The sequence below is a fragment of the Spongiactinospora sp. TRM90649 genome (assembly GCF_029382225.1).
Taxonomy (GTDB): Bacteria; Actinomycetota; Actinomycetes; order Streptosporangiales; family Streptosporangiaceae; genus Spongiactinospora.
This window is the reverse complement of record NZ_JARLTC010000030.1, coordinates 1-56,252: the sequence shown is the minus strand read 5'-3', so window position 1 is coordinate 56,252 and position 56,252 is coordinate 1. Positions and strand designations below refer to the sequence as shown.

Annotated in this window: 52 protein-coding genes (1 of these 52 running past the window's edge); 28 read left to right on the top strand and 24 right to left on the bottom strand. The window is 71.3% G+C overall.

The window, feature by feature from the left end; translation table 11 throughout:
• The 3 genes in view from hisC to P3X83_RS30435 are tightly spaced (at most 13 nt apart) and all read right to left on the bottom strand, a layout consistent with a single transcriptional unit that may run on beyond the window.
• Window positions 1-313 carry the 5' portion of a histidinol-phosphate transaminase gene (gene hisC / locus P3X83_RS30445; protein WP_277308720.1) on the bottom strand. It extends 740 nt beyond the left edge of the window, so only the first 313 of its 1,053 coding nucleotides appear in the window; its start codon is at window positions 311-313; the stop codon falls past the left edge of the window.
• Window positions 314-326: 13 nt separating this feature from the next.
• Window positions 327-1,232, bottom strand: a complete 906-nt coding sequence (locus P3X83_RS30440) for a 2-hydroxyacid dehydrogenase (protein ID WP_277308719.1) — start codon at window positions 1,230-1,232, stop codon at window positions 327-329.
• Complete coding sequence (locus tag P3X83_RS30435; protein WP_277308718.1) at window positions 1,232-2,008, bottom strand: class II aldolase/adducin family protein; 777 nt, start codon at window positions 2,006-2,008, stop codon at window positions 1,232-1,234. Before P3X83_RS30435 ends, P3X83_RS30440 begins: the two co-directional genes overlap by 1 nt.
• 75 nt (window positions 2,009-2,083) lie before the next feature.
• Between P3X83_RS30435 and P3X83_RS30430 the strand changes: the two genes are divergently transcribed.
• Entirely contained in the window at window positions 2,084-3,070 is a 987-nt protein-coding gene (locus P3X83_RS30430) for an amidohydrolase family protein (protein WP_277308717.1), read from the top strand.
• A gap of 53 nt (window positions 3,071-3,123) precedes the next feature.
• On the opposite strand, the gene P3X83_RS30425 is transcribed toward P3X83_RS30430, so the two are convergent.
• Entirely contained in the window at window positions 3,124-4,743 is a 1,620-nt protein-coding gene (locus P3X83_RS30425; protein WP_277308716.1) for a thiamine pyrophosphate-binding protein, read from the bottom strand.
• Window positions 4,744-4,808: 65 nt separating this feature from the next.
• Between P3X83_RS30425 and P3X83_RS30420 the strand changes: the two genes are divergently transcribed.
• The 3 genes from P3X83_RS30420 to P3X83_RS30410 are packed head-to-tail and all read left to right on the top strand — an operon-like array spanning window position 4,809 to window position 6,656.
• On the top strand, window positions 4,809-5,186 hold the full coding sequence (locus tag P3X83_RS30420) for a Rieske 2Fe-2S domain-containing protein (protein ID WP_277308715.1): 378 nt from the start codon (window positions 4,809-4,811) through the stop codon (window positions 5,184-5,186).
• Window positions 5,173-5,445, top strand: coding sequence for a hypothetical protein (locus P3X83_RS30415; RefSeq protein ID WP_277308714.1), 273 nt, complete (start codon window positions 5,173-5,175; stop codon window positions 5,443-5,445). The genes P3X83_RS30420 and P3X83_RS30415 overlap by 14 nt, the downstream gene beginning before the upstream one ends.
• Window positions 5,442-6,656 carry an amidohydrolase family protein gene (locus P3X83_RS30410; RefSeq protein WP_277308713.1) on the top strand — a complete coding sequence of 405 codons (1,215 nt, stop codon included), beginning with the start codon at window positions 5,442-5,444 and terminating at the stop codon, window positions 6,654-6,656. The genes P3X83_RS30415 and P3X83_RS30410 overlap by 4 nt, the downstream gene beginning before the upstream one ends.
• 81 nt (window positions 6,657-6,737) lie before the next feature.
• Here the strand turns inward: P3X83_RS30410 and P3X83_RS30405 are convergent, their stop codons facing one another.
• Genes P3X83_RS30405 through P3X83_RS30395 form a run of 3 tightly spaced genes read right to left on the bottom strand, consistent with a single transcriptional unit; the run spans window position 6,738 to window position 8,640 of the window.
• Entirely contained in the window at window positions 6,738-7,349 is a 612-nt protein-coding gene (locus tag P3X83_RS30405) for a dimethylmenaquinone methyltransferase (RefSeq protein ID WP_277308712.1), read from the bottom strand.
• Entirely contained in the window at window positions 7,346-7,999 is a 654-nt protein-coding gene (locus P3X83_RS30400) for an RraA family protein (protein ID WP_277308711.1), read from the bottom strand. Before P3X83_RS30400 ends, P3X83_RS30405 begins: the two co-directional genes overlap by 4 nt.
• On the bottom strand, window positions 7,996-8,640 hold the full coding sequence (locus P3X83_RS30395) for an RraA family protein (RefSeq protein ID WP_277308710.1): 645 nt from the start codon (window positions 8,638-8,640) through the stop codon (window positions 7,996-7,998). The genes P3X83_RS30400 and P3X83_RS30395 overlap by 4 nt, the downstream gene beginning before the upstream one ends.
• 80 nt (window positions 8,641-8,720) lie before the next feature.
• On the opposite strand from P3X83_RS30395, the gene P3X83_RS30390 reads away from it, so the two are divergent.
• The 10 genes from P3X83_RS30390 (at window position 8,721) to P3X83_RS30345 (ending at window position 18,804) form a co-directional block, all read left to right on the top strand.
• On the top strand, window positions 8,721-10,151 hold the full coding sequence (locus P3X83_RS30390) for an aldehyde dehydrogenase (protein ID WP_277308709.1): 1,431 nt from the start codon (window positions 8,721-8,723) through the stop codon (window positions 10,149-10,151).
• A 116-nt stretch (window positions 10,152-10,267) separates the two neighbouring features.
• Entirely contained in the window at window positions 10,268-10,936 is a 669-nt protein-coding gene (locus P3X83_RS30385; RefSeq protein ID WP_277308708.1) for an FCD domain-containing protein, read from the top strand.
• 109 nt (window positions 10,937-11,045) lie between these two features.
• Window positions 11,046-11,891, top strand: a complete 846-nt coding sequence (locus P3X83_RS30380; protein ID WP_277308707.1) for a hypothetical protein — start codon at window positions 11,046-11,048, stop codon at window positions 11,889-11,891.
• Complete coding sequence (locus tag P3X83_RS30375; RefSeq protein ID WP_277308706.1) at window positions 11,888-12,841, top strand: MBL fold metallo-hydrolase; 954 nt, start codon at window positions 11,888-11,890, stop codon at window positions 12,839-12,841. The genes P3X83_RS30380 and P3X83_RS30375 overlap by 4 nt, the downstream gene beginning before the upstream one ends.
• Before the next feature lie 4 nt (window positions 12,842-12,845).
• Window positions 12,846-14,366: an FAD-dependent monooxygenase gene (locus P3X83_RS30370; RefSeq protein WP_277308705.1), complete on the top strand. Its 1,521-nt coding sequence runs from the start codon at window positions 12,846-12,848 to the stop codon at window positions 14,364-14,366.
• Window positions 14,367-14,422: 56 nt separating this feature from the next.
• Window positions 14,423-16,039, top strand: coding sequence for an amidase (locus P3X83_RS30365; RefSeq protein ID WP_277308704.1), 1,617 nt, complete (start codon window positions 14,423-14,425; stop codon window positions 16,037-16,039).
• Window positions 16,040-16,554: 515 nt separating this feature from the next.
• Window positions 16,555-17,301, top strand: a complete 747-nt coding sequence (locus P3X83_RS30360) for a hypothetical protein (RefSeq protein WP_277308703.1) — start codon at window positions 16,555-16,557, stop codon at window positions 17,299-17,301.
• Window positions 17,302-17,363: 62 nt separating this feature from the next.
• Window positions 17,364-17,861, top strand: coding sequence for a DUF1269 domain-containing protein (locus P3X83_RS30355; protein WP_277308702.1), 498 nt, complete (start codon window positions 17,364-17,366; stop codon window positions 17,859-17,861).
• Complete coding sequence (locus tag P3X83_RS30350; protein ID WP_277308701.1) at window positions 17,858-18,280, top strand: hypothetical protein; 423 nt, start codon at window positions 17,858-17,860, stop codon at window positions 18,278-18,280. The genes P3X83_RS30355 and P3X83_RS30350 overlap by 4 nt, the downstream gene beginning before the upstream one ends.
• A gap of 77 nt (window positions 18,281-18,357) precedes the next feature.
• A complete protein-coding gene (locus P3X83_RS30345) occupies window positions 18,358-18,804 on the top strand; it encodes a hypothetical protein (RefSeq protein WP_277308700.1) in 447 nt (148 codons plus the stop codon).
• Between the two features lie 51 nt (window positions 18,805-18,855).
• On the opposite strand, the gene P3X83_RS30340 is transcribed toward P3X83_RS30345, so the two are convergent.
• On the bottom strand, window positions 18,856-20,526 hold the full coding sequence (locus P3X83_RS30340) for an HAD family hydrolase (RefSeq protein WP_277308699.1): 1,671 nt from the start codon (window positions 20,524-20,526) through the stop codon (window positions 18,856-18,858).
• A gap of 298 nt (window positions 20,527-20,824) precedes the next feature.
• Between P3X83_RS30340 and P3X83_RS30335 the strand changes: the two genes are divergently transcribed.
• The gene (locus P3X83_RS30335) at window positions 20,825-23,461 is read left to right on the top strand and encodes a LuxR C-terminal-related transcriptional regulator (RefSeq protein WP_277308698.1); all 2,637 of its coding nucleotides are present in this window, start codon (window positions 20,825-20,827) and stop codon (window positions 23,459-23,461) included.
• An 82-nt stretch (window positions 23,462-23,543) separates the two neighbouring features.
• Here the strand turns inward: P3X83_RS30335 and P3X83_RS30330 are convergent, their stop codons facing one another.
• On the bottom strand, window positions 23,544-25,505 hold the full coding sequence (locus P3X83_RS30330; RefSeq protein WP_277308697.1) for a LuxR C-terminal-related transcriptional regulator: 1,962 nt from the start codon (window positions 25,503-25,505) through the stop codon (window positions 23,544-23,546).
• A gap of 439 nt (window positions 25,506-25,944) precedes the next feature.
• Window positions 25,945-26,514, bottom strand: coding sequence for a DUF308 domain-containing protein (locus P3X83_RS30325; RefSeq protein ID WP_277308696.1), 570 nt, complete (start codon window positions 26,512-26,514; stop codon window positions 25,945-25,947).
• Between the two features lie 190 nt (window positions 26,515-26,704).
• On the opposite strand from P3X83_RS30325, the gene P3X83_RS30320 reads away from it, so the two are divergent.
• Window positions 26,705-26,923 (top strand): hypothetical protein, encoded by a 219-nt coding sequence (locus P3X83_RS30320; protein WP_277308695.1) that lies wholly within the window; start codon window positions 26,705-26,707, stop codon window positions 26,921-26,923.
• 45 nt (window positions 26,924-26,968) lie between these two features.
• Here the strand turns inward: P3X83_RS30320 and P3X83_RS30315 are convergent, their stop codons facing one another.
• Window positions 26,969-29,674 carry an HAD-IC family P-type ATPase gene (locus P3X83_RS30315; protein ID WP_277308694.1) on the bottom strand — a complete coding sequence of 902 codons (2,706 nt, stop codon included), beginning with the start codon at window positions 29,672-29,674 and terminating at the stop codon, window positions 26,969-26,971.
• Window positions 29,675-29,825: 151 nt separating this feature from the next.
• On the opposite strand from P3X83_RS30315, the gene P3X83_RS30310 reads away from it, so the two are divergent.
• From P3X83_RS30310 to P3X83_RS30280, 7 genes are all read left to right on the top strand, one after another.
• Complete coding sequence (locus P3X83_RS30310; RefSeq protein ID WP_277308693.1) at window positions 29,826-31,247, top strand: amino acid permease; 1,422 nt, start codon at window positions 29,826-29,828, stop codon at window positions 31,245-31,247.
• Complete coding sequence (locus tag P3X83_RS30305; protein WP_277308692.1) at window positions 31,244-32,473, top strand: arginine deiminase; 1,230 nt, start codon at window positions 31,244-31,246, stop codon at window positions 32,471-32,473. The genes P3X83_RS30310 and P3X83_RS30305 overlap by 4 nt, the downstream gene beginning before the upstream one ends.
• Window positions 32,474-32,481: 8 nt before the next feature.
• Window positions 32,482-33,483: an ornithine carbamoyltransferase gene (argF, locus tag P3X83_RS30300; protein WP_277308691.1), complete on the top strand. Its 1,002-nt coding sequence runs from the start codon at window positions 32,482-32,484 to the stop codon at window positions 33,481-33,483.
• 2 nt (window positions 33,484-33,485) lie between these two features.
• The gene (locus P3X83_RS30295; protein ID WP_277308813.1) at window positions 33,486-34,436 is read left to right on the top strand and encodes a carbamate kinase; all 951 of its coding nucleotides are present in this window, start codon (window positions 33,486-33,488) and stop codon (window positions 34,434-34,436) included.
• A 286-nt stretch (window positions 34,437-34,722) separates the two neighbouring features.
• The gene (locus P3X83_RS30290; protein WP_277308690.1) at window positions 34,723-35,319 is read left to right on the top strand and encodes a TetR/AcrR family transcriptional regulator; all 597 of its coding nucleotides are present in this window, start codon (window positions 34,723-34,725) and stop codon (window positions 35,317-35,319) included.
• Window positions 35,319-37,055, top strand: coding sequence for an ABC transporter ATP-binding protein (locus tag P3X83_RS30285; RefSeq protein WP_277308689.1), 1,737 nt, complete (start codon window positions 35,319-35,321; stop codon window positions 37,053-37,055). Before P3X83_RS30290 ends, P3X83_RS30285 begins: the two co-directional genes overlap by 1 nt.
• Window positions 37,052-39,004: an ABC transporter ATP-binding protein gene (locus tag P3X83_RS30280; protein WP_346742763.1), complete on the top strand. Its 1,953-nt coding sequence runs from the start codon at window positions 37,052-37,054 to the stop codon at window positions 39,002-39,004. Before P3X83_RS30285 ends, P3X83_RS30280 begins: the two co-directional genes overlap by 4 nt.
• A gap of 17 nt (window positions 39,005-39,021) precedes the next feature.
• Here P3X83_RS30280 and P3X83_RS30275 read toward each other — a convergent pair whose 3' ends face one another.
• From P3X83_RS30275 to P3X83_RS30235, 9 genes are all read right to left on the bottom strand, one after another.
• Window positions 39,022-40,485 (bottom strand): aldehyde dehydrogenase family protein, encoded by a 1,464-nt coding sequence (locus tag P3X83_RS30275; protein ID WP_277308688.1) that lies wholly within the window; start codon window positions 40,483-40,485, stop codon window positions 39,022-39,024.
• Between the two features lie 29 nt (window positions 40,486-40,514).
• Complete coding sequence (locus tag P3X83_RS30270) at window positions 40,515-41,630, bottom strand: NAD(P)-dependent alcohol dehydrogenase (protein WP_277308687.1); 1,116 nt, start codon at window positions 41,628-41,630, stop codon at window positions 40,515-40,517.
• Window positions 41,627-43,000, bottom strand: coding sequence for an amidase (locus tag P3X83_RS30265; protein ID WP_277308686.1), 1,374 nt, complete (start codon window positions 42,998-43,000; stop codon window positions 41,627-41,629). Before P3X83_RS30265 ends, P3X83_RS30270 begins: the two co-directional genes overlap by 4 nt.
• The gene (locus tag P3X83_RS30260) at window positions 42,993-44,024 is read right to left on the bottom strand and encodes a branched-chain amino acid ABC transporter permease (RefSeq protein WP_277308685.1); all 1,032 of its coding nucleotides are present in this window, start codon (window positions 44,022-44,024) and stop codon (window positions 42,993-42,995) included. The genes P3X83_RS30265 and P3X83_RS30260 overlap by 8 nt, the downstream gene beginning before the upstream one ends.
• On the bottom strand, window positions 44,021-44,887 hold the full coding sequence (locus P3X83_RS30255; RefSeq protein ID WP_277308684.1) for a branched-chain amino acid ABC transporter permease: 867 nt from the start codon (window positions 44,885-44,887) through the stop codon (window positions 44,021-44,023). The genes P3X83_RS30260 and P3X83_RS30255 overlap by 4 nt, the downstream gene beginning before the upstream one ends.
• Window position 44,888: 1 nt before the next feature.
• A complete protein-coding gene (locus P3X83_RS30250; RefSeq protein ID WP_277308683.1) occupies window positions 44,889-45,674 on the bottom strand; it encodes an ABC transporter ATP-binding protein in 786 nt (261 codons plus the stop codon).
• Window positions 45,671-46,489: an ABC transporter ATP-binding protein gene (locus tag P3X83_RS30245; RefSeq protein ID WP_277308682.1), complete on the bottom strand. Its 819-nt coding sequence runs from the start codon at window positions 46,487-46,489 to the stop codon at window positions 45,671-45,673. The genes P3X83_RS30250 and P3X83_RS30245 overlap by 4 nt, the downstream gene beginning before the upstream one ends.
• Entirely contained in the window at window positions 46,489-47,784 is a 1,296-nt protein-coding gene (locus tag P3X83_RS30240) for an ABC transporter substrate-binding protein (protein WP_277308681.1), read from the bottom strand. The genes P3X83_RS30245 and P3X83_RS30240 overlap by 1 nt, the downstream gene beginning before the upstream one ends.
• A gap of 230 nt (window positions 47,785-48,014) precedes the next feature.
• Complete coding sequence (locus P3X83_RS30235; protein WP_277308680.1) at window positions 48,015-48,845, bottom strand: IclR family transcriptional regulator C-terminal domain-containing protein; 831 nt, start codon at window positions 48,843-48,845, stop codon at window positions 48,015-48,017.
• A 115-nt stretch (window positions 48,846-48,960) separates the two neighbouring features.
• Here P3X83_RS30235 and P3X83_RS30230 point away from each other — a divergent pair, with 115 nt between their 5' ends.
• Window positions 48,961-50,442 (top strand): aldehyde dehydrogenase family protein, encoded by a 1,482-nt coding sequence (locus P3X83_RS30230; RefSeq protein WP_277308679.1) that lies wholly within the window; start codon window positions 48,961-48,963, stop codon window positions 50,440-50,442.
• A 15-nt stretch (window positions 50,443-50,457) separates the two neighbouring features.
• Here P3X83_RS30230 and P3X83_RS30225 read toward each other — a convergent pair whose 3' ends face one another.
• Window positions 50,458-50,754 (bottom strand): DUF3817 domain-containing protein, encoded by a 297-nt coding sequence (locus P3X83_RS30225; RefSeq protein WP_277308678.1) that lies wholly within the window; start codon window positions 50,752-50,754, stop codon window positions 50,458-50,460.
• Between the two features lie 60 nt (window positions 50,755-50,814).
• A complete protein-coding gene (locus P3X83_RS30220; RefSeq protein WP_277308677.1) occupies window positions 50,815-51,213 on the bottom strand; it encodes a DUF6010 family protein in 399 nt (132 codons plus the stop codon).
• Window positions 51,214-51,330: 117 nt separating this feature from the next.
• On the opposite strand from P3X83_RS30220, the gene P3X83_RS30215 reads away from it, so the two are divergent.
• Window positions 51,331-52,269 carry a helix-turn-helix domain-containing protein gene (locus P3X83_RS30215; protein WP_277308676.1) on the top strand — a complete coding sequence of 313 codons (939 nt, stop codon included), beginning with the start codon at window positions 51,331-51,333 and terminating at the stop codon, window positions 52,267-52,269.
• On the opposite strand, the gene P3X83_RS30210 is transcribed toward P3X83_RS30215, so the two are convergent.
• Window positions 52,270-52,392, bottom strand: a complete 123-nt coding sequence (locus P3X83_RS30210; RefSeq protein WP_277308675.1) for a hypothetical protein — start codon at window positions 52,390-52,392, stop codon at window positions 52,270-52,272. It lies immediately after the preceding gene.
• Between the two features lie 28 nt (window positions 52,393-52,420).
• Here P3X83_RS30210 and P3X83_RS30205 point away from each other — a divergent pair, with 28 nt between their 5' ends.
• Entirely contained in the window at window positions 52,421-53,137 is a 717-nt protein-coding gene (locus P3X83_RS30205; RefSeq protein WP_277308674.1) for a TetR/AcrR family transcriptional regulator C-terminal domain-containing protein, read from the top strand.
• An 8-nt stretch (window positions 53,138-53,145) separates the two neighbouring features.
• Here P3X83_RS30205 and P3X83_RS30200 read toward each other — a convergent pair whose 3' ends face one another.
• Window positions 53,146-54,171 (bottom strand): hypothetical protein, encoded by a 1,026-nt coding sequence (locus P3X83_RS30200; RefSeq protein ID WP_277308673.1) that lies wholly within the window; start codon window positions 54,169-54,171, stop codon window positions 53,146-53,148.
• 338 nt (window positions 54,172-54,509) lie between these two features.
• Here P3X83_RS30200 and P3X83_RS30195 point away from each other — a divergent pair, with 338 nt between their 5' ends.
• Together P3X83_RS30195 and P3X83_RS30190 are read left to right on the top strand one after the other, a co-directional pair.
• Window positions 54,510-55,799 carry an ATP-binding protein gene (locus tag P3X83_RS30195; RefSeq protein WP_277308672.1) on the top strand — a complete coding sequence of 430 codons (1,290 nt, stop codon included), beginning with the start codon at window positions 54,510-54,512 and terminating at the stop codon, window positions 55,797-55,799.
• Entirely contained in the window at window positions 55,780-56,178 is a 399-nt protein-coding gene (locus P3X83_RS30190) for an RloB family protein (protein ID WP_346742762.1), read from the top strand. The genes P3X83_RS30195 and P3X83_RS30190 overlap by 20 nt, the downstream gene beginning before the upstream one ends.
• Window positions 56,179-56,252: the final 74 nt, after the last annotated feature.

The following is a 56,252-nucleotide window of genomic DNA, read 5'->3' as shown; positions in this document are numbered from 1 at the left end:
TCAGTTCGTCACCGGGGGAGCAGGTGGCCAGCACCGCCCGCTCGCACAGCGCGCCCGCGCCCGGCCCGATCGTCACCTGGCCGGGGTCCACGCCCAGGTGCTCGGCGATGACCGAGCGCAGCCGCGCGCCCGAGGGGTTCGGATAGCGGTTGAGTCCGGACAGCGCCTCCACGACGGCCTCGCGCACGCTGGGCAGCGGCGGGTAGGGGGTCTCGTTGGCCGCGAGGCGGACCGGGGCGAGCCCGTTGCCCGCGGTCTGCTTGCCCGCCACGTACTCGGCTGCGGCGGCGACGCTTTCCTTGGCCTTCACCACGATGGCGACTCCTTCAGTAGTCCTTAGACACCACGTTGGCCAGTGGGGCACCGGCCAGGTGGCGCTCGATCTGGGCCCTCACCAGGTCGTAGGCGCGGGGTAGGAACGCCGTGGTCTGCCCGGCGACGTGCGGGCTGAGCAGCACGCCCGGCGTGCTCCGCAGCGGGTGGTCCCCGGGCAGCGGCTCGGGGTCGGTGACGTCCAGGGCGGCGCGCAGCCGTCCCGAGCCCGTCGCCTTGGTCAGCGCCTCGGTGTCGGCGGCGTCGCCGCGACCGGCGTTGACGAACAGCGCGCCGTCCGGCATCCGGGCGAACGCGGCGGCGTCGAACAGCCCCCCGGTCTCGGGGGTCCTCGGGAGCAGGCTCACCACGACGTCGGCCGCGCCGAGCAGGCCGGGCAGGGCCGCGACGGTCTCGACGCCGGGCCTGGCGGTGCGCGCGACCCTGGTGACGCGGCAGCCGAACGGCACGAGCCGGGCCTCGACGGCGGCGCCGATCTCGCCATAGCCGACGATCAGCACCGTGGCGCCATCGAGGGTCCGGGTACGGCCCCGCGCGGCGGGCGCGCCCGGCTCGCGCTGCATGGTCAGGACGGCGGCGAGCACCCACTCGGCGACGGCGGCGGTCTGGATGCCGCGCCCGTTGCACAGGGTGACGCCCGCCGGGAGCGCCGGGAGGAAGCCGTCCACTCCGGCGGCGAGGGTCTGCAGCACCTTGAGGCCGCTCATCCGCCGGATGGCGGCGAGCATCGCGGGCGACGGACGCCCGGGGACGCAGAACTCGACCCGCTCGATGCCGGGGGGCGGCTCGCTCCGGCCGTCGAACACGGTCACCTCGGCGGGCAGGCCGCGCAGGCGCCCGGCGCCCTCGGGGTGCGGGATCCACACGACGGGCCGCGTCGCACTCTGTCGGGCGCCCATCAGTCGAGCAGGTCCGGCTGCTCGGCGACGATCATCTCCCACAGCGGGCGGAAGCCGTTGCGCCCGCTGGCGGGCCGTCCGATGTCCTCGCGGGTCATCCGCGCGGTCTCGTCGTCGATCGGGATCGGCGGACCGGCCGCCGTCGCGCCGTGGGCGAGCAGGTGCACCTGGCAGCTCCTTTCCATCTTGACGAACCAGGCCACGCACTCCTCGACGGTGAGGCCCACGGTGATCAGGCCGTGGTTGCGCAGGATCGCGGCCTTGTTCGGGCCGAGCGCGGTGGCGATGCGCTTCCCCTCCTCGAAGTCGAAGGCGGCCCCGCCGAACTCGTCGTAGAGCGCGTGGTCCTCGAAGAACACGCAGTCGTCCTGGGTGATCGGCAGCAGCGGACGGCCGAGCGCGGCCCAGGCCTTGCCGTGCACCGAGTGGGAGTGCGCGCACCCCACGACCTCGGGCCTGGCGTCGTGGACGGCCCCGTGGATGGTGACGGCGGCCCGGTTGACCCGGGCGTTCCCCTCGACGACGGTGCCCTTGGCGTCGACCAGGACCAGGTCGCTGACCTTGATCCGGCCGAAGTGCCTGGCGAAGGGGTTGACCCAGAACAGGCCGGGCTCGCCGGGGTCGCGGGCGGTGATGTGCCCGGCCACGCCCTCGTTGAAGCCGAACTTGGCGAACAGCCGGAATCCGGCGGCCAGGCAGCGTTTGCGGTGGAGCCGTTCCTCCTCGACCGTCCGTTCCGGTTCGGGCTCTGGTCGGTTGCGGACTCGTTCGGTCACGGAACCCTCCCTTGCGCTCCAGATAGCTAAACATTATATGTTCTTACTGTCTTACGCCAGGAGCCAGGAGGAAAGATGAAGAAGTACGACCTGCACACGCACTTCTATCCGGGCGAGTTCTTCACGCTGATCGAGCAGGCCGACTCCGACTTCTCCTTCGAGCGGTCCGCCTCGGGCATGCGGTTCATCGCCTACCAGGGCACTCGCTTCTTCGGCATCCGTCCGGCGATGTCGGATATGGGGCTGCGGCTGGAGGCCATGGACCGCGCGGGGGTGGACGTCGCGGTCATCTCCATGGGGCCGCTGATCCAGTTCGTCAAGGACCCGGCCGCCCAGGCCAAGGCGTGCCGGGAGCTGAACGACCGGTACGCGGAACTGGTCGCGGCGAACCCGGACCGGCTACTCGCCTACGGCACGGTTCCGATGGGCGACCAGGACGAGGCGGTCGCCGAGCTGCGCCGGGTGCTCGAGGACCTGCGCTTCAACGGCGTGATCCTGCCCAGCAACATCAAGGGCGTCTACTACGACGACCCCCGCTTCACGCCGTTCTTCGAGGCCGCCGACGCCATGGGCCTGTGCCTGTTCCTGCACCCCCAGGTGCCGCCGGGCAGCGAGAACGTGCGCGACTACATGCTCGGCTCCACGGTCGGCTTCATGTACGACACCACCACGTCGGTGCTGCGCCTGATGTACGGCGGGCTGCTCGACCGCTACCCGAACATCCGCTGGCACATCGCCCACGCGGGCGGCGCGCTGCCCTGGCTGCTGGAGCGGATCGACAACGGCTGGCGCGACTACGCCGAGAACCAGGAGCGGCTGCCCGCGCTGCCCAGCACGTACCTCAAGCGGCTTTACTACGACACGGTCAGCTTCACCCCGAACACCATGCGCCTGCTGCGCGACGTGGTCGGCACCCGCCACATGGTGATGGGGACCGACTTCCCGCACCCGCTCGGCGACATCGACCGGGGCGTCTCCACCATCGAGGGCCTGGACATCCCCGACGAGGACAAGGCCGACATCTTCCAGAACACCGCCCTGTCCATCCTGAACAACGTCTGAACCCGGCGGTCGCCGGAGGTGGGACCCCCTCGGCCCCACCTCCGGCGGGCCGGTCAGGCCGCGCCGAGCCGCACGTCCACGACCACCGGGCCGGTCGCGGCGGCGGACTCCTCAAGGGCGGCGTCCAGCGCGGCGGCGGAGTCCACGGTGAACGCGGTCGCGCCGAAGCCGCGGGCCACGGCGGCGTAGTCGGGGCCGCTGATGTCGGTGAGCGGGTAGACGCCCGTCGCGAGCGCGCGGCGGCCGTAGCGGCGCAGCCCGGCACGGACCGCCTGGTAGGCGCCGTTGTTGAGGACGATCATGGTGACCGGCAGGCGGTGGCGCACGGCGGTCCACAGGCCCTGCAGGCCGAACTGGAAGACCCCGTCGCCGAGCACGGCGAGCACCCGGCGTCCGGGCAGCGCCAGCCGTACGCCGAGGGCCGCGCCCACGCCCCAGCCCAGCGAGCCGCCCTCGGTGGAGTAGAGCGATCGCCCGTCGTGGCGCGGCAGGTGGTCCAGCAGGGCGGTCTGGGAGGTGACGCAGTCCGACACCACGGTGGTGCCGCCGTCCACGTGGCGGGCCAGGGCCGCCATCGCGGCGCCGACGCCGAGCGCGCCGGGCCCGCCGTCCGGCGGGTCGGAGGCCGGCGCCCCCGCCAGGTGCGCGGCCCGGCACTCGGCGAGGTAGGCGTCGCCGGACGGTCCAGGCAGGTCGGCGAGCGCGGCGAGCAGGTCGGCCAGCGCGAGCCCGGCGTCCCCGGCCAGCGGGACCGTCGCGGGGGAGAGCCGCCCGAGCTGGGCGGCGTCCTCGCTCAGGTGCACGACCGTGACGTCGTCGGGGAACCAGGGCGTCATGCGCGGCGCGAACTCCTGGAACGTCCCCTGCCCGGCGACCAGCACCACGTCCGCCCGTTTCACCGCGTCGCCGTCGAAGTCGAGCCGGCCGCAGTAGTGCGAGTGGCCGGTGCGCAAGGAGGCGAACTGCAGGTCGTGCCGTGGCGGCGCGAACACCGGAGCCCCCAGCCGCAGGGCGAGCGCCTCCAGCCGCTCGCTGGCGTCGTGCTTGGCCACCTCGTCGCCCGCGACGATCAGCGGGCGCCGCGCGCCGGCCAGCAGCCCGGCGGCCATGGCGACGGCCGAGGGGTCGGGCCGGTAGCGCGGCCGGGGCGTCGGCCGCAGCGCGTGCCGGTCGGCCGGGGCCTCCAGCACGTCCTGCGGGATGCCGAGCCAGGCCGGACCGGCGGGCGGGGTGACCGAGGCGGTGATCGTCGCGTGCAGGTCCTCGCCGAGCAGTGCCGGGTGGGCCGCCTGCCGGACGCTCTTGCAGAACGGCCTGACCAGGTCGGCGACGTGCGGGATCGAGGTGAAGCCCTTGCGCCCGGCCAGCGTGGACGGCTTGAGCCCGGTCAGCACGGTGACCGGCGAGGCGGCGAGCGTGGCGCAGTACAGGTGGGCCAGGCCGTTGGCCAGCCCCAGGTGGGTGTGCAGGTAGGCGACCCCCGGGCGGCCAGAGGCGCGGGCGAAGCCGTCGGCCATGGCCACGGCGATCGACTCGTGCGTGGTCAGCACCAGTTCGGGGGAGGGATGGTCCACCGCCGCGTCGAGCAGGGCGACCTCGGTGGTTCCCGGGCACGAGAACACATGCCGGACACCCCATGAATCCAGGACTTCGAAGACCGTCTCCGCGGACATCGGACCTCCCTTGTCGGATGTAGCTAACTATTATATATTTACATCAATCTGAGCAGGAGGTGGCGATGGATTCGACCGCGATCAAGGTGCACGTCGGAAAGGCTGCCGATTTCGAGGACGGCGACCGGCGGATCGTGGACGTCGGCGGCCGGAGGGTCGGGGTGTTCCACGTTGGCGGCCGGTTTGTCGCCTATCTCAACATCTGTCCGCATCAGGGCGGCCCGGTGTGCGAGGGGCAGTACTTCCCCAAGGTGGAGGCGGTGCTCGGCGAGGGCGGCGTGCTGCTCGGCGAGCGGTCCGACCGCACCGAGCCGCACCTGGTCTGCCCGTGGCACGGCTGGGAGTACGACCTCCACACCGGCGTGATGGTCGCCGACGCCAACATCAAGTTGCGGCAGTACGAAACGGTCATCCAGGACGGTGAGGTCTATGTCATCGGCTGACACCTTGGAAGCGCTGGTCAACAAGGACGTGGAGCTGTCGGACGACGAGGTCCGGCGCGTCTTCACCGCGGCGTTCACGCTCTACGCCAGGCACCTCGCCGAGCGCGGCTACGTCGAGCCGTTCACGTCGTCCGACGAGATCACCGCGACCGACGTGGTGACCGTGGCGAGCGCCCTGCTGCACGCCCAGAACCTGGAAGTCTTCGAACTCGCCCTGTGGCAGTCCTGGGGTGGGGTCCCGTGGAAGGGAGATCGATGAGCCTCTACACGCGCAGCCGGATCCCGGTCGAGAACACCCTCTCGAACGCCAGGGAGCAGGCCGCCGAACGCGGCTACGACGACTTCGTGATCGTCGACGTGGACGCCCACCACTACGAGAACCGGGCGTGGAAGGACATCGTCCCCTACATGGAGGACGGCCCGCTGCGCGAGTGGGCGATCTCCATGGTGAAGCGCGGCAACGGCGGCGGCGCGTCCGCCGCGCTGACCGGCGTGCAGCTCGGCAACCAGGAGGTCGGCGGGCGCATCATCCGGGCGGGCCGCAACTTCTCCGACCCGCTGGACGCCGTGGAGGACCCCCGCCACCCCGACGTGGTGCGGATGATCTGGGCGATGGACCAGCTCGGCATCGACTACACCGTCATGTTCCCCACGCCCATGCTCACCCTGGGCCTGCACCCGCAGGTCGAGGTGGAGGTGGCGCTGGCCAGGGCGTACTGCCGGTGGCTGACCCGGGACCTGCTGCCGCAGGACGACCGGATCAAGACCATGATCTACCTGCCGTTCAACGACCCGGCCGAGACCCTGAAGATGGTCCACGAGTTCAAGGACGTGCCGGGCGTCGTCGGGTTCATGGTCACCTCGGTGCGCAACCGCATGGTCCACCACAACGACTACGCGCCGGTGTACGCCGCGATCCAGGAGACCGGCAAGCCGCTGGCCTTCCACGCGGCCTACAACTGGACCGAGCCGAGCATGACCCAGCTCAACAAGTTCATCTCGGTGCACTCGCTGGGCTTCACGACCTGCAACATGATCCACATGACCAACTGGATCGTGAACGGCCTGCCCGAGCGCTTCCCGAACCTGAAGGTGCTGTGGATTGAGAGCGGACTGGCCTGGATCCCGTTCCTGATGCAGCGGCTGGACAACGAGTACATGATGCGGACCTCAGAGGCGCCGCTGCTGAAGAAGCTGCCCAGCGACTACATGCGTGACATGTACTTCTCCTCCCAGCCGATGGAGCGGCACCGCAACCGCCGGGCGCTGGAGGTCACGTTCGAGATGATGGACGCGCCGAACCAGTTGTTCTACTCCTCGGACTACCCGCACTGGGACTACGACGTCCCGTCGGTGATCTACGACCTGCCGTTCCTCGGAGAGAAGGAGAAGCGGCAGATCCTGGGCGGCAACGCCTGCGAGGCGTTCGGGCTGGACCCGGTGATCAAGAAGGCGCCGTCGCGGCGCTGAGCGGGAACCTGAAGCTGAGCGGGAACCTGAAAGGGCCCGGGCCGATCGTTCGGCCCGGGCCTTCTCGCTGCGCGGAGCGGGTCAGCGGCGGAAGCCGTACAGGTCCATGGTGGACTCGCCGGCCCGGATGCGTTCCAGGAAATGCTCCTCCTTGGCCACCCGCTCGCGCGAGCGGCGGACGGTCGCGTCCACCTGTGCGGCGGGGAGGATCACCACGCCGTCGGCGTCGGCCACGACCATGTCGCCGCGTGCCACGGGCACCCCGCCGATCACGGTGGGCTCGCCCAGGCGTCCCGGGTCGTCCTTGCCGGTGCGGTGGACCGCGATCCAGCGGGAGAACGCGGGGAAGCCGATCGCGGCCAGTCGTTCGGTGTCGCGCACCCCGCCGTCGATGACCAGCCCGGCGATCCCGCGCCGCCGGGCGGCGACCGCCAGGACCTCACCCCAGTAGCCGTGCGGCGCGCCCCCGGCCTGCACCACCAGCACCTCGCCCGGGGCCGCCAGTTCCAGGGCGCGGTGCAGCGGCAGGTTGTCGGCAGGGCGGGCGACCACGGGGAACGCCGGACCGGCGACCCGCGCCCCCGCCCAGGCCGGGCGGACGCGCGGGTCGAGGGCGCAGTCGATGCCGGACGCCTCGTACAGCGTGGCGGTGCCGAGTTCGAGCAGCTCGCCGGTGAGCGGCGCCGGGCTCATCGCCCGCTCCGCTGCAACAGGTGGTAGCCGTGGCGGGTGCGCGCGTCGCGCAGGCTGCCGGTCTCCAGGGCCAGGTTCAGGATCTCGTCCTCGCGGGCGGCGATCTCCCTGGCGGTCGCGGCGACCCGATCGGCCTCGTCCCAGGGGACGACCACGACGCCGTCCTCGTCGCCGAGGATCAGGTCGCCGTGGCGCACCTGGACGTCGGCCAGCGTGATGGTGCCGCCGACCTCGACGACCTCCACCCGGTCTTTGCCGGTGCGCATGAAGCGGCCCCGGCTGAAGACGGGGTAGCCGCGGCCGAGGGCCTCACGGGTGTCGCGGCACACGCCGTCGATGACGGTGCCCGCGATGCCCCGGTGGTGGGCCACCGCCGTGAGGATGTCGCCCCACACCGTGCAGTCGGTGCGGCCGTCGTTGTCCAGGGCGGCCACCCAACCGGGTTCCATGTCGTCGATGTAGTCGCCAACGGTGCCGGGGACCGCGCCCGCGGGGGCGTATCGGACGGTGAACGCGCGGCCCGCCGTCCGCAGGCCGTCGGCGATCGGGGCCAGGCCGTGCGCGCTGCCGGGCAGCCGCAGCCGGTCCAGCGCGTCGGACACCGTCGCCGTGCCCAGCCCGGCCAGCTCGCCGATCTCCTCGGGGATCATCTGGTGGCCTCCTCGAACCGGCTGTCGTGCATGACGTCCACGACCGACTCGCCCGCCCGGACCGCCTCGATCATGGCGCGCTCGCGGGCGGCCAGCCGTTCGGCGACGGCGATGACCTCGTCGGCGCGATCGCGCGGGACGAAGACGACGCCGTTCACGTCGGCCAGCACCAGGTCGCCCGGATCGACGGTGACCCCGGCGAAGTCGACGGGGACGTCCCACGCCTCCTGGACGATCCGGCCGCGCGCGGTGACCGGGACGGCGGCCCTGCCGTACACGGGGAAGCCCAGTTCCTCGGCCTCGCCGATGTCGCGGGCCGCGCCGTCCACCACCACGCCCTCGATGCCGCGCCGCGCGGCGGCGAACGACAGGATGCCGCCCCAGGCGGAGACGTCGGTGCGGCCCTGGTTGCCGATGACCAGGACCTGGCCGGGGCCGGAAGCGGCCACGGCGGGGGTGGCCAGATGGTGGGCGGGGGCGGCGGAGCCGCGCGGGCCGATCCGCACCGTCACCGCGGCCCCCGCGACCGTGCGGGCGGTCCCGTGCAACGGCCGGATCCCGGTCGTCGCCCCCGGCAGGCCGAGGGCGTCCAGCGCGTCGGACACCAGGCAGGTGTCCAGCGCGAGCAGGCGAGGGGTCATTCGGCTCTCCTCTTGCCAGTGGTGAATTAAGTTATAATAATCAAATAGATACACAGTCGTGTCAACGGAGGTGCCGGCGGATGGAACGCTTCGACCACGTAATCGACGGCCAGGTCAGGCCGTCCGCCGACGGCCGTACCTTCGAGTCGGTCAATCCGCATACCCGCGAGCCCTGGGCCGAGGTGGCCCTGGGCGGGCGGGCCGAGGTCGAGGCGGCCGTCGAGGCGGCGAGCCGGGCGTTCCACCAGGGCTCCTGGCCGCGCATGACCACCGGTGAGCGGCGTCAGATCCTCTACCGGCTGGCCGACCTGATGCTGGAGCACCGGCAGGAGCTGGCCCGCAGGGACACCATGGACATGGGCAAGCCGATCTCCCGCCTGCTCAACGGCGAGGTGGCGGGCGCGGCGAGCAACTTCCGGCTGGCCGCCGACGAGGCCGACCTCGACCATGCCGAGGTCTATCCCAAGGACGCCGACCATCACATCTACACGCAGTACGACCCGGCGGGCGTGGTCGCGGCCGTGGCCCCGTGGAACTTCGCGCTCACCATGGGCTCGTGGAAGGTGGCCGCGCCGCTGGCCTGGGGGAACACCGTCGTGCTCAAGCCCGCCGAGCAGAGCCCCGGCTCCGCCACGCTGATGGCGGAGCTGGCCCTGGAGGCGGGCATGCCGCCTGGCGTGTTCAACGTCGTGCACGGCTTCGGGCCGGGCTCGGCGGGCGGCTTCCTCGTGGAGCACCCCGAGGTGGCCAGGATCACCTTCACCGGGTCGAGCGAGGTCGGCGCCGCGATCTCGAAGGTGGCGGCCGACCGGCTGGTGCCGGTCACGCTGGAGTGCGGCGGCAAGGGCGCGAACCTGGTCTTCGCCGACGCCGACCTCGACGTGGCCGTGCCCAGCTCGGTGCGCTCGATCTACTCCAACTCCGGCCAGGTCTGCCTGGTCACCAGCCGGGTCTACGTGCAGCGGCCGATCTTCGACGAGTTCGTGGCCAGGTTCGTCGAGCAGGCCGAGGCGCTGCGGCTCGGCGACCCGATGGACCCGGCCACCGACCTGGGCCCGATCGTCAGCCAGGAGCAGTACGACAAGGTGTGCGGCTACCTCGACTCCATCCCGGAGGACGGCGGGAAGATCCTCACTGGGGGGCGCGCGGGCGACGGCTGGTACGTGCGGCCGACGGTCGCGATCGGCCTGCCCCCCGCCGCCCGGGCCTGCCGGGAGGAGATCTTCGGCCCGGTGGTGTGCGTGGCGCCGTTCGACACCGAGGACGAAGGCGTGAACCTGGCCAACGACTCCGACTACGGGCTCACCGCGACGCTCTATACTCAAGATCTGCGGCGCGCTCATCAGGTGGCCGAGCGGCTGCGGGCCGGCACGGTGTGGGTGAACACCTGGGGTGTGCGAGAGCGGAAGGCACCTTTCGGGGGCTACAAGCTGTCGGGCGTCGGGCGCGAAGGTGGGCACTTCCACCGCGATTTCTTCACTGAACCCAAGGCCATCGTGATGAGATATTGATCAATTGTTATATTTTTTTAACGGGCTGAGACGCTCCAGGCCCGCTCCGGCCATCGCCTGCCTGGGAGGGTGAAGAGGTGGAAGAGACCACATGGAGGCCGGTTCGCGGAACCCGGGTGTCCGAAGAGGTGATCGAACAGATCAGGGAGGCCTTCTTCGGCGGCCTACAGCCGGGTGACTGGCTGGGCACCGAGACCGAGCTGGCCGAGCGCTTCGGGGTCTCCCGCATCACGATCCGCGACGCCGTCCGCACGCTGGAGGCGCGCGGCATCGTCGATGTGAAGGTGGGCGCGCGGGGCGGCCTGCGCATCGCCGAGGCCGACCAGGACCGGTTCATCGACGCGCTGGCCGTGCAGCTCCATCTGCTGGGCGTCACCTTCACCGAGGTGATCGAGGCGCAGTGCGCGATCGAGCCGCTGACCGCCAGCATGGCCGCCAGGCAGGCCACCGACGAGCAGTTGCGCCGGGTCGCCGCGACAATCACGGCGGCCAACGAGGTGATCGGCGACCCGGCGGCCTTCACCGAGCGCAGCCTCGACTTCCACATCGCGGTGGCCGAGGCCTCCGGCAACCGGGCGCTGCACGCCACGCTCATCGCGTTCACCACGGTGCAGAAACCGAAGATGGCGCCCCGGGCCAACGAGCGGCGTGCCCGCCGGGTGGTCAAGATCCACGAGGAGATCTACCAGGCCATCGCCGACGGCGACGAGGAGCGCGCCCGCACGCTGATGGACGACCACGTCCGCAGCGTGCGCCGTGAGCATCCGGAGACCCCGCTGCTCTGACCTGCGCGAACGACAAGCCCCGTGCCGGATTCCGGCACGGGGCTTGTCGCGTTCGGCGTCGAAATCTATATTAACATCATATCGTTTTCCCTTTAGGGAAGGATGTGTCATGGCGCCATTCGTCATCAGACCGCACGGACGTCTCCACGAGTGGGTGGCCGAGGAGCGGGGCTACTTCCGCGACGAGGGCCTCGACTACGTCTTCGAGGTCGGCCTGCCCGAGTCCTGGTCGGCCTCGTCGGTGCGCGAGGTACCGCCGCAGCGGCGGCGCGGGGCGTTCGAGAGCTTCGTCGAGGGCCGGAGCTGCGACGTCAGCTCCGCCTGCCACTGGGCCGTCAACCACGCGCAGTCCCAGGGCCACGGCCGGATGTACGACAAGGCGTACTCCGTCACCCCGGCCGGCATCTACGTGGCCCAGGACTCACCGGTGCACAGGCCCGGCGACCTGGCCGGCGTGCCCGTCGCCGTCGGCTACCACTCCGGCAGCCACTTCGCCGCCCAGCAGGTGCTGGAGGCGTTCCTGCGGCCGGAGGAGATCGAGCTGAACTTCATCGGGCTGCCGCTCGACCGGCTCACCGCGCTGCTCGAAGGCACCGCCCCCGCCGCGCTCATCTGGGGCCCCGGCCAGTACCTGCTTGAGCAGAACGGCTTCCGCAGGATCGCCGACGCCTCCTTCATGATCGGGTTCTTCTTCTCCGACGACGTCGACCCCGAGGACGTCGAGAGGTACTTCCGCGCGCTGCGCAGGGCCCAGATGGACATCGACCTCGAACCGCAGCGCTACGCGCACCACCACCTGCGCCAACTGCCCGAGCGGCTGCACGGCATGGCCGACGAGCGGGCCTTCGGGCCGGGCGAGCGCCTAGTGTTCCTGCCCTACACACGGGAGACTTTCGACAGGACCCAGGAGTGGATCCGGGCCAGGTCGTTCTTCCCTGTCGAGGAGGTCTCGTGAAGCCGTTCGCGTCGTCAGCCGATCTCGCGGCCAAGGAACAGACGCTGGAGGTGCTCGACGACGGCGTCTACGCGCTGACCGCCGAGGGTGATCCCAACGTCGGCGCCATCGAGGCCGACGACTTCCTGGTCTGCTTCGAGGCGCTGGCCACGCCGGTCGCCGCCGCCCGCTGGCTGGCCAAGCTGCGCGAGCACACCGACAAGCCGATCCGCTATCTGGTCCTGTCGCACTACCACGCGGTCCGGGTGCTGGGCGCGTCCGCGTTCGGCGCCGACGTGATCGTGGCGCACGAGAACACCCGCGCGCTGATCGCCGAGCGCGGGCGCGAGGACTGGGACTCCGAGTACGGCCGGATGCCGCGCCTGTTCGAGGAGCCCGCGTCGATCCCCGGGCTCACCTGGCCCACCGCGACGTTCAGCGACAGGTTCACCATCGACCTCGGCTCGCGCGGCTCCCTGGAACTGCGCTATTGCGGCCGGGGGCACACCGAGGGCGACATCGTGGCCTGGCTGCCCGAGCGCCGCGTCCTGTTCGCGGGCGACCTGGTCGAGGCGCAGGCCGCGCTCTACACCGGCGACGCCTTCCACACCGACTGGTCCACCGGCACCCTCGACGCGGTGGCGGCGCTCGGCGCCGAGGCCGTGGTCGGCGGCCGTGGCGCGGTGGCCAGGGGAGAGGCGGCGGTGAGCGCGGCCATCGGACAGACCCGCGACTTCCTCACCACCATGCGGCGCGAGGTCGGCGGCGCCTACCAGGGCGGCGGCACGCTCAAGGACGCCTTCACCGCCGTCCACGGCGCGCTCGCGCCCCGCTACGGCGGCTGGCCGATCTTCGAGCACTGCCTGCCGTTCAACGTCTCCCGGCTGTGGGACGAGTTCGACGGCATCGAGCGGCCCAGGATCTGGACGGCCGAGCGGGACCGCGAGGTCTGGGACGAACTGCATGGGTGATCCGATGGATCCCGTCGTGATCGTGGGCGCGGGACCGGTCGGACTGACCGCGGCGCTGCTGCTGGCCCGCTGGGGCGTTCCCAGCGTGGTGCTGGAGTCCCGCGCCGAGCGCGACCCGGTGGGCTCGAAGGCCATCTGCTTCCAGCGTGACGTGCTGGAGGTCTTCGACCGGGTCGGGTGCGCGGCCCCCATGGTGGCCGAGGGCGTCACCTGGACGACCGGCCGCACCTACTACCGCTCCCACGAACTGTTCGTCACCCGGTTCCCGGAGACCTCCGCCGGGTTCCCGCCGTGGATCAACATCTCCCAGGCGAGCGTGGAGCGCTTCCTGTGGGAGCGGGCCGAGGCCGAGCCGCTGATCGAGATCCGCCGGTCCCACGAGGTGACCGCCCTCACCGAGCACGGCGACCACGTCGTGGCGCACGTGCGCGGCGGGGGCGAGATCCGGGGCTCCCACCTGGTGGGCTGCGACGGCGCAGGGTCCGCGGTGCGCGGGCTGATCGGGCTGACCGCCGAGGGGCACACCTTCGAGGACCGCTTCCTGATCGCCGACATTCGCGCCGACCTGCCGTTCCCCAGCGAGCGCCGGTTCTACTTCGACCCGCCGTGGAACCCGGGCCGCCAGGTGCTCGTGCACCACTGCCCGGACTCGGTGTGGCGGATCGACTGGCAGGTGCCCGCGGGTTACGACCTGGAAGGGGAGCGCTCGACCGGGGCGCTCGACCGGCGCATCCGGCAGGTCGCGGGCGACGTGCCGTACGAGGTCGTGTGGCTCAGCGTTTACCGCTTCCACGAGCGGGTGGCGCCGAGCTTCTCGCGCGGCCGGGTCTTCCTGGCCGGAGACGCCGCCCACCTGTACGCGCCGTTCGGGGCGCGCGGCCTCAACTCGGGTGTGCAGGACGCCGACAACCTGGCCTGGAAGATCGCCCTGGTCCGGCACGGCCGGGCCCCCGGCGGCCTGCTCGGCACCTACGACGCCGAACGCCGCGCGGCGGCCCTGGAGAACCTCCGGGTGACCAGCGCCACCATGCGCTTCCTGGTGCCCGGCAGCGAACAGGAGCGGGCAGGGCGGGCCGCGGCGCTGGAGTCGGCGGTGACGGATCCGGCGGCGCGGTCGCGCATCGACTCGGGACGGCTGGCCGAGCCCTACTGGTACCTGGACTCCCCGCTGACCACCCCCACCCACGGACCCGACTTCCCGCGCGAGGCGGGCGCGGTCCGGCCCGCCGTGGGCGGCGTCATCTGCCCCGACCTGCCGCTGGCCGGGGGAGGGCGGGCGCGTGCCCGGTTCGGCACGGGGTTCGTGCTGCTCACCGGCTCGCCAGAGGCGGTGCCCGAGCTGGGCGAGGCCGCCTCGGCGGCCGTGGACGCCCCGGTGGAGGCGCACGTGGTGCCGGGGCTCGACGCGGTGTACGTGGTACGGCCGGACGGCCACCTCGCCGCCGTGCTGCCGGGCCCCGGCGTGCCGTCCGGCCTGGCCACCGCCCTGAGACGGGCCTGCGCACTCACTCCCGGAATCGGATAGAAAGGCGGAAGCTGAGACATTTTCCAACGAAAGCGATAACGCTACGCTCATCACCCATGAGACCCATGCATCCCGTGCGACTGCTCGCGGCACTCGCGCTCACCGCGGGGTTATCCGTGGCCCAGCCCGTGATCACGGCTGACGCGGCCCCCCGTCCGGCGGGCACGGTCCTGCGTGGCCTGGACCTGGACCGCGCGACCGTCCTGGACATGCAGCGCGCGATGGACCGGGGGCGCCTCGACTCCGTGGCGCTCACCCGCTTCTACCTCGATCGCATCCGCGCGGTGAACCCGCTGCTGAACGCGGTCGTGCAGACCAACCCGGCGGCGCTCGCGGAGGCCGGACGCAGCGACCAGCGCCGCCGCCGGGGCGCGCACGGCCCCCTGGAGGGCATCCCGGTCCTGCTCAAGGACAACATCGACACGGCCGGGGCGCTGCGCACCACCGCCGGCTCGCTGGCGCTGAGCGGCGCCCGCCCGGCCCGCGACTCCTTCCTGGTCCGCCGGCTGCGCGCGGCCGGCGCGGTGATCCTCGGCAAGGCCAACCTGTCGGAGTGGGCCAACTTCCGGGGCAGCCCGTCCACCAGCGGCTGGAGCGCCGTCGGCGGGCAGACCAACAACCCGCACGTGCTGGACCGCAACCCCTGCGGGTCGAGCAGCGGCTCGGCGGTCGCCGTCGCGGCGAGCCTGGCCGCGGTGACCGTCGGCACCGAGACCGACGGCTCGATCGTCTGCCCTGCGGGCATCAACGGCGTGGTCGGCATCAAGCCCACGGTCGGACTGGTCAGCCGTACCGGCGTGGTGCCGATCTCCGCGCGGCAGGACACCGCCGGGCCGATCACCAGGAACGTCACCGACGCCGCCGCCGTGCTGGCCGCCATCCAGGGCGTCGACCCCGAGGACCCCGACACCGTGCGCGGCGGCGACCGCGACTACCTGAAGGCGCTGCGTCCCCGCGCGCTGGCCGGCAAGCGGATCGGCGTCTGGCGCTCGGTCGCCGGGGGCGACCGCGAGGTGCTCGCGACCCTGGACGCCGCCGTCGCCACCCTCCGCGCCCGGGGCGCGACCGTGGTCGAGGGCGTCGAGATGGCCGGGATGGACGAGATCGGCGCGGCGGAGTTCCCCGCGCTGATGACCGAGTTCAAGCACGACCTGAACGCCTACCTGGCCAAGACCCCCGGCCGCCACCCGCGCGACCTCGCCGGGCTGATCGAGTTCAACCGGCGCAACGCCGCCACCGAGCTGCGCCACTTCGGGCAGGAACTGTTCGAGGAGTCCCAGGCGACCAGCGGCGACCTGAACGACCCCGAGTACCGCGCGCTGCGGGCCAAGGCGACCACCCTGTCCAGGCAGGCGATCGACTCCGTGATCGCGGCGGAACGCCTCGACGCGGTGCTCGCGCCGACCAACGCGGGCGCCTGGGTCACCGACCTTGACAAGGGCGACGACCTCTCCGGGTACGTCGGCTCCTCCACACCCTCGGCCGTCGCCGGATACCCGGCGATCACCGTTCCCGCCGGATACGCCAAGAAGGTCCTCCCGTTGGGCGTCACCTTCTTCGGCGGTCGGCTCTCCGAGCCGGACCTGATCGCCCTCGGATACGCGTTCGAGCAGGCCGCGCCGGTGCGCAGGCCTCCCGGCTACCTGCTGACGCTGCCCGCAGAGGGCTCCTGACCGGCGCCCGGGGGGCCTGTCCCGCTTCCCGGGCGTCTCACTCGTTCACCTGAGAACCCGTCCGATCCTCGTGATCGGGCGGGTTCTCGCGTTCTCCCCCACAGCGGGTGAGCCGGGGAGGGGGTGAGCGCCGTCACCATTTCCTCAGTGACACGGAGAGGGGGTGGACGTCCCGATGGACACGAACGAGAACGACCGGCCGGCGGTGACTCCGCCCCACCCGGAGACGAATGGCCCGGCGGCGGGGAACGGGTACGCCTACCCGGCCCGCGCCGCCGTCGCCCGCCGTCCCATCGCCGCGGGCGGGCCGGACGCCCCCGCCCGCGGTGTGACTCCCGGTGCGACGGGGTGTGCGGTCACCCGGTCGCGGGACGGCGGATGGTCCGGTCGCCGGCTCGGTAAGGGGCCCGGCCGGCGACCGGACGGGAGGGGAGCCCGTGGGGGGCAGGGCCGGGGGTGCGGTCATGGATGCGTGCCGCACCTCCGGCCATGGGTGATGAAAGGGAGGACGAGGTATGGCAGGTGCCTATCGCCATGCCGGGCTCGGGGAACTGTCCGGTCTGGTCAAGGGTATGGACAGCGTGGAGCTACGGCTCGCCGTCTGCGAAGGACGGCGGGAGCCGGCGATCTCGATGCTGGACGTCGATCCGCTGGACGCCGGGATCCGCCAGGTCTACTTCTTCGACACCTCCGAGATGTCCCTCGAACGGCACGGCATGACCGTCTGCGCCCGCGAGGACCGGGACGGCGGCAGCGACGGCGACGGCGACTCGATCATGAAACTGACCGCCGCCTCACCGGGCGAGATGCCGGCCGACGCCGACTTCGGCGTCGAGGCGATGCCCGGCGGATACGTCTGCTCGGGGGCGATCAGAAGCCGCCCGCGCAACGCGCGGATCAAGGCCGTGGTGCGCGGCGACGAGCCGGTGCACAGCCTGTTCACCTGGCGGCAGCGGGAGTTCTTCGCCGCGCACGCGCCCGAGGGGGTGGCCCTCGACAGGCTGTCCGCGCTCGGGCCGGTGCCGGTCCTGGAACTGGGGCTGCGGCCCGCCGAGCTGGCGCGCAGCCTCGCGCTCGAACTGTGGAACTACCCGGAGGACCCCCGGCTGCTGGAGGTCTCGACGAGGGTCGCGCCCGAGGAGATGGTCGCCGCCACCGCCAGGACCTCCGCGTTCCTGCGTGGCAAGGGACTGAGCGTCGAGGGCGGCGCGGAGATCCCCCAGGCGGTGCCGGCGGTGCCGCCGTTCACCCGTCTGGGGTGAGGAGGTCCCATCACGGATCCGATGTCCTGGGACCACGCGACACCGAGGAGAGAGAGGGAACGATGGCAGACCTGATAGCGATCGGCTATCCGGACGAGAGCACGGCCGCGATGGCCGAACGCGAGGTGCAGCGGCTCGTCGATGACCTGGTCATCCAGCCCGACGCCGTGGCGGTCATCACCCGCAGCGACGACGGAAGGTTTCACGTCAGCACCAGCCACCACGCGGTGGCGGGAGGCGCGACCTGGGGGATGTTCTGGGGCCTGCTCTTCGGCATGCTGTTCTTCGTCCCCTTCCTCGGCATGGCGCTCGGGGCGGGGCTGGGCGCGGTGATGGGCAAGGTGGACAAGGCCGGGATCGACCGCGAGTTCCAGCGGCAGGTCCGCGAGCTCCTCCAGCCGGGCACGTCCGCGCTGTTCCTGGTCGTGGAGAAGGTCACGCCGGACAAGGCGGTGGCCGCGCTCGCCAGGTTCGGCGGCACCGTGCTGAAGTCGTCGCTGTCGGACGAGACCGAACGGCGGCTCCAGGAGGCCCTGGCCGGTGAGGGGGTGTCGGCGTGACGACGCGTCCCTACGCCAAGCGGGGCTGGAGCGTGGGCTTCGCGCTCTTCGCCGCCATCCTGATGGTGACGGTCGGCTCCTTCCAGGCTTTGGAGGGGCTGGCGGCCGTCATCGGCGACCAGTTCTATCTCCGCACGCCGAACTACATCTACGCGATCGACCTGACCGCCTGGGGCTGGACCCACCTGATCATCGGGATCGTGGTGGCCGTGGCGGGCTGGGGGGTGCTCTCCGGACGCCTGTGGGCCCGGATCGTGGGCATCGCCGCCGCCGTGCTGAGCGCGATCGCCAACTTCTTCTTCATTCCTTACTACCCGGTCTGGGCGATTCTGATCATCGCCCTCGACGTATTCGTCATCTGGGCTCTCTGCGTGTACGGCAGGCAGGAGGCCGCGGAGGCGGGATTGGGGGGCGACTGACAGACGACGCCTGGTGCTCATCGCAGGTCCTCGCCCGTGGGGGAGCGAGGACCTGCTCTTTTGAACAGGAGGATCCGATGTCAGAGCGAGTCTCCGCGTACTCCCGGGACCCGGTGGACGCCGGGCCCGGCGGCTTCGCCGTCGGCGTCGCGCTGTTCTCCGGCGTCATGATGACGCTGGTCGGCGTGTTCCAGGTGTTCCAGGGTGTGATCGCGCTGATGGAGAGCCGGTTCTACGTTCGCCCGCCCGAGTATCCCTTCCTGGTGGATCTCGCCGTGTGGGGCTGGGTGCACCTGGTGCTGGGCGCCCTCGTCGCGGTCGCCGGGGTGTTCGTGTTCGCCGGGCGGGCGTGGGCCCGCGCCGTCGGCGTGACGCTCGCGGCGATCAACATGGTGACCCAGTTCCTCTTCATTCCGTACTACCCGTTCTGGGCGCTGCTCCTGATCGCCATCGACGTGATCGTGATCTGGGCGCTGTGCTCCTATGACCGTCAGGCGGCGGAGGACCTCTCCTTCGGCGTCTGATTCCGGCTCCGGCGGCGGCCGTGGTGCCCGGCCGCCGCCGGAACGGTGGCGTCAGCCGAGCAGTCCCCGCGCGCCGAGCGTCAGGAGGACCGCGACGGTCGCCGCCCACAGCGCGAGCAGACCGGCCACCGTTCCGGTGAGCAGCCGCAGCGCGCCGCGTCCCGCCGCGATCGCGGCCACGACGGGGGCCAGCCCGCCGCCGGCGCGCAGCAGCGCGTGACCGCTCCCGCCGGTGTCGAACCCGGTGCCGATTCCCGTGCCGACTCCTGTGTCGATTCCCGTGCCGACTCCTGTGTCGATTCTGGTGCCGACTCCGGTGTCCGCCTGGGCCAGCGCCGCCGCCGTCCCTTCGCCGCCGCCGACCAGGGTGACGATGTGCCCCTGCTCCTGGAGCGCCCGCACGAGCGTGACCTTCTCCTCCGGCCGTAGCCGGGAGAACACCGTGGCCTCGCCCACCGCCTGGGCGAGCACGGCTGGGGACAGCGCCGCCACCCGCGCGCCGGTCATGATCGGCTCGTCGCCGAGGCCCACCCAGGACGCACCCGCCGCCGCCACGGTGCGCGGCGACTCGGTGATCAGCTTCACCGCGACGCCCGCCCGGCGGCAGGCCCGCAGGATCTCCGTCGCCTCCGGCCGCACCGGGTCGTGCACCGCCTGCAGGCCGAGGAAGGTCAGCGGCGGCAGGGCGTCCTCCGCGAGCGTGCTCTCGGACGGCGCGACGCTCCCGGTGGCGAACGCCAGCACGTCGAGCCCGCGCCGCTCCATGGCCAGCGCGAGGTCCAGCACGGCGGCGCGGTCGAGCTCGCCGGTGCTCCCGTCGCGGCCGAGCCCGTCGGCGCACAGGTAGAGCACCCGCTCCACGGCCCCCCTGGCGTAGATCGTCCCGGGCTCTCGGGGGTCCTGCCGGTGCAGGCTCGCCATGAATCGCCGCCGCTCCGTGTACGGCAGGGTGGTCACCCGTAGCGGGGCCTTGGTCAGCCCGAGCTTGGCCGCGCCGGTCAGCAGCGCCCTCTCGCGCGGGTCGCCGGTGACCCGCCGCGGGCCGTCTCCGGCCACCACGGCGTCGTTGCAGGCGACGCCCGCCAGCAGGCAGGCGTCCAGTGCGGCGTTGTCGCCGAGCGACACGCGCGCCCCGGCCGCGCCGACACCGCCGTGCGGGCTGTCGCCGCCGCTGGTCTCGTAGATCAGGCCGTCGGCCACCATCGTGGTGACGAAGGGCCGGTTCTGGGTGAGCAGCCCGGCCCGGTGCGTGCACAGGACGGTGGAGGCGGCCAGCGCGGGCACGGTGGCCAGGCGCAGCGGGACCAGGCCCCGCGCGGCCATCCGGCCCGCCGTACGGGCCAGGATCGCCCTGGCCACGGCCGGCAGCTCCACCGGCGCGGCGGCGATGACGAGGACGGCGAGCGTGGTGCGCCGGAACCCCGGCGAGAGGCCGCCGAGCGTCCCGGCCATCAGTAAGGCGGCCGAGGCGGAGAGGATGGTCAGCAGCCCCGCCCGGCGGAAGGCCTCCATGGCCCGGAGCGGCGGGGCGTCCTCGGTGGGCGACAGCCCGAGGGCGCGCAGCGCGCGCCCGGTCCGGGCCTCGACGCCCAGGGTGAGCAGGATCCGCGTGGCGGCCACGGCCGACAGCGCGGCCGAGGCGGCGGCGTCGCCGTACCAGAGCGCGAGCGCGCAGGGAGCGAGCAGCGCGAAGAGCAGGGGTTCGCACGGGGTGCTTCGCATGTGGGCCTCTTGGATGGTCGCGTCAGGGTTGGAGTCCCTGCTGACGCTTGGAGAGACGATGCTCTGCCGTCACTTTGATCCCAGGCTTCACACGAGGAGGGTGAGCCCGCTCACCCGCGCCTCACCCGGGTGAGATCAACGAGAGGGATGATGTGGCCTCACCCGTCCCGATGGGAGAACGAACGTGGCGAGGGCCCGATTCACACCCATATGACGGGAAGGATGGGTCATGTCCGGTCGTTTCATTCAGACTCCAGTCGTGCCCCGAGCGCGGCCGGTAGAAGAACCACCCGCTTCGATGACCAAGATCGATGTACCGGTGCGCGGGGCGTCGGTGATCCCGCGCACCCGCCTGCTGGACCGCCTCAGCAAGGGGACCAGGGGGCCGCTGACCCTGGTCACCGGGCCGCCGGGCGCGGGAAAGACCACCAGCGTGTCGTCCTGGATCCTGTCGGGCAGGCCGCCGGGGCCGGTGGCCTGGGTCTCTCTCGACCCTGCCGACCACACGCCCGGGCGATTCTGGCCGCTGGTGACCGAGGCGCTGCTGCGCGCCTGCGGGGAGGATCTCCGCCCCGAGCCGCGCGGCCCGGACGGCGTGCGCGGCCCCGAACTGGCCGCCGCGCTGGCCGGCCGCGAGCAGCCCGTGGTGCTCGTCCTGGACGACTTCCAGCCGAAGCGGAGAGACGAGTTCTCCGCCGAGATCGTCCGGCTGGCCAGGGCGGCCTTCCCCGCGCTGCGCGTCGTCCTGATCGCGCGCAGGGAACCGCCGCTGCCGCTGCGCCGCCTGCGCCTCGGCGGCGAACTGACCGAGATCGGGGGCGACGACCTCGCCCTCGGCGAACGTGACCTCGTGGCCCTCCTCGCCCAGCACGAGCTGTCACTCTCGCCCCGCTCGGTGCAGTCGCTGCTGGAGCGCACCGAAGGCTGGGCGGCCGGCCTCCGGCTGGCCGCCATGACGATGGAGCGCCTGCCCGACCCCGAGGCGTTCGCCCGCAAGTTCGGCGGCGAAGACCCGGCCGTGGTCGGCTACGTGGCGGAGGAGGTGCTCGATCCGCAGCCCGCCGACCTGCGGCGGCTGCTGCTGGCCACCAGCGTGGTGGAGCGGTTCGACGCCGAGCTGGCCGCCGAGCTGGCCGGTCCGGAGGCGGCCCGCCGGTTTCCGGCGTTGTTGCGGCAGAACGGCTTCGTGCTGCCGATCGGGCACGGCTGGTACCGGTACCACAAGGTGTTCGGGACCGCGCTGAACCTGCTGCACCGTCAAGAGAGCGCTGAGGGCGCGGTCGAGTCCCACCTGCGCGCGTCGGCGTGGTTCAGCCGCCGGGCGCGCCTGGCCGAGGCCGTGCACCACGCGGTCCGGGCCGGGCACTGGGCGCACGCCGCCTGGCTGGCCGTGGACGGGCTCGCCGTCGGGCAGGTCCTCGGCCTGTCGGCGCGGGAGCCGCTGGCCGACCTGCTGGAGGAGATCGCGAACCGCGTCTTCGCCGACGAGGCCGCGCTGCCCACGGAGCCGGAACCGGCGCTGGTGGCCGCCGCCGTGGCGCTCGCTCGCGGGCACGACGACGTCTGCGCCCGCTGGCTGGCGCACGCGGAGAGCCTGCTCGGGCGGATGCCCGGCGACCAGGCGCCGCCCGCCCGGCTGACCGCCAAGCTGATCGCCCTCACCCGCCCGGTGCCACGGACGGCCGAGGAGATCCGCGCACTGGCCGGTGAGGCCGAGCGGGTGCTGGGGCTGTTCCCCGGCGGGGCGCTCGACGAACGGCCCGAGGCCGAGGGACTGGTCCGCTACGCGCGGGGCTGCCTGGACCTGCGGGCCGGACGGCTCAGCGAGGCCGCCGCCGCGCTCGGCGCCGCCCTCCCGGTGGCCGAGGCGGGAGGCGACTTCCAGCGGCGGCGCGTCCTGGGCGCGCTCGCCGTCACCGAGGCGCTGCGCGGCCGGTTCCGGCAGGTCGCCGGGCTGGTCGCCAGGGCGTCCGGGCTGCCCGAGGTCGCGGCCGTGCCCGCCGGCCGCCGGGTGGCGGCCGTCCACGTGGCCCACGCGTGGGTGGCGCTGGAGGGCTCCCGGTTCGACGAGGTCCGCGCCGAGCTCGACCGGGCGTCCCGCGCTCTCCAGGAGTGCCCGGAAGCCGTGATGTCGGCGCTGCACGGACTGGTGGCGGCCCGGGCCGGGGTCGCGGACGGCGCGGCGGAGGAGTCGCTGCGGATCCTTGACGAGGCGCGGGAGCACACCGGGGGCATGCCCTGGCTGGACCGGCGGCTGCGGCTGGTGGCCGCCGAGGCGTACTCCGCCTGTGACGTGCCGCAGGCCGCGATCGAGGCGGCCAACCAGGCGGGCGGCACCGGCTCGACCGACTCGGCGGTGGCCCTCGCCAGGGGAGAGCTGGGCCGGGGCGAGGTGGCCGCGGCCTCCCGCACGCTCCGGTCCGCGCTCACCGAGGCCACGGCGGTCCCCATCGACGTCCGGGTGGAGGCGTGGCTGCTCGACGCCTTCCTCGCCTACCGGATGAACGACCGGTCGCGCGGGCGGCGCTCGCTGGACCGCGCGCTGCGGCTGGGCGAGCGCGAGCAGGTGCGGCTGCCCTTCGCGATGGCGCGGCCCTGGCTGCTGCCGGTGCTGCGCCGGGACGAGGAGCTGCTGCGCCCGCATCGCAGGTTCATCGATCCCTTGCTGGTCAGGCAGGCCGGGGCGCCCCGGCCCCGGGAGGCGCCGGAGGCGGCCGAGGCGGGGCAGGAGCCGCCGGTGTTCGGCAGGCTCAGCGCGCGCGAACTCGACGTGCTGCGCCATCTGTCCACGATGCTGACCACCAAGGAGATCGCGATGGAGATGTACGTCTCGGTCAACACCGTCAAGACGCACCTCAAGAGCATCTACCAGAAGCTGGCGGTAACGCGCCGGGGCGAGGCCGTGCGCCGGGCGCGTCACCTGGGACTGCTCTGATTCGGGCTGCGCTGACGGGACCGTACTGATCGGGCCGAACCGATGGGAGTGGGCCCGCACCGCCCGTCCGTCGCTCGTGGGCCTACAGCAGGCCCAGCTCACGGGCGCGGCGGACCGCGTGATCGCGGGACGTCGCGCCCAGCTTGCGATAGATGCTGCGGGTGTGCGTCTTGACGGTGTTCGTCGAGACGAAGAGCTGGTGACCGATCTCGCGCAGCGAGGAGTCGCCCCGCAGCAGCCGGAGCACGGCCTGCTCGCGCTGGGTCAGCGGCTCGGCCGCCCCGCTCGCGGCGGGTGTCTCCGGCAGCCGGACGCGCAACTGGGTCAGCCGGGTGCGGATGTACTCGCCGCAGTCGCGTTCCGTCGCCACCAGATCGCGCGCCTGGCCGAGGAAGGCCCGCGCGGTTTCGGCGTCTCCCGAGCCGAGCGCGCTGTCGGCGAGCACGATGAGCAGGATCAGCGTCGGCCAGGCCGAGAGGCCGACGACCGTCAGCCGCAGGGCCAGCGCGGGTTCGAGCACCAGTCTGGCCTCGGCGTGCCGTCCCTCCCTGGCGAGCGCCGCGCCCCACGCGGCGTCGGCGAGCGCGGCGGTTCCCGACTCGGGCAGGCCCCTGGTCTCGACCAGCCGGTAGGCCGTCCTGGCGAGCTGCGCGGCCTGGGTGGTACGGCCGAGCGCTCCCAGCACGAGGGACAGCACGGACGTCGCGAGCGTCCGGAAGGCGGGCACGGTCGTGGTGTGCTGCGCGGCCTCCTCCAGCGGCTCGATGGCGGCCTCCAGGTCGCCGGTGAGGTAGCGGGAGTAGCCGAGGGTGAACCGCGCGCCCGCGTACCAGGCCCCCAGGGGGTCGGGTTCCAGCCGGGCCGCCGTCTCGGCCGCCGCGACCATGGCCGGCACGCCGTCGAAGCCGAAGAACGCCCGCAGCAGGCTCAGCGCGAACCGGGCCGAGGGTGAGCCGTCCGGCAGCGGGCCGTCGTACGGCAGGGCCTCGGCCACGTCGAGCCAGTGCCGGGTGCCCGGACGGTCGCCGGACAGCGCCGCGATCCAGGCGGCGCACACGGAGATCCTCGGATCTCCGCCGATCCGCTGGGCGCCGATCAGCTCCATCCAGCCGCGCACGGTCAGCAGCCGGCCGGAGTCGATGTACTCTCCCCAGCGCGCCGCGAACAGGCCGGCGGCCAGGTCGGCGCGGTCTGCCGCCAGGGCGTGCCCGATGGCCTCGTCGACCAGCCCCCGCGTGGACAGCCAGCCGCTCGCCCGCAGGTGCAGCGCCGGGACGGCCCCCGGCTCGGTGCGGGCCAGCTCGCCGCGCAGCGCCTCGCCGAACAGCCGGTGGAAGCGGTACCAGCGGCGGTGGTCGTCCAGCGGGACCAGGAAGAGGTTGGCGCGTTCGAGTTCGCCCAGCACTTCCGCCGCGTCCGTCGTCTCGGCGACCTCGTCGCAGAGCGGCGCGGTGAAGGAGCCGAGCGTGGACACCCGGGTCAAGAAGGTGCGCGTGGCGGCGGGGACGCGGCTCAGCACCTCCTCCGACAGGTAGTCGAGCACCAGCCGGTGGGTGCCGGTGAAGTCGGCGACGAACGCCGCCGGGTCCGCCGCCGTGCGCAGCGCGCCCGCCGCCAGTGAGATGGCGGCGGGCCAGCCCTCGGTGCGGGCGATCAGGTCGCGCACGTCGGCCTCGCGCAGGTGGACCCCCGCGATCCGGCGCACCAGGCGGGTGGCCTCCTCCCTGGTGAAGCGCAGGTCGGCCATGCCCAGTTCCAGGCTGTCGCCCGAGGCCCGATAGCGGGTGAGGGGCAGCGCGGGGACGGCCCGGCTGATCACGACGAGCTGGAAGGTCGGGGGCAGGCGGTCCACCAGCGTCTCGACCTGCCTGCGGCACTCCTGGTCCTGGATCACATGGAAGTCGTCGAGCACCAGGACCGCGGGCTCCGGCCGTGCCGCGATCGCGTTCAGCAGGCGCGGCAGGACCACGCCCTCCACATCTTGGTGCCCGAGGTCGGCCCGCTGGCCCGCCAGGCCGGGGATCACTCCGTCCAGTGCCGCCACGATGGTCGGCCATAAGGCGGCCGGGGTGTTGTCGTGCTCGTCGAGCGACGCCCAGGCGAACGGCCGGGTCTCCTCGGCCGCGGCGGACCATGCCGATACTGCCGCCGTCTTTCCGAATCCAGCGGGTGCACAAATGACTACTAGACGGGCATCTCGGGCTGCGGTCAATGCTCGGGTAAGGGCCGGTCTCCGGACCCACTCCATACGCGGCTCAGGGATCCGCGTCTTCTCCCTTATCGGGAAGATAAATTCCGGTGAGGAGCGAATGCCAGCATTTCTTCTACGGAATGCCTGGCGGATCCAACTGCGCATCTTCACTCCGTCCACGTTGATGATCGTCGAGATGGAGTCTCGCTGACCTGGAGGGGAGCGTCAATCGGACGGGCCTCCGCCCGCGCATTTGAATGCCTATAGCCGGGGTTGCCGCGACGGAGGTATTTCATCTATGCCACTGGGAAGCCGAATGGGCCGACGACGCGAGGATGGCGGTGAGCCCGCCCCACGCGACCAACCAGAAACCGCCCGCCAAGGAGAGCGTCGGCAAAGACCGCGAGGAAGGGACGAGCGCGGACATGCCCGCGAGTGCGGTCACGACCGCCAGCGCCATTCCCGGCCCCCGTCCCGACCGAAAGGGGCCCATCACCAGATCGACGAGATCGGCCAGCCCGGTGAGCAGCCAGGTCATGCCGAACATGATGGACAGCACCCCGGCCGTGCCCAGCTCGTCGCGCAGGCCGAGCACGCCCGCCCCGGCCAGCAGCAGCCCCAGCAGCAGGAACAGCAGACGCACTTCGGCCTCGGCATGTCGGGCGAGCACAGCCCTGGCGATGTCGGAAGCGGCCAGGACGAGCGAAAGAACGCCGAACAGCGCCGAGAGTTCACCTGCCCTTTCCGGGGGCCAGGCCAGGAAGACCACACCGAGCAACATGGTGACCAGGCCCTTGATGGCGATGGCGTGGCGTTCCCAGGTCGTGGTGAAGGCGGTGCCGAACCGTACCGGATATGACATTGACGCTCCTTCCAGTTACCTGTGGTCATGGGACAGACCACCGAGAGTGGAAGGGGAGACGCATCATCCGCGGAGGGTGACCGGTCGTCCGCTCCTCGCGCGTGCCCGCCGGTCTCATCCCTGACGGGTGATATCAACACCCGCGCCCGGCCCGAATACTTCCAACGCCTGATTCGAAAAGGGAGGCGATGTGGGAGTTCTCATCGAGCTGATCGTGGTCGGTGCGATTTTCTGGTGGCTCTACCGATGCGTCATCGACCCCTGGCGGACCCGCCGCACCGGTTCCACCGTCACCGGGGCGCACGACGCCGGGGTATGGGTGAACCCGGTCAGATGGGCGGAGATCATCGTGGAGCTGGAGGAGGACGCGGGGGATCGGCGCCGCGGGGGCGGCCGAGGCGTCTCCTGACCGCCGGGCGGCGGTGCCGAGATCGCCGCCGCCCCCTGGTCCGCCTCAGGCCGTCACGGCGGCGCGCCGGCGCAGCAGCGCCTTGCGGGCCTCGGAGACGGGGATGATGGCCAGCCCCACCACCAGGCAGACGGCCCACTGCCCAAGCGACAGATCGGTCGTGCCGAGCAGCCGGTGCAGCAGGTCGAGTTCGGTGCCCATGACGATCGCCGCCACCGAAGCGGCGCAGGCGATGAGGAACGGCCGTCCGGCCCGGTCGCCCCGGCTGAAGACAGAGCGGGTGTCGTCCCTGGTGGTGATCGAGAAGAACAGGTTGAACAGCGAGAACGTGGTCAGGCCCATCGTCCTGGCCGCCTCCTGGCCGTAGGCGGGCTCGGCCCAGCCGACCACGCCGAGGGTGCCCAGGCCCAGGATCAGCCCGGCGACGCCGAGCCGGGTGAGCAGCCTCCGGTCCAGGATCGGCTCGTCCGCGCGCCGCGGCGTGCGGCGCATCAGGTCATCCGCGGGCGGCGAGTAGCCGAGCCCGACGGCCTGCGAGATCTGGACGGTGAAGTTCACCCAGAGGGTCTGCAGCGGCAGCAGCGGAACACCGCCCGCGATGTTGAACGCGCTCGCCCCGAGGAACGTGGCGATGAAGCCGATCAGCGTGCCGATCTGGAAACGGATGTACTTCTTCAAGTTGTCGTAGAGCCCCCGCCCCATCTCCACCGCCCGGACGATCGTGGAGAAGTCATCGTCGGTGAGGATCATCGCGGCGGCCTCCTTGGAGACCTCCGTGCCGGTGATGCCCATCGCGATGCCGATGTCGGCCCGCTTGAGCGCCGGGGCGTCGTTCACCCCGTCGCCGGTCATCGCCACGACGTGTCCCTTGCCGCGCAGCACCTCCACCAGGCGGACCTTGTGCTCGGGGGTCACCCGGGCGATGACCCCGATGTCGTCGATCTCCCGCGCCGCGGTCTCGTCGTCCATGGCCCCGAAGTCGGCGCCGGTGATGGTCCGGCCGGGGATCCCGAGACGGCCGGCGATGGCCTCGGCGGTGGCGGCGTGGTCGCCGGTGATCATGCGGACCTGGACGCCGGCCGCACGGGCCTTGGCGATCGCCGCCTTGGCCTGCGGCCTGGGCGGGTCCACGATCCCGACGAGGGTGAGCAGGGTCAGGCCCTCCACCTGCGGGAGCAGGTCGGGGACGGGGTCGAACTCCTCGGGGTCGAAGTCCTTGCGCGCGGTCGCCATGACCCGCAGGCCCTGCCCGGCCAGTCGCCGGTTCTCGGCCAGGAAGCGCTCCTTGAACTCCTCGTCCACGGTCAGCGGGTCCCGTCCGGGGGCCAGCGCGGTGGAGGCGCGGGCCAGTAACTGGTCGGGCGCGCCCTTGACCAGGCAGCGGACGACCTCCCGGCCCGACTCATCCGTCATCTTGTGAAATGTCGCCATGAGCTTGTACGCCGCGTCGAACGGCACCTCCGCCAGGCGCGGGTAGCGGCGGCGCGTGGCGCGGGCGTCCAGCCCGCCCTTCTCGGCCAGCACGACCAGCGCCCCCTCGGTCGGATCGCCGACCAGTTCCCCGTCGTCCACCTCCGCGTCGCAGGCCAGCGCCATCGGCAGCAGGAACGGCTCCAGCGCCACGCCCGGCTGCCCGCCGACGCCCCTGATCTGCCCGTCGGTGGAGTAGCCGGAGCCGGACACGGTGTACCGCAGGCCGGGCAGGCTCATCTCCACGGCGGTCATCTGGTTCAGCGTCAGCGTCCCGGTCTTGTCGGAGTTGATCGCCGAGGTGCAGCCGAGGGTCTCGGTGGAGCGCAGCCGCTTGACGATCGCGTTGGCCCTGGCCAGCGCCTGGGTGCCCATCGACAGGATGGTGGTCACCACCGCGGGCAGGCCGGTCGGGATCGCCGCGACGGCGAAGGCCACCGACGCGGTGAAGACCTCCGCGAAGCCGTTGCCCCGCGCCAGGTTGAACGACATGGAAAGGGCCAGGGCGAAGCCCGCGATCACCAGGATCTGGGTGGTCAGCTTGGCGAGCTGCCTGGTCAGCGGAGTGTCGGTGTCGTCCTGCGCGCGCAGCAGGCCGGAGATGTGACCCACCTCGGTGGCCATGCCGGTCGCCGTCACCACCAGCTCGCCCGAGCCCCGGGTGACGTTCGTGTTCATGAACGCCATGGTGACCCGGTCGCCGAGCGCGGTCTCCTCGGTGAGACGGGCCCAGGGGTCCTTGGACACGGGGGCGCTCTCCCCGGTGAGGGCCGACTCGCCGATCTCCAGGGTGGCCGCCCTGATGATCCGGCCGTCGGCCGGGACCAGGTCACCCGCCTCGACCGAGACCACGTCGCCGGGGACGAGCTCCTCGGCCGGGACCTCGGTCAGCACGCCGTCGCGCCGGACCCTGGCCTTCACGATCATCATCTTCTGCAGCGCGGCCACGGCCGCCGCCGCCTTGCCCTCCTGACGCAGCCCGAGGAAGGCGTTCAGCACGGTCAGCGCGATCAGCACCACGGCGGTGCCGTACTGCCGCAGCGGCCACAGGCTGACCAGGCCGGCGACCAGCAGGACGATCTGCATGGCGTCGGCGTACTGGCGGACGAGCGCGCGCCAGGCGGGCTCCCGGTGGCTCTCGGTGAACCGGTTGGGGCCGTATCGCTCCCGCTGTCCGGATATCTCGGCCTGGCCGAGGCCGCGGCCGGCCTCGACGTCGAAGGCTCTCAGCACCCCGGAGACCGGGAGCGCGTGGAAGCCGGTGGATTCCTGCGTTGCCATCGAATTCCTCTCCTTGGCCACTGGGCCATGGCCACTGGCCTGGAGTGTGGTGGCCCGCCCCGCGCCGGGACGTCACCCGGGAGGGGGGAGGCGGCGCCGGGCACGCGCCGCGATGGTGGTGATCACCACTTACACGGCACTGGAGGGATCCATGGCGGAGGCCGACGACAGCGGCGGCGCGAAATCGCGCGGGATGTTCGGCCTGACGCAGGCCACGGCGCTGATCGTGGGAAGCGTCATCGGGGTCGGGATCTTCAACATGCCGTACTCGCTGGCCGCCTTCGGCCCGATCAGCATCGTCGCGCTGGCCGTGACGACGGTCGGCGCGGTCGCCCTGGCCCTGATGTTCGCGGCCCTGTCGCGCCGGATGCCGGCCGACGGCGGGCCGTACGCCTACGCCCGGGTCGCGTTCGGCAACGGCGTCGGGTTCACCGGGGCGTGGTCGTACTGGATCACCGCCTGGGCGGGCAACGCCGCGATCGTGACCGGGTGGGTCTACTACGTGGAGCACTTCGTCAACGCGCGACACCTGGCCGGCTGGTCGATCGTGATCGCCCTGGTCGGGTTGTGGGTGCCCGCCGCCGTCAACCTGTCGGGCGTGCGGAACACCGGCATGGTCCAATTCTGGACCACCGTGATCAAATTCGTCCCGCTGGCGATCATTTCCACCGTCGGGCTGCTGTTCGCCGATTCGGCCAACTTCCGGCCGTGGAACGTCAGCGGGCAGAGCGACCTGGCGGCGATCGGCGGGGCGATGGCCATCGCCCTGTTCAGCTACCTGGGCGTGGAGACGGCGGCGGTGGCCGCCGCCAAGGTGCGCGACCCGGTGCGCAACATCCCGCGCGCCACGCTGACCGGCACGCTCGCCAGCGCCGTCGTCTACCTGCTTTCGCTGATCGCCGTGTTCGGCGTGGTGCCCACGGCCGATCTCGCCGAAGAGGCCAACAAGGCGTCCTACACGGTGGCGGCCAACGCCATGGCGGGCGGCGGGTCATGGGCCGGTGACCTGGTGGCGCTGGCCGTCATCGTGTCCGGGTTCGGCGCGCTGAACGGCTGGACGATGATCTGCGCGGAGATGCCGCTGGCCGCGGCCCGCGACGGCCTGTTCCCGGCGAGCTTCGGCAGGCTCTCCTCGCGCGGCGTGCCCGCTGCGGGGATCATCGCCTCCACCGCGTTCGCCTCGGTGGCCATGGTGGTCAGCTTCATGGGCGCGGGCGGGGCGACGGTGTTCAACACCCTGGTGCTGATGACCGGCATCACCTCGGCCATCCCGTACGGCCTGTCGGCGCTGGCGCAGCTCAAGTGGCGCGTGCGCGACGGCCGCAGGACGCACACGCCGAGACTGCTGCGCGACCTGACGGTGGCCCTGCTCGCGCTGGTCTTCTCCGCGCTGTTCATCTGGTACTCGCGGAACACCGGCGAGAGCGAGTGGTACCTCGTGTGGGGCCCGTATCTGATGGCCGGCGCCGCGTTCCTGCTCGGCGTGCCGGTCTACCTGCGGACCCGCACCCGCATGACCGATCCCGGACCCGTACCCCCGTACCCACTCAACCCAGGGAGACGACGTCCATGACCTTCCACGTTGACTCGGAAGTCGGCCGGCTGCGCCAGGTGATCCTGCACCGGCCGGGACTCGAACTGGCCAGGCTCAGCCCGGACAACACCGGCGAGCTCCTCTTCGACGACATCCTGTGGGGCAAACGGGCGCGCGAGGAGCACGACGCGTTCGCCCAGGTCCTGCGCGACCGCGGGGTACGGGTGCACTACTTCGAACGGCTGCTGGCCGACGTGCTGGAGAACCCGGTCGCCAGGGACTGGGTGCTCGACCGCGTGCTGACCGACGACACCGTCGGACCCACCCTGGTCGAGCCGCTGCGCGGGCTGGCCGAGGACGTGCCCGGCGACCGCCTGGCCGAACTGCTGATCGGCGGCGTGCTCAAGGCCGACCTGCGCCAGATAAGTCCCAGCAGCCTGCGATGGGAGCTGATCAGCGCCGACGACTTCCTGCTCGCGCCGCTGCCCAACCACCTGTTCCAGCGGGACAACTCCGCGTGGATCTACAACGGGGTCAGCATCAACCCGATGGCCAGGCAGGCCAGGGAACGCGAGTCCGTGCACAGCGCCGCGATCTACGAGTTCCACCCCATGTTCCTCCGGGAGTACTTCCCCATCTGGTACGGCGGTGACGAGGAGCGGCACCAGCCCGCCACCCTCGAAGGCGGCGACATCCACGTGCTCGGCAACGGGGCCGTGATGGTGGGCCTGGGGGAGCGGACCACCCCGATGGGGGTGGAGAACCTGGCTCGCGCGCTGTTCGCCGGGAAGGCCGCGGTCAAGGTCATCGCCATCGAGCTGCCGCACTCGCGGGCCATGATGCACCTCGACACGGTGCTCACGATGATCGACCTGACCACGTTCGTGATGTATCCGTACCTCGCCGAGCCGCTGCGGTCGTGGACCGTGCTGCCCTCGGAGGACCCCGACCGCCCGGAACGGCTGCGCGTGTTGCCCAACGCCGACCTGTTCGACACCATCGCCGAGACCCTGGACGTGGACCGGGTCACCGTCCTGCGCACCGACGAGGACCTGCGCGCGGCCCAGCACGAGCAGTGGGACGACGGCAACAACTTCCTGGCCGTCGAGCCGGGCGTGATCGTCGGATACGAGCGGAACGTGGCCACCAACACCAACCTGCGCAGGCACGGCATCGAGGTGATCACGATCGAGGGGGGCGAACTGGGCAGGGGACGGGGCGGTCCCCGCTGCATGACCTGTCCGATCGAACGAGACCGCGCATAGGAGCGTGCATGAGCGTCAACCTGACGGCCCGCAACTTCCTCAAGGAACTCGACTTCACCCCCGATGAGTGGAAGCACCTGCTCTATCTGGCGGAGGGACTCAAACGGGCCAAGTACACCGGTGTCGAACGGCCCCGGCTGACCGGGCGGAACATCGCCCTGGTCTTCGAGAAGACCTCCACGCGCACCCGCTGCGCCTTCGAGGTCGCCGCGCACGACCAGGGCGCGCACGTCACCTACCTCGACCCGGCGGGCTCGCAGCTCGGCCACAAGGAGTCCGTCGAGGACACCGCGCGGGTGCTCGGGCGCATGTTCGACGGCATCCAGTACCGGGGCTCCGCCCACGAGAACGTGGAGACCCTGGGACGGCTGGCCGGCGTGCCGGTGTGGAACGGTCTCACGGACGAGTGGCACCCCACCCAGACCCTCTGCGACATGCTGACCATGCGCGAGCACACGAACCGCCCGGACGCGGAGATCGCGTTCGCCTACTGCGGCGACGGCCGCAACAACATGGGCAACTCGCTGCTGGTGGCAGGGGCCATGATGGGAATGGACGTCCGCATGGTCGCCCCCCGGGCCCTGTGGAACCACGACGAGGTGATCAAGGAGGCGCGCCGGATCGCGGAGACGACGGGAGCGCGCCTCACGCATACGGAAGAGGTCGAGGCGGGAGTGTCAGGAGTGGACTATCTCTACACCGACGTGTGGGTCTCCATGGGCGAGGGCGCGGACGCCTGGGACCGGCGGATCGCGCTGCTGCGCGACTACCAGGTGAACATGGACATGATCAGGGCCACCGGCAACCCCAGGGTGCGGTTCATGCACTGCCTGCCCGCCTTCCACGACCGCAAGACCAAGGTCGGCGCCGACCTCTTCGCCCGGACCGGCATGGAGGCGCTGGAGGTCACCGACGAGGTCTTCGAGTCCCCGCACTCGATCGTCTTCGACCAGGCGGAGAACCGAATGCACACGATCAAGGCCGTTTTGCTGGCCACCCTGGGCGGGTGACCATGCGACTGGTGATCGCCCTCGGCGGGAACGCGCTGCTCGAACGCGGGCAGCGCCCGGACGCCGCCGCGCAGCGGGCGAACACGGCGCGGGCCGTCCGCGCGCTCGCTCCGCTGGGCGAGCGGCACGAACTGGTCGTCACCCACGGCAACGGGCCCCAGGTGGGCCTGCTCGCCCTGGAGAGCGCGGCCAACCCCGACCTGACCTCGCCCTATCCGTTCGACGTGCTCGGCGCGCAGACCCAGGGCATGATCGGCTACTGGCTGCTGCAGTCGCTGCAGAACGCGCTGCCCGGGCGCCAGGTGGCCGCCCTCATCAACCAGACCCTCGTCTCGGCCGCCGACCCGGCCTTCGCCAACCCCACCAAGTTCGTCGGGCCGGTCTACGAGCAGGACGTCGCGAGCGGGCTCGCGAGCCGCAACGGATGGACGTTCGCCCCCGACGGCGACCGGTGGCGCCGGGTGGTGCCCTCGCCCGAGCCGCACCGGGTGGTCGAGACCCGGCTCATCAGGGAACTGCTCGCGTTCGGCGCGGTGGTGGTGTGCGCGGGCGGCGGCGGGGTGCCCGTGGTCCGCAACGAGGCGGGGGAGCTGGAGGGGGTGGACGCGGTCATCGACAAGGACCTCGCCGCCGCCAAGCTGGCCGAGGCGCTGGACGCCGACGCGCTGCTGCTGCTCACCGACGTGCACGCGGTGATGCGCGGCTACGGCGGGCCGTCGCCACAGCCGATCGCGCGGGCCACCCCGGCGTCCCTGCGGCGCGAGACCTTCGCGCCCGGCTCGATGGGCCCGAAGGCGGAGGCGGTCTGCCGCTTCGTCGAGGTCACCGGCGGGTTCGGGGCCATCGGCTCGCTCACCGACGTGACCGACATCCTGGACGGCAAGGCCGGCACGGTCGTCACCCCCGGCGGCGACTACGGCGGCATCGGCGACCTGCGCCCCCCGGGCGGATGACGCCTCCGGCCGCGCGCGAGCCCCGCCCGGCCAGATCATGATGGCGCTCCGGCACGGTGACCTGCTCGGAGGAGACCCTGGTGCCGGGCGAGACCTGGGACGGCGGACTCTCCACCGTACGATCCGTCCGGTGCGAGTTCGCCTGACCCGCGACTGACCTGCGACTTCACCGAAACGGCGGCAGGCCCGGCCTGTCGCCGTTTCATGTTTTCCCATATCGATTTGAACGAGTGAGTGCTCGCTCAGTAGGCTTGCCCGTATGCCCAGAAGGCGACGGGTGCCGGCCTTGGCGCCAGAAGATCGGCGGGCGGCGCTCATCGCCGCCACGCTCCCCCTGATGCGCGAGCACGGCACCGCGGTGAGCACCCGCCAGATCGCCCAGGCCGCGGGTGTGGCCGAGGGCACCATCTTCGGCGTCTTCCCCGACAAGAACTCGTTGCTGCGGGCGGCGCTGATGAGCGCGTTCGATCCCACCGCCACGGTGGAGGCATTGGCGGCCATCGGTACGGAACTCGAACTGCGCGATCGGCTGCGCGCGGTGGTCAAGCTGGTGCGCGGCCGGATGATCGCGAACGCCAAGCTCTTCGCCGCGCCCCGGGAGTTCGCCGCCGACGACCGGGAATTCGCCGAGCGGATGATGGAGGCGCAGCGCCGGGTCCAGGGTGCCATCGTCGACCTGGTCGATCCCGACCGCGACCGCCTGCGGCGTTCCCCGCAGGCCGCCGCGCACCTGCTGCTCATGGTGATCATGGTGAGCGTGCACCGCGGCCTCTTCGACGACGGCGGGTTCGAAGACATGGAGGACGACGAGATCGTCTCCGTGCTGCTCGACGGGCTGCTCGTGCGGCCTTCCCCCACCCCCACGACAGAAAGCCATACTTGATGCTGCTCCGCCTGTTGCGGGCCAGGCTCAGGCCGTACCGGAAAGAGATCACGATCGTGGTCGTCTTCCAGTTCGTGCAGACGCTGGCCACGCTCTACCTACCGACCCTCAACGCCGACATCATCGACAACGGCGTCGTCAAGGGCGACACCGGGTACATCGCGCGCGTCGGCGTGGTGATGCTCGGTGTGACGATGATCCAGATCGCCTGCTCGATCGTGGCCGTCTACTACGGCGCGCAGACCTCGATGGCCCTGGGCCGCGACCTGCGGGCCGCGATCTTCCGCCGGGTGCAGGACTTCTCCGCCCAGGAGGTCAACGGGTTCGGCGCATCGTCCCTGATCACCCGGACCACCAACGACGTGCAGCAGATCCAGATGCTCGTGCTGATGACGTGCACCCTGGTGGTGGCCGCGCCGATCATGTGCGTCGGCGGCATCGTGCTGGCCCTGCGCCAGGACGCCGCGCTGTCGTCGCTGCTGCTGGTCGCGCTGCCCGTCCTGATCGCCATCGTCGGCCTGATCGTGGGGCTGATGCGCCCGCTCTTCCGCGCCATGCAGGAGCGCATCGACCGGATCAACCAGGTGCTGCGCGAGCAGATCACCGGCATCCGGGTCATCCGCGCGTTCGTCCGCGAACAGCACGAGCGGGAGCGCTTCGGCGTGGCCAACGACCGGCTCGCCGACGTGTCGCTGCGGGTCGGACGCCTGATGGCGCTGATGTTCCCCGCCGTCATGCTGGTGGTGAACCTGTCCAGCGTGGCCGTGGTCTGGTTCGGCGGCCAACGCATCGCCGACGGGGCCATGGAGGTGGGCGCGCTCACCGCGGTCATCTCCTACCTGATGCAGATCCTCATGTCGGTGATGATGGCGATGTTCATGTTCATGATGATCCCCCGCGCCGAGGTCTGCGCCGAGCGGATCGAGGAGGTCATGGACACCGAGCCGACCGTCCGCCCGCCGGAGAATCCCGTCACGCCGGAGCGGCGGCTCGGCGAGCTGGAACTGCGGTCCGTGGACTTCCGTTACCCCGGGGCCGAGGAGCCGGTGCTGTGCGACGTCAGCCTGACGGCGCGGCCCGGCCGTACCACCGCGATCATCGGCAGCACCGGCAGCGGCAAGACCACGCTGCTCAACCTCGTTCCCCGGCTGTTCGACACCACCTCGGGCCAGGTCCTCGTGGACGGCGTCGACGTGCGCGACCTCGACCCCGTGGCGCTCACCCGCACGGTCGGCCTGGTCCCGCAGTCGCCGTACCTGTTCTCCGGCACCGTCGCCAGCAACCTGCGGTACGGCAACCCGGACGCCACCGACGAGGAGCTGTGGCGTGCCCTCGAAGTCGCCCAGGCCAGGGAGTTCGTCGAGGCGATGCCCGGCGGCCTGGACGAGCCGATCTCCCAGGGCGGCACCAACGTCTCCGGCGGCCAGCGCCAGCGCCTGGCCATCGCCAGGACCCTGGTGCACCGGCCCGGCATCTACCTGTTCGACGACTCGTTCTCCGCGCTCGACTACGCCACCGACGCGCGCCTGCGCGCCGCGCTGGCCGAGGAGACCGCCGACGCCACCATCGTGATCGTGGCCCAGCGGGTGAACACCATCCGCGACGCCGACCGCATCCTGGTGCTCGACGACGGCCGCGTGGTCGGCAGCGGCGGACACGCCGACCTGATGACCACCTGCCCCACCTACCGGGAGATCGTGCTCTCCCAGCTCACCGAACAGGAGGCCGCGGCGTGACCACCCAGGCGCCCCCACGCCGGCCCCAGCCCGGCTTCGGGCCCGGCCGGATGATGTCCGGGCCCGCCGAGAAGGCCCTCGACTTCCGCGGCACGCTGCGCGGCCTGCTCCAGCTGCTGCGTCCCGAGCGCGCCATGCTCACCGTCGTGCTGATCCTCGGCGCGGTCAGCGTCGCGCTGACCGTGATCGGCCCCAGGATCCTCGGCCAGGCCACCGACCTGATCTTCGACGGCATCATCGGCGCCCGCCTCCCGCAGGGGGCCACCAAGGAACAGGCCGTGGCGGGCCTGCGCGCCTCCGGCCAGAACACCTTCGCCGACATGGTCTCTTCGATGGACGTGGTCCCCGGCCAAGGCATCGACTTCACCGCGCTCGGCACGGTGCTGGCCTGGGTGACGGCCATCTACCTGCTGGCCGCGCTGCTCGGCGTGTTCCAGTTCCGGCTGACCACGATCATCGTGCAGCGGGCCGCGGCCCGGCTGCGCGAGCGGATCGAGGCCAAGCTGGCCCGGCTGCCGCTCAGCTACTTCGACGGCCAGCCGCGCGGCGAGATCCTCAGCCGCGCCACCAACGACACCGACAACATCGCGCAGACCCTGCAACAGACCATGAGCCAGCTCATCACGTCGCTGCTGACGCTGGTGGGGGTGCTGGTGATGATGCTGGCGATCTCGCCGCTGCTGGCGCTCATCGCGCTGGTCAGCGTGCCGATGACGATCTTCGTCACGGCGGCCGTCGGCAAGCGGTCGCAGCCGCAGTTCATCAAGCAGTGGGCCGCGACCGGCAAGCTCAACGGCCACATCGAGGAGATGTACGGCGGGCACGCCCTGGTCAAGGTCTTCGGCAGGCAGCAGGAGGCCGCCGAGACCTTCGAGGAGCACAACCGGGAGCTGTTCACCTCCGGCTTCCGCGCCCAGTTCATCTCCGGCGTCATCCAGCCCGCGATGATGTTCATCGGCAACCTCAACTACGTGCTGGTCGCCGTGGTCGGCGGGCTGAAGGTGGCCTCCGGCTCGATCTCGCTGGGCGACGTGCAGGCGTTCGTGCAGTACACGCGGCAGTTCAGCCAGCCGCTGACCCAGGTGGCCGGCATGGCGAACCTGGTGCAGTCCGGCGTCGCCTCGGCCGAGCGGGTCTTCGAGCTGCTCAACGCCGAGGAGCAGTCGGCCGAGCCCGCCGCGCCCGCGCGCCCCGACCGGGTCAGGGGCCGGGTCGCGTTCGAGAACGTGTCGTTCCGTTACGCCCCGGACCGCCCGCTGATCGAGAACCTGTCGCTGACCGTGGAGCCAGGTCAGAGCGTCGCCATCGTCGGCCCCACGGGAGCGGGCAAGACGACACTGGTCAACCTGGTCATGCGGTTCTACGAGGTGACCGGCGGACGGATCACGCTGGACGGCGTGGACATCGCCCGGATGTCCAGGGAGGAACTGCGCGGCAACATCGGCATGGTGCTCCAGGACACCTGGCTGTTCGGCGGCACGATCGCGGAGAACATCGGCTACGGCGCGCAGGGGGCGACGCGCGAGCGGATCGAGGCCGCCGCGGCGGCGGCCCACGTGGACCGCGTCGCGCACACCCTCCCCGACGGCTACGACACGATGATCGACGAGGAGGGCGCTTCGGTCAGCGCGGGCGAGAAGCAGTTGATCACCATCGCCCGCGCGTTCCTGTCCGAACCGGCGATCCTGATCCTGGACGAGGCCACCAGCTCGGTCGACACCCGCACCGAGGTCCTCATCCAGCGGGCGATGAGCTCGCTGCGCGAGGGGCGCACCAGCTTCGTGATCGCCCACCGTCTGTCCACCATCCGCGACGCCAGCCTGATCCTGGTCATGGAGGAGGGCCGGATCGTCGAACAGGGCACCCACGAGTCGCTGCTGGCCCTGGGCGGCGCCTACGCCCGCCTCTACAGCGCCCAGTTCGCCGAGCCGGTCGCGGAGGTGGAGTGACGGCGGGATGAGGCCGGTCAGAACGGGTACTTCGGCGGCGCCCCGCGCATGGTGATCCAGCGGGTCTCGGTGAACGCCTCGATGTTGGCGGCGGCGCCGCCGAACCGGGAGCCGGTGCCGGACGCGCGGACACCGCCGAAGGGGGCGGTGGCCTCGTCGTTCACGGTCTGGTCGTTGATGTGCACGATCCCGGTGGGGATCCGCTCGGCGACGGCCAGGCCGTGCATCACGTCGCGGGTCACGATGCCGAGCGACAGGCCGTACTCGCTGGCCGCGGCCAGTTCGGCGGCCTGCTCGGCGGAGGACACGCGGGTGATCGGGGCGACCGGGCCGAAGACCTCCTCGGCGAAGGCGGGCGCGGTCAGCGGCACGTCGGCCAGCACGGTCGGCCGGTAGAAGAGCCCGTCGTAGGTGCCGCCCGTGGCCAGTCCGGCGCCCTGCTCGACGCTGGCCGTCACCAGGCGGTGGATCTTGCCGCGCTGTCCCTCGTCGATGACCGGGCCGAGGGCGACCTGCCCCGACGCCGGGTCGCCGACCGTCAGCGCGGCGGCCTTGGCGGCCAGGCGCTCGACGAAGTCGTCGTACAGGCCGTCGGCGACCAGGTGGCGGCCGGTGGTCATGCAGATCTGGCCCTGGTGGAAGAACGAGCCCCAGGCGGCCAGGTTCACCGCGTCGTCCACGTCGGCGTCGTCCAGGATGAGCAGCGCGGAGTTGCCGCCCAGCTCCAGGTGGGCCCGCTTGAGGTGCTTGCCGGCCAGCTCGCCGATGCGCCGCCCGACCGGCGTGGAACCGGTGAAGGAGATGACGCGGACGACCGGGTCGGTGATCAGGGCCTCGCCGACGTCGGGACCGCCGGGCAGCATCTGCAGCACGCCGGGCGGCAGGCCCGCCTCCTCGAAGATCCGGGCCATCAGGGTGCCGCCGGTGACGGCGGTGCGCGGGTCCGGCTTGAGGATCACCGCGTTGCCCAGCGCCAGCGCCGGGGCCACCGAGCGGATGCCCAGGATGATCGGCACGTTGAACGGCGAGATCACCGCGACCACCCCGGCGGGCAGTCGTCGGGCCATGGACAGCCGGGGCTCCTCCGACGGCAGCACCTCGCCGATCGCGCGGCCGGGCAGGGACGCCGCCTCGTAGCACTCCTCAGCCGCCACGTGCAGCGAGAATCCGGCCATGCCGGGGACCGCGCCCACCTCGCGGACGTTCCACCCGGAGATCTCCTCGGCGTGCCGCTGCCAAAGGTCGCCCGCCCTGCGCAGCACGGCGGCGCGCGCCGTGTACGGCAGCGCCGCCCACTCCCGCTGCGCCCGCGCGGCCACGGCCCCGGCCTCGGCGACGTCCTCCGGCGTCGCCAGTCCCATCCGGCCGAGCTCCGCCCCGGTGGCGGGCTCGACGACCGGGTAGTCGCCTCCCCGCCCGGCGGTCCACTCACCGTTCTTGAAGATCTTCCCCTGCCAGTCGACGCTGTCGAGCAGTGCCACGGCGATTCCTCTACTTCCTTGGTCTTCGGTCAGTGGTTCATCCGGAGGACCGGCTTGATCACTTCACCCCGCCGGCTCGCCTCCAAAGCCTTCTCGATCTCGGCCTGCTCGTAGAAGCGCACCAGGCGGTCGAAGGGGAACCTGCCCTGCCGGTGCAGTTCCACCAGGGTGCCGATCAGAGTCTCGCTCCGGCCGCCGCCGCCCAGTGCCCCGACGATCCTCTTACCCCAGAGCGTGGACAGGTGGTCCAGGCCGAACTCCGCCCCGGCCGGGGCGCCGCCGACGAGCACGCAGGTGCCCAGCATGCCGACGCTGTCGGCCGCCTGCCGGACGACCGAGATGACGCCGGTGCACTCCAGCGCGTAGTCGGCAGGGCCGCCGCAGACGCGGTGCACCTCGGCCACCGGGTCGGTCTCGGCGGCGTCGACGGTGTGGGTCGCGCCGAACTCGCGGGCGAGCGCGAGCCGGGCCGGGTGCCGGTCCACCGCGATGACGGTGGTGGCGGGGGACAGCCGCGCGGCCATCACGGCGGCCAGGCCGACCGCGCCGACGCCGTAGACGACCAGCGACGCACCGGGGCCGGGCTTGACGGTGTTGAACACCGTCCCCGCTCCGGTGGAGATGCCGCAGGCCAGCGGGCCGAGCAGGTCGAGCGGAGCGTCCTTGGGCACCACCACCAAGGCGTCGGCCCAGGTGAGCGCGTGGTCGGCGAACGAGGACTGGCCGAAGAAGTGGCTGTGCACCGGCGAGCCGTCCTCGCGGCGCAGCGCGGTCCGCCCGGCGCGGGGGCCGAGCAGCCGCCCGCCGCCGCACAGCGCCTCGCCGAGCCGCGCGCAGTAGCGGGGCTCGCCGTCGCGGCAGTTGCGGCACGTGCCGCAGGACGGCCAGCCGATCACCACGTGGTCGCCCGGCCGCACGGCGGTGACGCCCTCGCCGACCGCCACCACCTCGCCCGCGCCCTCGTGTCCGAGCACGCCGGGGAATGGCATCGGCAGGTCGCCGTGCCGGGTGATCTCGTCGGTGTGGCAGACACCGGCGGCGACGATCTTGACCAGCGCCTCGCCGGGGCCCGGCTCGTCGAGGTCGAGCCGCTCCATCCGGAACGGCCCGCCGACCTCGTCGACGACGGCCGCGGTCACCTTCATGCGGGGTTCCCTTCTGGGAGGACGGGACGTGGCAGCGGTGGGAGAAGGCCCTCGACGAGGCGGGCCGCGTCGAGCACGACGTCGTCGCGGCCCTCGGGGCCGATGAGCTGCAGCCCGACGGGCAGGCCGTCGGCCAGACCGGCCGGCAGCGAGATCGCGGGCAGCCCGGCGGCGTTGCAGGGCGAGGTGAGCCGGGTGAGCAGCAGCTCCACCGGCCACTCCCGGTCGCCGACCGTGACGGTCATCGCGCCGATGCGCGGAGCCGGGATCGGCACGGTGGCCCCGATCAGCACGTCGTAGGAAAGGAGGGCGTCGCGCAGCGCGCCGGTCACGCGACCGGCGGCGGCCTCCAGCTCCCCGATCCGCTCGGCGGTCGCGGGCGGCATGCGCATCAGCTCGGCGATGTCGGCGCCGAACAGCGCGGGGTCGGCCTCGAACGCGTCGCGGTGGAACGTGCCCGCCTCGCGGACGATCCGGTCCAGCACCGCCTCGGGCATCAGCGGCTCGTCGGGGACGATCACGTCCTCCACTCGCACCCCTTGATCCTCCAGCAGCGCGCGGGCGGACGCCAGGGCCGCGCACACCCCGGGGTCGAGCACGGCGTCGTACCAGCCGCCGAGCCAGCCCACCCGGAGCGGCTCGCCGGGCGGGCCGTCGGTGCGTTCCAGCGCCGCCGGGGCGAGCGCGCCGATCAGCAGCGCGGCGTCGTCCACCGTGCGGGCCAGCACGCCGAGGTGGTCCAGGGACGGCGCCAGCGGCAGCACGCCGTCCAGCGGGATCCGGCCCCTTCCCGGTTTGAACCCGACGCAGCCGCTCAGCGCGGCGGGGATCCGCACGCTGCCCGCGGTGTCCGAACCCAGCGCGCCCAGGCAGCTCCCGGCCGCGACGGAGGCCGCCGAGCCGCCGGAGGAACCGCCGGGCACACGGCCCCGGCGGTAGGGGTTGTGCGTGGGGCCGAAGAACGCGCTGTCGGTGCGCCCGCCCCAGGCCAGCTCGTGCGTGGTGTGCTTGCCGAGGATCACCGCCCCGGCCCGGCGCAGGCTCCGGACCGCACTCGCGTCCCGGTCCGGCACGTGGCCACTGAACCTGGGCGATCCGTAGGCGGTGGGCACGCCCGCCGTGTCGATCAGGTCCTTGATCCCGATCGGGACGCCGTACAGCGGGCCGCGCCGGATGCCACGCGCCGGCTCTCTGGTGAGCGCGGCGGCCTGGGCGCGGGCCTGGTCGGCGGTCACGGTGGCGTAGGCGTGCAGGTCGGGCTCGGTGGCCTCGATCCTGGCCAGCATCCGCTCGGTCAGCTCGGCGGGCGACAGCTCGCCGTCCGCCATGGCGGCCGACGCGGCCGTGGCCGTCTCGGCGTGGTCAGGCATCGGGCTCCCCTCTTCGCACGTGGTATCCGACGGGGAACAGGCTCAGCCCGGTGCGGGAGCGGACCAGGCCCCACAGCCCGCCCGGCAGCCGGAGCGCCACCAGCATGCCGATCGCGCCCAGGACCACGAGGTACCAGGAGCCGTAGTCGGACAGGAGCTGCTGCAGCCCGAAGAAGATCAGCGCGCCGAGCAGCGGGCCCTCGATGAAGCCGATGCCGCCGATCACCACGATGAAGATCATGTACGCCGACCACTGGATGGAGAAGATCGCGTCCGGGTTGACGCTGAGCGAGCTGACGGTGATCACCCCGCCCGCCGCGCCGCACCCGGCCGCCGAGACCAGGTAGACCAGCCGCTTGGCGCGCTGCACGTCGATCCCGGCCGAACCGGCGGCGGTCTCCTCGTCGCGCACCGCCATCAGCGACAGCCCGAGCCGGCCGCGCAGCAGCAGGTAGCACCCGCCGATCGTGGCCAGCGCCAGCGCCAGCGCGATCCAGTACGTCAGCGCCCCGCGCAGGGTCTGGTCGATCCCGGACAGCCCGGTCAGTCCCTTGCCGCTGCCGCCGCCGACGGCGTCGATCCGAACCACCAGCAGCCGGTACACCTCCGCGATCACCCACGTGCCGACCGCGAAGTAGTCGCCGCGCAGCCGGAAGGCCAGCCAGGAGGTCGGCACCGCGAACACCGCGCAGGTCACCGCCGCCAGCGGCACCGCCAGGTACGGCTGCACGCCCAGATCGGCCAGCGCGATCACGGTGTACGCGCCGATCCCGATGTAGGCCTGCTGGCCCACCGAGACCAGCCCGCCGAACCCGGCCAGCAGGTTCCACATGCTCGCCAGCGCGATCAGCACGAACAGGTTGACCAGCGTGTCGGTGACCGAGCTGAACACCAGGAACGGCAGCGCCGCGAGGATCGCGGCCAGCGCCCCCATGCTGACGCCCGACAGCTTCGAGGACCGCGCCGCCCGGCTCACCCGCAGGGCCTCGCCCGCGCGCGCGGTCACCATCTCGGAGATCGTCATGCGGTCCGCCCGGCGAGCAGTCCCCGCGGCCGGAAGGCCAGCACCGCGAGGAAGATCAGGTGCCCGGCCAGCAAGGTCAGCGCCGGATCGACCTCCGCGCTGAGCGACTGGGTGACCCCGAGCACCATGCCGCCGAGCAGCGTCCCCCACAGCGAGCCGAGCCCGCCGATGACGACCGCCTCGAACGCGAAGATCAGCCGCGAGGGGCCGATGGCCGGGTCGAACGACGAGCGGATGGAGAACATCAGGCCCGCCAGCGCGACGCTCCCGAACGCGATCGCGGTCGCGATGCCGTACACGTGACGGCTGTCGGCCCCCATCAGGTTCGCCGTCTCACGGTCGTCGGAGCTGGCGCGCAGCATCCGCCCCAGGCCGGTGCGCGACAGGAAGAGCTGGATGCCCACCAGCGCGGCACAGGCCAGCAGGAACGTCGCCAGCGACAGGTAGCCGATCGAGATCGCGCCGCTCACCTCGAACGAGCCGGTCGCGAACGAGCCGCCGTCCAGGGTGCGGGTGTCGGCGGAGAAGATCTCCAGCAGCAGGTTCTGGATCACGATGGACAGGCCGAACGTGACCAGCAGCGTGGCCAGCGGCCCGGACGACAGGCTGCGCTGCAGCAGCACCCGCTGGGTCAGGTAGCCCAGCAGCGCGAACAGCGGCACGGTCACCACGATCACGACCCACAGCGGCAGCCCCGTTCCGCTGACCAGGGCCAGCGCCAGGAACGACGCGACGATCGCCAGGTCGCCGTGCGCCAGGTTCACGATCCGCATGACGCCGAACATCAGCGACAGCCCGGTCGCGAACAGCGCGTAGAGGCCGCCCAGCAGCAGCCCCTGAATGAGGGCGTTCAACCACCCCATGTCAGTTCAGTCCCTCTCGTGGTTCGTCGGCCACGCCGGGGCCTTCGGTCGCGCCGGTCACGCCGGGCGCTTCGGGGCCTTCGGGAGCGCCGATGCCGAAGTAGGCGTGCTCGACCTGCTCCGCGGTCAGCGTCCCCGGGCGTCCCGCGAGGACGGAGCGGCCTTCGAGCAGGCAGTGCACCCGGTCGGCGATCCGCATGGCCTGCGAGACGTCCTGCTCGACGATCAGCGCGGTCGCGCCCGCCGCCACGATGCCCGGCAGCACCTCGTAGATGCGGCGCACGATCACCGGGGCCAGTCCCAGCGACAGCTCGTCGATCAGCAGCAGGTCCGGGTTGGACAGCAGCGCCCGGCCGATGGCCACCGCCTGCTGCTCCCCGCCCGACAACTGCGCGGCGTTCTGCCCGCGCCGGTCGGCCATCCACGGGAACAGCTCGTAGACGCCCGCGAGCGTCCAGTTCCCCGGACGCTTGCGGTAGGCGCCGGTCAGCAGGTTCTCCTCCACCGTCAGGGAGCGGAACAGCCGGCGGCCCTCGGGGACCAGGGCGATCCCGGCAGACACCCGCCGGTGGGCGGGCAGTCGGGTGATGTCCCGCCCGCCGAGGTGGATGGAGCCGGAGGTCGGCGGGTTCAGCCCGGCCAGGGCGCGCAGCAGCGTGGACTTGCCCGCGCCGTTCGCGCCGATGATGGCCAGCACCTCGCCCTGCTCGATGTCCAGGCTGAGGCCGTCCACCGCGCGCAACTGCCCGTGGTGGACGGTCAGGTCGCGGATCGACAGCAGCGTCATGCCCGTTCCTCCCCGGTCGCCTCGGTGTCGCCGGGCCCCCCGGCTTTGTCGGCTGCGTCGGCCGCGTCGGCCGCGTCGGTCAGTTCGGTCTCCGGGCCGGAGCCCAGGTACAGCTCGCGCACCTTCGGGTCCGCCAGGACCTGCCGGGGCGCGCCGTCGGCGACCACGTCGCCGCCCGCCAGGCAGATCATCCGGCTCACGGTCCTGACCAGGGCGTGCACCACGTGCTCGATCCACACCACGCTCAGACCTTCGGCGTGCAACTGACGCACGACCGAGACCAGTTCGAGCACCTCCGGCTCGGTGAGCCCGCCCGCGACCTCGTCCAGCAGCAGCAGCCGGGGGCCGGTGCCCACGGCGCGGGCCACCTCCAGGCGCTTGCGCTGCAACAGCGTCAGCCGCCCGGCGGGGGTGTTGGCGAGGCCGGCCAGGCCGGTGCGCTCCAGCACGTCCATGGCCTGTGTCCAGGCCTGACGGCCTTTCAGGCCCGCGCCCTGGTGGGCGCAGACCAGCACGTTCTCGAACACGGTCAGATGCTCGAAAGGCCGTGGCACCTGATAGGTGCGGCCGATGCCGGCGCGGGTCCTGGCGTACGGCCGGGCGTCGGTGACCTCCCGGCCGTCCAGCCACACGGAACCGCCGTCCGGGCGCAGATCACCCGAGACCATGGCGAACAGGCTGGACTTGCCGGCCCCGTTCGGCCCCACGATCCCGAGCGCCTCGCCCGGCCGCACGGAAAGCGACAGGTTCCTGGCGACGGTCACCTTGCCGAAGCTCTTGGAGATGCCGTCCAGGTGCAGCAGCGGTGTCGTCATCAGGCGTTCGTGGGCTTCAGGTCACCGCCGACGGGGACCGCCTTGTTGGCGCTGTTGTCCACGATCACGACGTCCCACGGGAACTTCTCGCCCTTACGCCACTGGCCGCCGACCGGATGCTGCAGCGCGATGCCCGGCTGCGGGCCCGCGGTGAAGTCGAGGTCCCCGCTCATGCAGTTGATCTTCATGCCGCGCAGCTTGGCGGCCACCTCGTCGCGGTCCTTGGGGTCGTCGGCCTCCTTGAACGCCTGGATGGCGATCTCGAAGAGCGAGTAGACCGAGCCGAGCGCCTGGGTCCACTGCTTGCCGCTCTCGGCGGCGAAGTCGTCGGCGAGCTGCTTGGCGGTCTTGCCGTCCAGGATGGACTTGTACGGGTGCGCCGGGCTCCACCAGAAGTCGGTGGCGATGTTGTCGGCGAGCCGCCCGAGCGCCTCGGCCTCCGAGGGGAACAGCATGACCTTGGCGACGGTGGCCAGCTTGGGCTTGAAGCCCTGCTGCTTGGCCTGCTTCCAGAAGGTCTGGAAGTCCGGCGGGATCGGCGTGCAGGTGAACAGCTCGGCGTCGGACTGCTTGAACTTCGCGATCTGCGCGGTGAAGTCGGTCGCGCCGTTCTGGTAGGCGCCGCCGTCGATCGCGGTGTAGCCGGCCTCCTTCATCATCGGGCCGAGGCCCTGGCGGAAGGCGTTGGCGTCGGTGTCGTTGGGCCACAGCGCCGCGACGTTCTTGCCGGACACGTCCATGCGCTCCCACATGGGGAAGAAGCAGTCGGCGAACTCCCGCATCCCGAAGAAGAACAGGGTCGTGTACTTGAAGCCCTCACCCGGCTTGCCGTTGCGGCCGTGGAACCACGCCTCCCACGGGGCGATCGTGGTGACGTTCGGGATGCCGTTGGCCTCGCACTGGTCGGCCACCGGATTGGTGGTGTCGGGGGTTGAGGACCCCACGATGAGATCGACCTTGTCGCTGTTGATGAGCTGGCGGGTGACCTCGGTCGCCCGGTTCGGGTTCGACTGGGTGTCCTTGACGACGATCTCGATCCGGCGCTTGACGCCGCCCGCGGTGAAGCCGTTGCGCACCGCGTTCTGGATCTGCTTGACCACGAAGTTGTCGGCGGTGGCGAACCCGGCCAGCGGGCCGGTCTGCGGGCTGACGTAACCGATCTTGAGCACCTCGGACGACGAGCCGCCCGTCCCCTTCAGCCCGCCACAGGCGCTCACCAGAGTGGTGGTGCCGAGGGCGGCGGCTGCCCCCAGGAAGGAACGGCGGTTCATGCCGCCGATGGTGATGTCGCTCACGCTGAACTCCTTGTATATACGGCGCGCGCAGACGTCGTCGTCCTGGACACGCCGCGTCGCTCTGGGATCCGTCCCGCCCGGCGGCCTCGTGGCCGGGGGGAACCGTACGGGGCTTCAGGTGGGGGAAGTTGAGCCGACCGTACGATCCGATGAACAGCAGAGCAACACTCGGTTCCGTTGGTTCGAACGCGAGCTGTGATTCCGGAACGTCCGTTCGTGGTGGGCGGAGATCAGCCGCGATACCCCAGGCGCCGGGAGATCTCCGCCGCCGCGCGGCGGAGCGACGGCTCGACCCGGCCCGACAGCGCCTCCACGCTGGTCGGCGACATGGTCAGGTGCACCGCCACGTTGACCGCCGCGACCACCCCGCCGGAACGGTCGCGCACCGGGGCCGCGAACGACCGCAGGCCCGGCGCGAGCTCCTCGTCGTTGACCGCGACCGCGCTCTGACGCACCTTGGCCAGCGCGGCGAGGAACTGCTCCCGGTTGGTGATCGTCTTCGGGCCCCGGCGGGCCATCTCGGTGCGGTCCAGGATCTGCCGCAGCGCCGCCGGGTCCTTGTAGGCCAGCAGCACCTTGCCCATCGACGTGCAGTAGGCCGGCAGCCTGGAGCCCACGTGCAGGTTGAGGTCCATGGCCAGGGGGCTGCGCCGACCGCTGCGCCTGCGGTCCACGTAGACCACGTCGGGCCCGTCGCACAGCCCCATGCTCACGGTGAACCCGGTCTCGTCGGCCAGCGCCTGGAGCAGCGGACCGGCGACCTTGGTCAGCTCCATGGAGTCGATCGCCGCGAACCCGAGGTCGATCACCCGGGGGCCCAGGAAGTACTTCTTGGTCTCCGGGTCCTGCCGGATGTACTCCAGCTTGGCGAGCGTCGCGACATAGCGGTAGGTGGTGCTCTTGTTCAGCCCGACGGCCCGCGCCAGGTCGGCGATCCCGAGCACGGAACGGTCGCCGCCGAAGGCCGACAGGATGCGCAGGCCGCGCTCCAGCGACACCGAGAAGGAGGCGGAATCGGCCGTCGCCCGGGTGCGCGACCGTGGGGAGGAGGCATCAGTCACATGTGCCAGAATACGTGCCTGTCGTTCGAGGTATTCGAACGACTTTGACGATCGGGCCCGTTCACGCCACCCTGCTGCCCTGCACCACCGCGAGCGAGCACGGATCGGGGGCCCCATGGCCGGAGCGGTACACGCCTGGCGAGACCGGCTCTCCGGTCATTTCATCGGCGGCGAGTGGGTTCCCGGCGGCAACGGGCGCAGCTACCCGAACCGGTCGCCGTGGTCGGGGGAGGTGCTCGGCGAGGTCGCCGCCGGAGACGCCGAAGACGCCGAGCGGGCCATCGCCGCCGCGCACGAGGCGTTCGGCGGCTGGGCCCGCGCACTGCCCGCCGAACGGCAGATGATCTTCCTGCGCGCGGCCGACGTCGTGGAGGGCCGCCGCGACGAGATCCTCGCCGCGCTCGCCGCAGAGACCGGCTGCGGGCGGCACTTCGGCGCCGTACAGGTCGGCTTCACGCTCAACCTGCTGCGCCAGGCGGCGCAGCTCGCCTACCGGCCGGCGGGGGAGCTGCTGCCGTCCGACATCGAGGGCACCCGGGCCATGGCCGTACGGCGGCCCGTGGGCGTGACCGGCGCGATAGCGCCGTGGAACGCCTCCCTCACCCTGGCCGGGCGCGCGATCGTCGGGCCGCTCGCGCTCGGCAACACCGTGGTGCTCAAGCCGTCGGAGGAGTCCCCGTACACCGGGGGAGCGCTGTGGGCGGAGATCTTCCAGGAGGCCGGGCTGCCCGCCGGGGCGCTCAACGTGGTCACCCACGCGCCCGGCGAGGCGAACGGCGTGGGCGACGCGATGCTCGTCAGCCCGCTGGTCAAGCGGATCAACTTCACCGGCTCGACCGCCACCGGCAGGCGTCTCGCCGAGAAGGCGGGCCGTCACCTCAAACGGGTGGTGCTCCAGCTCAGCGGGCAGAACCCGCTGATCGTGGCCGCCGACGCCGACCTCGACTACGCCGTGGACGCCGCCGTCTACGGCGCGTTCGTCCACCAGGGCCAGGTGTGCATGTGCGCCAGGCGCGTCTACGTCGAGCGCCCGCTCGCCGGGGCGTTCATGGAACGGTTCGCGGCCAGGGCGGCGGCACTGCCCACCGGAGACCCGTCCGACCCGGCCACCGTGGTCGGGCCGGTGATCAACGAATGGGCTCTGGCGCTGCTCGACCGGCGCGTCAAGGAGGCGATCGGCCTCGGCGCCCGCGTCCTTGCGGGCGGCGAGCCGGTGCCGCCGTGCTACCCGGCCACGGTGCTCACCGACGTGCCCGACGACGCCGAGATCGCCCAGAGCGAGACCTTCGGCCCCGTCGTGGTCGTCGAGGTGGTCGACTCCGCCGAGCAGGCCGTCGCCCGCGCCAACCGCTCCGATCTCGGCCTGGCCGCCTCCATCATCACCGGTGACAGCGCTCGCGGCCTGCGCCTGGCCGCGCGGCTGGAGGCGGGCATCGTGCACGTCAACGACCAGCCCGTCAACGACGAGCCGCAGATGCCGTTCGGCGGCCTCAAGGACAGCGGCTGGGGCCGCTTCGGCCTCGGCTTCGCCGCCGAGGAGTTCTGCGAACTCCAGTGGATCACCGTAAGGGACGACGCCCGGTCGTTCCCGTTCTGAGCCGCCTGCGGCTGATCAGGCGGGACGGCGGACCGGCGTGCGCGCCGCCATCCGCCGCTCGAACCACAGCGAGGTGAACGGGGGGATCGCCGAAGCCAGGCCGAGCACCACCGCGCCCCGGCTCCATCCGGCCTCCCGCGCGCCGAGCACGACCCCGGCCGCGTACAGCACGAACAGCGCGCCGTGGATCGGCCCGAACACCTTCACCCCGAGGTCACCGGTCTCGGCTATGTACTTGAAGAACATCCCCACCAGAAGCCCGGCCCACGAACAAGCCTCCGCCACGGCGAGAACCCGAAACCAGCGCAGCACGTTCCACCCTTTTGTCGTTCTGTTCGGTCGCGATGAACTCTACAGGTCGTAGAGCAACCCTCAGGCGGCCGCCCTCGTCTCCGCTCGGCGCCGGAAGATCGGGGGCCCACCCATCAGGCACCACAGTGCGATCACCGGGTCGCAGACCGCGCAACCGAACGACGAGTCGCCGGCGAACGGGATGATCGGGCTGCCCTGCAAGTGATGCAGCACGTCCCACGCCGTGTGAAGCAGCCAGCCGACGCCGATGAACGTCCAGCTCGTCAGGCCCCGGTATGCGATGTAGGTCATGACCGTCGGCAGCACGAACTCCCACGGGCCGAGCCCGCCCCCGCTCAGGTAGGCGGCGCCCGCGCCCCCGACCAGGACGGCGTTGAACGGCCGCCGGTGCGGCTCGGGAATCAGCGACAGCACCGCGACGGCGGCCAGCCCGATCAGGATCGGAAGAAGTATGGACATGATGATCCGTTCTGTGGGGGCGGGGAGCGGGGGCAGCGCCAGGCTAGGCCGGGCCGTCCTTGCCGCCACAGTGGCCGGAATGACAACTTCCAACGGGTTCTCGCCTAGCGTGTGGGCATGCACACGGTGGCGGTCCTGGCGTTGGATCATGTGGTGGCGGCGGACCTGGCGACCCCGATAGAGGTGTTCGGGCGGGCGAGGCTGGCCGGGGGGCGCAGGCCGTACCGGGTCCTGGTCTGCGCGGCGGCGCCCCAGGTGGACGCCGGTCCGTTCGCGCTGGTCGCCCCGCACGGCCTGGCGGCGCTGCGCGAGGCCGACACCATCGTCGTCCCCGGCTGTTCCGAGCACGCCGCCCCTCCGGGGTTCGAGATCCTCGACGCGTTGCGCGCGGCGGCCGACGCGGGCACCCGAATCGTCTCCATCTGCGCGGGCGCGTTCGTCCTCGCGGCGGCCGGGCTCCTGGACGGCCTGCGCGCCACCACCCACTGGGCCGCCGCCGCCCGGTTCGCCGAGCTGCACCCGCGCGTCGATGTACGGCCGGATGTGCTCTACGTGGACAACGGCCAGATCCTGACCTCTGCCGGAGCCGCCGCCGGAACCGACCTGTGCCTGCACATCATCCGCCGCGACTTCGGCTCGGCCGTCGCCGCCGAATCCGCCCGCATGTCGGTGGTCCCCCTGGAACGCGAGGGCGGCCAGGCCCAGTTCATCGCCCACTCCCTGCCCCCGGCCCCACAGGGTTCCCTGCTGGAGCCCGTACTCTCCTGGATCGAGGAGGACCTCGCCCGCGAGATCACCCTGGCCGACATGGCCGGACGCGCCGGCCTCGCCGAACGCACCTTCAGCCGCCGCTTCCGCGAACAGACCGGCACCACCCCGCTGCAGTGGCTGCTGCGCGCCAGGGTCCGCCGCGCCCAGCACCTGCTGGAGACCACCGACGACGGCGTCGAACGGATCGCCACCCGGACGGGCTTCGGCTCACCCACCGCCTTTCGCGAGCGCTTCAAACGCGTCACCGGCGTGACCCCGAAGTCGTACCGCGCCGCTTTCCGCTGATCAGCCGTCCCGGAGGTGTGGCTTCTCGGCGAGGGTCTCGATGACGCGGGCGACGGTGCCCGAGGACTTGAGGTCGGCGCCGTGGTCGTGGCCGCGCATGGTCACGCGATCGGCCGCCGGCATCGCGCGGGCCAGGGCGTCGAGGCGTTCGGTGAGGTGGGACGGGCTGCGGTCGCAAGGCCATGGCCTTGACCGGTCTGCCTGCCGCGATGGCGGTGCGGGCGTACCTGGTGATCTCGCCGTCCTTTCCGCCCAGGGGCGTGCCGGTCAGCGACGGCGGTTCGAAGACGACCGTGCCGGTGAACGAGGACGGCGACGCGGCCAGCGCCTCCAGCGTCACGACCGCTCGCCCGCGCTGTACTGGCACATTCGCACCAAGCAGGAACTGCTCGACGAGATGGCCGACGCGATCATCCAGGCGGCGGGAATGGGACCGCCGCGCGAGGGCGAGTCCTGGCAGGACTGGCTGTGCCGCCGCGCGAACGCCTACCGTGCGGCGCTGCTGGCCCACCGCGACGGCGCGCGCATCGTGGCCACCGCCCGCCGGCTGAGCCCGGAGGCGGTGAAGTCGTTCGAAGCGGAGCTGGCGGTCATGACGGCCCACGGCTTCACTCCGGCGCTGGCACTACACACGATCACGACCGTGACCTACTACGTCAATGGGTTCGTGCTGCAGGAACAGTCGCAACCTGATGCCCTGTCAAGCCCGGCCGTGTCGTCTCCTGACCTTCCGGACCCGGCCACGATGCCGACCTTGCTGGCGGCCGTCCACGGAGGTGGGGCCCTTCTCGGTGATCAGGCTTTCGCTTGCGGCCTGCGAACCCTGATCAGAGGGACCGATTTCTCCATGGAGGCAGGAGCTCAATAGCTCGGAAATCAGTGGGTGCGGGCGAAGCGCTCGTGGATCGCTCGGAGCCAGGGCTGTCGGACGGCGGGCAGTCGGGCGAGCGTGTGGATGAACACCCTTTCATCGGGGCGGAACTGGTCTGGCAGCGGCGGTGGCGGATCGTCGCGGCGCACACCGTACGGCAGGCTGCCGATCGCGAGGAGAAGCCGCCGGTCGTCGTGGGCGGCCAGATGCGTCCAGACCTCGGCGGGCAGCGGCACCGCGGCCCCGGTGCCGCGCGGCCAGGTCTCGGCGGTCTGGGGATGCTGGGGGACCAGTGCGATGTCGGCATCGGTGGACAGGCCCGGGCCGTCCAGGCCCAGGGTCCACGACGATGGGCCTGATGGGAGCAGGACGTCGAGCGTCTGGCGGAAGACCTGGGCGATGGGGCCGTCGGGCATGATCACGCGGTGTCCCTCACTCACCGCCAGGAGGTGCGCCAGCGCCGCTCCTGCCGCCGCCTCCCACAGCGGGCTCCACCTTCCGGACGGCTCGACGGGCGGCACGGGCTCCACCGCCTGGCGTAATTCCTCCCAGCCGATCACGTCGTCGTCGCCACCGGTCCGATGGACGGCTCGCGGGTCCAGCCAGATCACCTGCCAGTGGCCGCAGTGATCGACGCGCGTGGCGACAGCGTGCCCGCATTGTGTACAGACCAGATTCGGGCCGTCCGCGCCGTACAGACCCCAGCAGGAGGCGTCGCATCGCTCGGGGATCAGGACGGTGCCGCGGATGTCGCCGGGCGCGATGCAGATGGCTCCGGATGGGCCGTCCGGCAGGTAGGACGTCGGCGCGTATATGCCGCGAGCTTCGGCCTCCGCCGTGTCGATCTCCTCCCACGCCCGCCACGGTGGGCCGGCCGGTTCCGGGTCCACCGCGAACGTGCCAGGTTCGAGGAGCGGGGCGATCCATCCACGTTCGCATCCCTGGTAGGCGTGGACGAGCGGCGGTAACGCGACCTGCGACACTGGTGCGGTCAGCGCGTTGTCGCAGCCCCCGCAGGTGAACACCGTCATATGTCCTCATCCGCCATACCGAGACCTCCTGGCCGAACCGCAGATCGAAGCCCGCTACCAGGATGATCGCGCCGATGAACCCTCATCCCGAGAGGATCAAAGGTGCAGGACTGTCCGTTTCACCGAAAACGCCACTCAACCGGCGGCCCGTGCATCGCGGGTGGGGGTAGGCCACTCCGATCTCCAGCGTACGCATGGTCCTGGTGCTGGTCCGCCCAAGGGCTGAGCGCGGCAATGGGTGCCGCACAGGCTTGGCACGGCCATGGCTCATTTTCCATCGTGCGGCTATTCTGCAGGATGTAGGCTGAAGCTCCGCCCTGGAGGGAGCGTCATCCCGCATGTTGCTGAGTTTCCGCACGGCGAACCATCGATCCTTGAGGCAGGAGCAGCAGCTCCTGCTGACGTCTCCCTACGGTGAACAGGATGCCCGTGACCCCGAGTGGCAGGCGGTCACGGTTGCCGCGGTATTCGGGCCGAACGCATCTGGCAAGTCAAATGTACTCGACGCGATCAGATATATGGCATATGTTGTCAGATGGTCGTTTCGTGAAAATGAGCCAGGAGCAGGACTGAGGCGCAATCCATTCGCGCTTGATATCAATGAGCCTTCGGTTTATGTGGTGGATTTGTCGATCGACGACGTTCGCTACACATATGGGTTCGCTGTGGACGACGACGCCGTCGTGGAAGAGTGGCTTTACAGCTATCCACGCAAACGCGAGAGAAAGATCTTCGAACGAGGTCCCGAGGGCTTCACCTATGGAACAACGACTCCTGATTCGATCAAGGCGCTTGAGGAGCTCGTAGAGCCGAATGTGCTGCTGTTGTCGGTAGGTGGGCGGGCGCGTCAGCAAATGCTGCAACCGGTCTACTCCTGGTTTGCCGCTCAACGATTTCGGTCGCCGGTCAATGTGGGGAAAGGTGTTCTCGGTTCGCGACTGGGAGACCTCTATGAGTTGCAACGATCTCTCGGAATCGCCGAACTTCAGGACCGCATAGCGAGTCTTATGCGCGCTGCGGACACGGGCATCGCCGACTTCGAGATCACAGAGGAGACCGACGAGGAATTTGCGGTAAGGGTGGCCCAGAGGCAGAGACTCGGAGCGGATCGCACGCCGCCGCGCGACACTAAGCTGTTGTTCCGGCACAAATGTGGTTCGGGGGAGTTCGCTCTTACTCTTCGAGACGAGTCTGAAGGGACACGGCAGATGTTCTATCTCGCCATGTCGGTGCTTCCTGTGTTGCAATCCGGAAGCGTTCTCCTTGCGGACGAATTGGATGCCAGCCTGCATACCTATCTGAGCGCAAGGCTGATTCATCTATTTCAGGACCCCGCCACGAATCCACGTGGCGCCCAACTCATCTTCGCTAGCCATGACTCTGCTCTGCTTGGTCGGGTGCAAGGCCGGAATGTACTCGATCGTGACCAAATCTGGTTCACGGAGAAGGGAGAAGATGGCGGTACACAGCTCTTCCCGTTGACGGACTTCAAACCGCGCAAAGAAGACAACAGGGAACGTCGTTATCTAACGGGTCGATACGGCGCTGTACCTGATTTGGACGATGAACTCTTCGCGGCGGCGCTCGCCACACGTGTAGAGTTCAAACATGTCTCCCCAGCGTCCTAGAGATAGCAAGGTCTCACGTCGTTCCTCGATTATGAGAAGATCGTCTCTGGAACGTCGCCACTTCGGTACTCGCCTCGAACGCAAGCGCTTCCTTATCGTTTGTGAAGGTGAGACAGAGAGAGGCTACTTCGTCGGGATGCGAACCCGTGGCGGGCCAGTGCTTGATGTGATCAATCCTAAGGTCGACCATCTCGGCGTTGTTGCAGAAGCCAAGCGGCGGCTGCGCATCGATGATTACGACGAGGATGACGAGGTGTGGTGCATTCTCGATACGGAACTCGACCCCAAGCTGACCGAGGCGCTGCTTGTGAAGGCGGGCTCTGAGGTGGAACTCGCTCTCTCCACCCCGTGTTTTGAGTTCTGGCTCCTGCTGCACTGAACCTTTTTCGTGCGCCCAGCAGAGCAGGAGGTGAAGCCGTGACGTAGCGGCTGATCTTGTTGTTCGTAAGCTCG

Excerpts from the sequence above, each read along its gene's own strand:
- P3X83_RS30440 (WP_277308719.1), bottom strand. The coding sequence starts at position 1,232 with ATGGGCGCCCGACAGAGTGCGACGCGGCCCGTCGTGTGGATCCCGCAC.
- P3X83_RS30430 (WP_277308717.1), top strand. The coding sequence starts at position 2,084 with ATGAAGAAGTACGACCTGCACACGCACTTCTATCCGGGCGAGTTCTTC.
- P3X83_RS30425 (WP_277308716.1), bottom strand. The coding sequence starts at position 4,743 with ATGTCCGCGGAGACGGTCTTCGAAGTCCTGGATTCATGGGGTGTCCGG.
- P3X83_RS30420 (WP_277308715.1), top strand. The coding sequence starts at position 4,809 with ATGGATTCGACCGCGATCAAGGTGCACGTCGGAAAGGCTGCCGATTTC.
- P3X83_RS30415 (WP_277308714.1), top strand. The coding sequence starts at position 5,173 with ATGTCATCGGCTGACACCTTGGAAGCGCTGGTCAACAAGGACGTGGAG.
- P3X83_RS30410 (WP_277308713.1), top strand. The coding sequence starts at position 5,442 with ATGAGCCTCTACACGCGCAGCCGGATCCCGGTCGAGAACACCCTCTCG.
- P3X83_RS30405 (WP_277308712.1), bottom strand. The coding sequence starts at position 7,349 with ATGAGCCCGGCGCCGCTCACCGGCGAGCTGCTCGAACTCGGCACCGCC.
- P3X83_RS30400 (WP_277308711.1), bottom strand. The coding sequence starts at position 7,999 with ATGATCCCCGAGGAGATCGGCGAGCTGGCCGGGCTGGGCACGGCGACG.
- P3X83_RS30395 (WP_277308710.1), bottom strand. The coding sequence starts at position 8,640 with ATGACCCCTCGCCTGCTCGCGCTGGACACCTGCCTGGTGTCCGACGCG.
- P3X83_RS30390 (WP_277308709.1), top strand. The coding sequence starts at position 8,721 with ATGGAACGCTTCGACCACGTAATCGACGGCCAGGTCAGGCCGTCCGCC.
- P3X83_RS30380 (WP_277308707.1), top strand. The coding sequence starts at position 11,046 with ATGGCGCCATTCGTCATCAGACCGCACGGACGTCTCCACGAGTGGGTG.
- P3X83_RS30370 (WP_277308705.1), top strand. The coding sequence starts at position 12,846 with ATGGATCCCGTCGTGATCGTGGGCGCGGGACCGGTCGGACTGACCGCG.
- P3X83_RS30365 (WP_277308704.1), top strand. The coding sequence starts at position 14,423 with ATGAGACCCATGCATCCCGTGCGACTGCTCGCGGCACTCGCGCTCACC.
- P3X83_RS30360 (WP_277308703.1), top strand. The coding sequence starts at position 16,555 with ATGGCAGGTGCCTATCGCCATGCCGGGCTCGGGGAACTGTCCGGTCTG.
- P3X83_RS30355 (WP_277308702.1), top strand. The coding sequence starts at position 17,364 with ATGGCAGACCTGATAGCGATCGGCTATCCGGACGAGAGCACGGCCGCG.
- P3X83_RS30345 (WP_277308700.1), top strand. The coding sequence starts at position 18,358 with ATGTCAGAGCGAGTCTCCGCGTACTCCCGGGACCCGGTGGACGCCGGG.
- P3X83_RS30340 (WP_277308699.1), bottom strand. The coding sequence starts at position 20,526 with ATGCGAAGCACCCCGTGCGAACCCCTGCTCTTCGCGCTGCTCGCTCCC.
- P3X83_RS30335 (WP_277308698.1), top strand. The coding sequence starts at position 20,825 with ATGACCAAGATCGATGTACCGGTGCGCGGGGCGTCGGTGATCCCGCGC.
- P3X83_RS30325 (WP_277308696.1), bottom strand. The coding sequence starts at position 26,514 with ATGTCATATCCGGTACGGTTCGGCACCGCCTTCACCACGACCTGGGAA.
- P3X83_RS30315 (WP_277308694.1), bottom strand. The coding sequence starts at position 29,674 with ATGGCAACGCAGGAATCCACCGGCTTCCACGCGCTCCCGGTCTCCGGG.
- P3X83_RS30310 (WP_277308693.1), top strand. The coding sequence starts at position 29,826 with ATGGCGGAGGCCGACGACAGCGGCGGCGCGAAATCGCGCGGGATGTTC.
- P3X83_RS30305 (WP_277308692.1), top strand. The coding sequence starts at position 31,244 with ATGACCTTCCACGTTGACTCGGAAGTCGGCCGGCTGCGCCAGGTGATC.
- argF (WP_277308691.1), top strand. The coding sequence starts at position 32,482 with ATGAGCGTCAACCTGACGGCCCGCAACTTCCTCAAGGAACTCGACTTC.
- P3X83_RS30295 (WP_277308813.1), top strand. The coding sequence starts at position 33,486 with ATGCGACTGGTGATCGCCCTCGGCGGGAACGCGCTGCTCGAACGCGGG.
- P3X83_RS30285 (WP_277308689.1), top strand. The coding sequence starts at position 35,319 with ATGCTGCTCCGCCTGTTGCGGGCCAGGCTCAGGCCGTACCGGAAAGAG.
- P3X83_RS30270 (WP_277308687.1), bottom strand. The coding sequence starts at position 41,630 with ATGAAGGTGACCGCGGCCGTCGTCGACGAGGTCGGCGGGCCGTTCCGG.
- P3X83_RS30265 (WP_277308686.1), bottom strand. The coding sequence starts at position 43,000 with ATGCCTGACCACGCCGAGACGGCCACGGCCGCGTCGGCCGCCATGGCG.
- P3X83_RS30260 (WP_277308685.1), bottom strand. The coding sequence starts at position 44,024 with ATGACGATCTCCGAGATGGTGACCGCGCGCGCGGGCGAGGCCCTGCGG.
- P3X83_RS30255 (WP_277308684.1), bottom strand. The coding sequence starts at position 44,887 with ATGGGGTGGTTGAACGCCCTCATTCAGGGGCTGCTGCTGGGCGGCCTC.
- P3X83_RS30250 (WP_277308683.1), bottom strand. The coding sequence starts at position 45,674 with ATGACGCTGCTGTCGATCCGCGACCTGACCGTCCACCACGGGCAGTTG.
- P3X83_RS30245 (WP_277308682.1), bottom strand. The coding sequence starts at position 46,489 with ATGACGACACCGCTGCTGCACCTGGACGGCATCTCCAAGAGCTTCGGC.
- P3X83_RS30230 (WP_277308679.1), top strand. The coding sequence starts at position 48,961 with ATGGCCGGAGCGGTACACGCCTGGCGAGACCGGCTCTCCGGTCATTTC.
- P3X83_RS30220 (WP_277308677.1), bottom strand. The coding sequence starts at position 51,213 with ATGTCCATACTTCTTCCGATCCTGATCGGGCTGGCCGCCGTCGCGGTG.
- P3X83_RS30215 (WP_277308676.1), top strand. The coding sequence starts at position 51,331 with ATGCACACGGTGGCGGTCCTGGCGTTGGATCATGTGGTGGCGGCGGAC.
- P3X83_RS30210 (WP_277308675.1), bottom strand. The coding sequence starts at position 52,392 with ATGCCGGCGGCCGATCGCGTGACCATGCGCGGCCACGACCACGGCGCC.
- P3X83_RS30200 (WP_277308673.1), bottom strand. The coding sequence starts at position 54,171 with ATGACGGTGTTCACCTGCGGGGGCTGCGACAACGCGCTGACCGCACCA.
- P3X83_RS30195 (WP_277308672.1), top strand. The coding sequence starts at position 54,510 with ATGTTGCTGAGTTTCCGCACGGCGAACCATCGATCCTTGAGGCAGGAG.
- P3X83_RS30190 (WP_346742762.1), top strand. The coding sequence starts at position 55,780 with ATGTCTCCCCAGCGTCCTAGAGATAGCAAGGTCTCACGTCGTTCCTCG.